Annotated in this window: 38 protein-coding genes (1 of these 38 running past the window's edge); 12 read left to right on the forward strand and 26 right to left on the reverse strand. The window is 60.4% G+C overall.

From position 1 onward, the window contains the following. A partial coding sequence (locus VGY55_22970; protein ID HEV2972848.1) for a hypothetical protein occupies positions 1-2,041 on the forward strand: 2,041 nt, incomplete at its 5' end. A gap of 243 nt (positions 2,042-2,284) precedes the next feature. Here the strand turns inward: VGY55_22970 and VGY55_22975 are convergent. Beyond that, positions 2,285-2,962, reverse strand: coding sequence for an HAD family phosphatase (locus VGY55_22975; GenBank protein ID HEV2972849.1), 678 nt, complete (start codon positions 2,960-2,962; stop codon positions 2,285-2,287). 105 nt (positions 2,963-3,067) lie between these two features. Then, on the reverse strand, positions 3,068-4,177 hold the full coding sequence (locus VGY55_22980) for a GNAT family N-acetyltransferase (GenBank protein HEV2972850.1): 1,110 nt from the start codon (positions 4,175-4,177) through the stop codon (positions 3,068-3,070). A gap of 185 nt (positions 4,178-4,362) precedes the next feature. Here VGY55_22980 and VGY55_22985 point away from each other — a divergent pair, with 185 nt between their 5' ends. Both VGY55_22985 and VGY55_22990 read left to right on the forward strand, forming a co-directional pair. Further along, positions 4,363-6,759: a DUF1592 domain-containing protein gene (locus VGY55_22985; protein HEV2972851.1), complete on the forward strand. Its 2,397-nt coding sequence runs from the start codon at positions 4,363-4,365 to the stop codon at positions 6,757-6,759. Positions 6,760-6,859: 100 nt separating this feature from the next. After that, complete coding sequence (locus VGY55_22990) at positions 6,860-8,212, forward strand: DUF1552 domain-containing protein (GenBank protein ID HEV2972852.1); 1,353 nt, start codon at positions 6,860-6,862, stop codon at positions 8,210-8,212. 85 nt (positions 8,213-8,297) lie between these two features. Here VGY55_22990 and VGY55_22995 read toward each other — a convergent pair whose 3' ends face one another. After that, the gene (locus VGY55_22995) at positions 8,298-10,349 is read right to left on the reverse strand and encodes a hypothetical protein (protein HEV2972853.1); all 2,052 of its coding nucleotides are present in this window, start codon (positions 10,347-10,349) and stop codon (positions 8,298-8,300) included. 10 nt (positions 10,350-10,359) lie between these two features. Beyond that, complete coding sequence (locus VGY55_23000) at positions 10,360-11,664, reverse strand: hypothetical protein (GenBank protein ID HEV2972854.1); 1,305 nt, start codon at positions 11,662-11,664, stop codon at positions 10,360-10,362. Between the two features lie 323 nt (positions 11,665-11,987). On the opposite strand from VGY55_23000, the gene VGY55_23005 reads away from it, so the two are divergent. The 7 genes from VGY55_23005 to VGY55_23035 all read left to right on the forward strand — a co-directional run bounded on the left by VGY55_23005 (position 11,988) and on the right by VGY55_23035 (position 21,990). Further along, positions 11,988-13,622 carry a class I SAM-dependent methyltransferase gene (locus VGY55_23005; protein HEV2972855.1) on the forward strand — a complete coding sequence of 545 codons (1,635 nt, stop codon included), beginning with the start codon at positions 11,988-11,990 and terminating at the stop codon, positions 13,620-13,622. Beyond that, a complete protein-coding gene (locus tag VGY55_23010; GenBank protein ID HEV2972856.1) occupies positions 13,619-15,172 on the forward strand; it encodes a methyltransferase regulatory domain-containing protein in 1,554 nt (517 codons plus the stop codon). Before VGY55_23005 ends, VGY55_23010 begins: the two co-directional genes overlap by 4 nt. Positions 15,173-15,189: 17 nt before the next feature. Next, positions 15,190-16,131, forward strand: a complete 942-nt coding sequence (locus VGY55_23015; protein HEV2972857.1) for a MoxR family ATPase — start codon at positions 15,190-15,192, stop codon at positions 16,129-16,131. Positions 16,132-16,237: 106 nt separating this feature from the next. Beyond that, positions 16,238-17,422, forward strand: a complete 1,185-nt coding sequence (locus VGY55_23020; GenBank protein ID HEV2972858.1) for a DUF58 domain-containing protein — start codon at positions 16,238-16,240, stop codon at positions 17,420-17,422. Between the two features lie 20 nt (positions 17,423-17,442). Beyond that, the gene (locus VGY55_23025) at positions 17,443-20,022 is read left to right on the forward strand and encodes a DUF3488 and transglutaminase-like domain-containing protein (GenBank protein HEV2972859.1); all 2,580 of its coding nucleotides are present in this window, start codon (positions 17,443-17,445) and stop codon (positions 20,020-20,022) included. Positions 20,023-20,212: 190 nt separating this feature from the next. After that, positions 20,213-21,484 (forward strand): DUF933 domain-containing protein, encoded by a 1,272-nt coding sequence (locus VGY55_23030; GenBank protein HEV2972860.1) that lies wholly within the window; start codon positions 20,213-20,215, stop codon positions 21,482-21,484. A gap of 128 nt (positions 21,485-21,612) precedes the next feature. Beyond that, positions 21,613-21,990, forward strand: coding sequence for a four helix bundle protein (locus VGY55_23035; protein ID HEV2972861.1), 378 nt, complete (start codon positions 21,613-21,615; stop codon positions 21,988-21,990). Positions 21,991-22,025: 35 nt separating this feature from the next. Here VGY55_23035 and VGY55_23040 read toward each other — a convergent pair whose 3' ends face one another. The 10 genes from VGY55_23040 to VGY55_23085 all read right to left on the reverse strand — a co-directional run bounded on the left by VGY55_23040 (position 22,026) and on the right by VGY55_23085 (position 41,794). Further along, positions 22,026-27,338, reverse strand: coding sequence for a hypothetical protein (locus tag VGY55_23040; GenBank protein HEV2972862.1), 5,313 nt, complete (start codon positions 27,336-27,338; stop codon positions 22,026-22,028). Positions 27,339-27,796: 458 nt separating this feature from the next. Then, positions 27,797-29,038 (reverse strand): hypothetical protein, encoded by a 1,242-nt coding sequence (locus VGY55_23045; GenBank protein HEV2972863.1) that lies wholly within the window; start codon positions 29,036-29,038, stop codon positions 27,797-27,799. A gap of 304 nt (positions 29,039-29,342) precedes the next feature. After that, positions 29,343-30,716: a prepilin-type N-terminal cleavage/methylation domain-containing protein gene (locus VGY55_23050; GenBank protein ID HEV2972864.1), complete on the reverse strand. Its 1,374-nt coding sequence runs from the start codon at positions 30,714-30,716 to the stop codon at positions 29,343-29,345. A 28-nt stretch (positions 30,717-30,744) separates the two neighbouring features. Next, the gene (locus tag VGY55_23055; protein ID HEV2972865.1) at positions 30,745-31,920 is read right to left on the reverse strand and encodes a prepilin-type N-terminal cleavage/methylation domain-containing protein; all 1,176 of its coding nucleotides are present in this window, start codon (positions 31,918-31,920) and stop codon (positions 30,745-30,747) included. Positions 31,921-32,618: 698 nt separating this feature from the next. Beyond that, positions 32,619-33,848 (reverse strand): prepilin-type N-terminal cleavage/methylation domain-containing protein, encoded by a 1,230-nt coding sequence (locus VGY55_23060; protein ID HEV2972866.1) that lies wholly within the window; start codon positions 33,846-33,848, stop codon positions 32,619-32,621. An 81-nt stretch (positions 33,849-33,929) separates the two neighbouring features. Next, on the reverse strand, positions 33,930-35,084 hold the full coding sequence (locus tag VGY55_23065) for a prepilin-type N-terminal cleavage/methylation domain-containing protein (GenBank protein ID HEV2972867.1): 1,155 nt from the start codon (positions 35,082-35,084) through the stop codon (positions 33,930-33,932). 152 nt (positions 35,085-35,236) lie between these two features. Then, a complete protein-coding gene (locus tag VGY55_23070; GenBank protein HEV2972868.1) occupies positions 35,237-36,577 on the reverse strand; it encodes a type II secretion system F family protein in 1,341 nt (446 codons plus the stop codon). Positions 36,578-36,644: 67 nt separating this feature from the next. Then, a complete protein-coding gene (locus VGY55_23075; GenBank protein HEV2972869.1) occupies positions 36,645-38,363 on the reverse strand; it encodes an ATPase, T2SS/T4P/T4SS family in 1,719 nt (572 codons plus the stop codon). A 125-nt stretch (positions 38,364-38,488) separates the two neighbouring features. After that, positions 38,489-39,667 (reverse strand): type IV pilus twitching motility protein PilT, encoded by a 1,179-nt coding sequence (locus VGY55_23080; GenBank protein HEV2972870.1) that lies wholly within the window; start codon positions 39,665-39,667, stop codon positions 38,489-38,491. Between the two features lie 411 nt (positions 39,668-40,078). Further along, on the reverse strand, positions 40,079-41,794 hold the full coding sequence (locus tag VGY55_23085) for an ATPase, T2SS/T4P/T4SS family (GenBank protein HEV2972871.1): 1,716 nt from the start codon (positions 41,792-41,794) through the stop codon (positions 40,079-40,081). Positions 41,795-42,387: 593 nt separating this feature from the next. Here VGY55_23085 and VGY55_23090 point away from each other — a divergent pair. Next, a complete protein-coding gene (locus tag VGY55_23090; protein HEV2972872.1) occupies positions 42,388-46,278 on the forward strand; it encodes a DUF4082 domain-containing protein in 3,891 nt (1,296 codons plus the stop codon). Positions 46,279-46,361: 83 nt separating this feature from the next. On the opposite strand, the gene VGY55_23095 is transcribed toward VGY55_23090, so the two are convergent. The 5 genes from VGY55_23095 to VGY55_23115 form a co-directional block, all read right to left on the reverse strand. After that, entirely contained in the window at positions 46,362-47,243 is an 882-nt protein-coding gene (locus VGY55_23095) for a mechanosensitive ion channel domain-containing protein (GenBank protein ID HEV2972873.1), read from the reverse strand. A 92-nt stretch (positions 47,244-47,335) separates the two neighbouring features. Further along, positions 47,336-47,581 (reverse strand): hypothetical protein, encoded by a 246-nt coding sequence (locus VGY55_23100; protein HEV2972874.1) that lies wholly within the window; start codon positions 47,579-47,581, stop codon positions 47,336-47,338. Further along, the gene (locus VGY55_23105) at positions 47,582-48,136 is read right to left on the reverse strand and encodes an RNA polymerase sigma factor (protein HEV2972875.1); all 555 of its coding nucleotides are present in this window, start codon (positions 48,134-48,136) and stop codon (positions 47,582-47,584) included. It abuts the gene before it with no gap. 252 nt (positions 48,137-48,388) lie between these two features. Then, the gene (locus VGY55_23110) at positions 48,389-49,801 is read right to left on the reverse strand and encodes a PhoPQ-activated protein PqaA family protein (protein ID HEV2972876.1); all 1,413 of its coding nucleotides are present in this window, start codon (positions 49,799-49,801) and stop codon (positions 48,389-48,391) included. A gap of 87 nt (positions 49,802-49,888) precedes the next feature. Next, positions 49,889-51,541: a S1 RNA-binding domain-containing protein gene (locus tag VGY55_23115; protein ID HEV2972877.1), complete on the reverse strand. Its 1,653-nt coding sequence runs from the start codon at positions 51,539-51,541 to the stop codon at positions 49,889-49,891. A gap of 78 nt (positions 51,542-51,619) precedes the next feature. On the opposite strand from VGY55_23115, the gene VGY55_23120 reads away from it, so the two are divergent. Further along, positions 51,620-52,219, forward strand: coding sequence for a DNA-3-methyladenine glycosylase I (locus VGY55_23120; GenBank protein HEV2972878.1), 600 nt, complete (start codon positions 51,620-51,622; stop codon positions 52,217-52,219). Between the two features lie 29 nt (positions 52,220-52,248). On the opposite strand, the gene VGY55_23125 is transcribed toward VGY55_23120, so the two are convergent. The 7 genes from VGY55_23125 to VGY55_23155 form a co-directional block, all read right to left on the reverse strand. Then, a complete protein-coding gene (locus VGY55_23125; GenBank protein HEV2972879.1) occupies positions 52,249-53,163 on the reverse strand; it encodes an aminotransferase class IV in 915 nt (304 codons plus the stop codon). Between the two features lie 10 nt (positions 53,164-53,173). After that, positions 53,174-54,178: a hypothetical protein gene (locus tag VGY55_23130; GenBank protein ID HEV2972880.1), complete on the reverse strand. Its 1,005-nt coding sequence runs from the start codon at positions 54,176-54,178 to the stop codon at positions 53,174-53,176. Positions 54,179-54,419: 241 nt separating this feature from the next. Continuing rightward, positions 54,420-54,911 carry a hypothetical protein gene (locus VGY55_23135; protein HEV2972881.1) on the reverse strand — a complete coding sequence of 164 codons (492 nt, stop codon included), beginning with the start codon at positions 54,909-54,911 and terminating at the stop codon, positions 54,420-54,422. Positions 54,912-55,027: 116 nt separating this feature from the next. Continuing rightward, on the reverse strand, positions 55,028-55,165 hold the full coding sequence (locus VGY55_23140; GenBank protein HEV2972882.1) for a hypothetical protein: 138 nt from the start codon (positions 55,163-55,165) through the stop codon (positions 55,028-55,030). After that, positions 55,158-55,940, reverse strand: coding sequence for a hypothetical protein (locus tag VGY55_23145; GenBank protein HEV2972883.1), 783 nt, complete (start codon positions 55,938-55,940; stop codon positions 55,158-55,160). The genes VGY55_23140 and VGY55_23145 overlap by 8 nt, the downstream gene beginning before the upstream one ends. 191 nt (positions 55,941-56,131) lie before the next feature. After that, on the reverse strand, positions 56,132-57,157 hold the full coding sequence (locus tag VGY55_23150; GenBank protein HEV2972884.1) for a hypothetical protein: 1,026 nt from the start codon (positions 57,155-57,157) through the stop codon (positions 56,132-56,134). Between the two features lie 302 nt (positions 57,158-57,459). Beyond that, positions 57,460-57,671, reverse strand: the 3' portion of a protein-coding gene (locus tag VGY55_23155; GenBank protein ID HEV2972885.1) for a hypothetical protein. The gene runs 64 nt beyond the window's last position; only the last 212 of its 276 coding nucleotides appear in the window; its start codon lies beyond the right edge, outside the window; the stop codon is at positions 57,460-57,462.

Here is a 57,671-nt window from a genome sequence, read left to right on the forward strand (position 1 = left end):
CCGCTGTGCCCCGTGCTGCGGGGCGAACTATTGCGGCGCTCGGCAGCAATGCTGCACGGTCATGAAGACCTGCAAGGAAGTGGTCTACGAACAGCAAAATTACACCTGCTACAAGACCTGCTACGAGACCGTCTGCGAAAACAAGACGATCGATTGCGTGAAATACGTTGCCGAGACCGCGTACCGCACCTGCGAATACATGGTCTGCAAGCCGGTCTGGGAAACCAAAGTGAAGACTTGCAGCTACACGGTGTGCAAGCCGGTCTACGAGACCAAGACTCGCGAGATCTGCTACACGGTCTGCAAGCCGGTCTGGGAAACCAAGACCCGCGAGATCTGCTACACCACGTGCAAGCCGGTCTATGAGACCCGCGAGTGCCACTACACGGTGTGCAAGCCGGTTTACGAGACGAAGACGCGCGAGATTTGCTATACCGTCTGCAAGCCGGTCTACGAGACCAAGACGCAAGAGATCAACTACACGGTCTGCAAGCCGGTTTATGAGACCCGCGAGTGCCACTACACGGTGTGCAAGCCGGTCTACGAGACGAAGACTCGCGAGATCTGCTACACCGTCTGCAAGCCGGTCTACGAGACCAAGACTCAGGAATGTCACTATACAGTCTGCAAGCCCGTCTATGAGACCAAAACCAAGGAAATCTGCTACACCACTTGCAAGCCGGTTTATGAAACTTGCGAGCGGCAGGTTTGCTACACGGTCTGCAAGCCGGTTCACTATACGAAGACGATCCAGATTTGCTGCGGACATTGCGAAACGCAAGTGAGCGAGTGCCCCGGCCCGGTCGTCACCAAGTGCTGCCAGGAGCCCGGCTGCTGGAGCTGGGATCCTTGCTGCTGCCGATGTGTGTATCACCCGGGCTGCTGCAAGCAGATTCAGGTGCAATGCCCGCCGATCAAGGTGTGCAAGAAGGTCTGGGTGCCCGAGACTCGCGAGCAGACGATCGATTGCGTGAAGTACGTCAGCGAGACGGTCACCAAGAGCTGCCCCTACACCGTCTGCAAGATGGTGGCGGAAACGCACACCAAGACCTGCAACTATACGGTCTGTCACATGGTGCCCGAGGAACGTGTCAAGACTTGCCAGTACACGGTCTGCCACATGGTCCCCGAGACCATGACCAAGACCTGCCAGTACACCGTCTGTCACATGGTGCCGGAAGATCACGTCAAGAGCTACACGGTGTGCAAGATGGTGCCGGAATGCCGGACAAAGACTTGCAGCTACACGGTCTGCCACATGGTGCCGGAAGATCATGTCAAGACTTGCAGCTACACGTGCTGCCACATGGTGCCCGAGTGCGTGCACAAGACATGCAACTACACGGTCTGCCACATGGTGCCCGAAGATCACGTGAAGAGCTACACGGTCTGCAAGATGGTGCCCGAGACCATGACGAAGACGTGCAGCTATCAGGTCTGCCACATGGTGCCGGAAGATCACGTCAAGAGCTACACGGTCTGCAAGATGGTGCCGGAATGCCACACCAAGACTTGCAGCTACACGGTCTGCCACATGGTGCCCGAAGACCACGTCAAGACGTGCAGCTACACGTGCTGCCATATGGTGCCCGAGTGCGTTCACAAGACGTGCAACTACACGGTCTGCCACATGGTGCCGGAAGATCACGTGAAGACCTACACGGTCTGCAAGATGGTCCCCGAGTGCCATACGAAGACCTGCGAGTACAAGGTATGCCACATGGTAGCCGAGACCATGACGAAGACGTGCAGCTACCAAGTCTGCCACATGGTGCCAGAGTGCCATAGCGTGGAAGTGCCATATAAGTGCTGCCACATGGTCGAAGAGAAATGCGTCAAGCAGGTGCCCTACACGGTCTGCAAGCCGGTTCACTACAGCGAGACCATCCAGGTCGCGCATTGTGTGCCGAAGCAGGTCGCGTATACGGTCACCCGTTGCGTGCCCAAGGTGATTTGCAAGGAAGTGCCGGTGCAGGTTTGCTGCCCGTGCCCTTGCAGCGAACCCTGCCACGCGGAGCCGAGCTGCGGCTGTGCCAAATAGCTGGCTCTAGTTAAACGCCTCGCCTTCCGTGAGTGGGAGGTGGGCAATGGTCTGGTCCACCAACGGCGGCCCGGCTCCCTTGAGCCGGGCCGCTGTCTTTTTTGGGCGCCGCGGGCCAGACACGGTGACATCAGCCGGTTCGCTTGCGAACCGATAGTGGCGCGGAACGATCGTACCGACAATAGACTTCGGTTTGCAAGCGAACCGGCTAACGGGAGCGTACTCAGGCATCCGATCGACCGCTCATTCGGGCGGCGCCGGCAGCTCGAGTGCGGCATAAACCCGCGGATCGGCCAGACTGCCGGCCACAAAACGGGCGCCGGTAAAGTCATGAGTCCAACTGTGACCGGCGGGTACTGCGACAGCAAATGTGCCGGCGGCGACCGCGGCACGGCAGCCGTTTTCGCTGTCTTCAAGCACCATCACTTGCCGTGGCTCGAGGCCAAACCGCTCCGCCGCCGTTTGATAAATCTCCGGCGCGGGCTTCCCTTCCACGACATCCTCGCTCGTGAGGATGAAGTCGAATCGCGGCGCGAAATTGAATCGCCCCAGCACGTTTTGCACAAACCGCCGCGCGCTGCCCGTGGCGATCGCCTTCGGCATCCTGATCGACTCGAGCGCATCGAGCAATGCCTCCAGGCCCGGCATGCACTGCAACTCGTGATCCAGGATTTCCGAGAAAATCCGCTCGCTCTCTTCGGCAAGAATTGGCACTGTGTCCGGTAGACCGTGCCAATCGATCATGATTTGCAGGGCAACGGCGCTCTGCCGCCCCATCATCCGGTCCAGCAATTCGGCCTCAAATTGCTTGCCGCGCCGGCGCAACAATTCCGTGCCGACATGTTGATACAGAGCTTCCGTATTGAACATCAGCCCATCGAGATCAAACACGACGGCCGACAAACCTTTTGAATCAGACATGTGACGTGGCGCGGCTTTGGCGGACGGCGGGATGGATCAACTGAAAGTGTAGAACCGTAGGGCTAGAAGAAAAGGACCGCTGGGGAACTGCGCCGCCCCGGCAACTCAGTATTGCCGCAGACCGCGAATTCGGCGCAGCAACGGCAATCCTGCGCGGTATGCAAGGTCGAGCAGGTTTCCGGCCCGACTTCCAGAGTTAAGGACTAATCGCCCCACCGGATAGGTCGTGGTTGCCCATTGCGATGTCGCGTCGGAGAGTGGTCCGACGAAATCGACGAGGTGACAGTCGGACTCCGAGCTGAACCGTTCGAAGAGCCGCCGACGCAACATCTGTCCGGGGCTTAATCGCGCGAACGCTTCGTCGTAGCCGACTTTAGGGGAGAAATAGCAGCCCTTTGCCTTCCAGCCGTATTCGAAGGCAATCGGTTGGCCTCGGTGTTCGAGAAACGTAAGTTGCAATTCGCCGCGTTCGGCGATTTGCCGTGCCTGCCGCAGATAGAATCCGAACGATCCCGGCGACCGAAGCACGGACGTGCCCGCCGCACCCTTCCAGTTCCGGTCCTCGACTTCAAATCCACGACGAAGCAGCGCCTCGACGCGCTCCGGAGCGATGTCACGAAACACGGCCAGATCGGCGCCTCCCATTTGGTCGGCACGTTTTTCGATTCGCCCCAACTGCCGACGGTGGTTTTTCGACCAATGACGTTGGCACGCACCCCAATTGTGGTCAATCTCAACCTGTCCGACGCGGAAGCCGTCGCGCATATTCACCGCAAATCCGTACTCTTTCGCCGCCGCGATGAACCGCCGCCAGCGTGGCATTTCAATGGGGATGGCGTCGAACCAGAGCAATGGCCAGCCGAAGTGCGCGATTCGGCCCATGAGCACTCTCAGCGCCTCGTCCCCAGCGGGCGATGGATCGAGCAAAAGATCCCCCGCCCAAAAGCAATTATTCATCGGGAGGCGCGCGACGGGCAGTACCCTTTTTATACGCCCGCCAATCAATGGCAGCGCCGCGACAAGTTGGCCGTTTTGTTCGACGGCAATAGCGCGGACTGGGGCCGTCGGCGCACAATGTTCGATCCACTGAGCGATCAATTCGGCCCGCGCGATCGGAAGCGCCACGTCGCTGCGCAGCCAGAGATCGTCCCATCCCGCTGCGGCGGCGCGGAGGGCGGAAACTGAATCAAGCTGAATCAGACGTGGATCGGCCATCCCGTGGAAACCCTTTGCGGCAGATGCCAATAATCAAGCATGGCACACGCTTACCCTTGACGGAACCTGAACGGCCGGCGAGGGTTTAGATTATGACGAGACAGATCGCCGAATTTCGATTATAATGCATCGCTGATATACCAACCGGAAATCGCGGCAAACTCCATCCCACCCGGCCGCAAGTTATGCTACCCATCTGCCGACAGCTTGCGCTTTCGCGCTGGGGCGCTGCCGCGCTCTCGGCGGTCGGCGCGACATTGGCGGTCGGTCTGCTGACGCGATCTGCATCATCGGTTGAGTCGACGAGCAGTGCCGTCGGCCGCGACGCGTTTTCGCAGAAGATCGTTCCGTTTGTCGCCAAATACTGTGGCGATTGCCACGCCGGTTCCAAGCCAGAGGGAAACCTCGATTTGACGAAATTCAAGGACGCCGCGGCCGTAGCCGGCAACCGCAAGATTTGGCGAAAAGTGCTAGGCAAATTAACCGCGCACGAAATGCCTCCAGCCGATCAGGAGCAGCCCCCCGCGGCCGAGACCGAATCGGTCACGCACTGGGTCGACGCTGAACTTGCCCGACCGGTCCCCTTCGACGCGCAAGATCCGGGTCGGGTTACCATCCACCGGCTGAATCGGGCCGAATACAACAACACGATCCGCGATCTGGTCGGAGTGGATTTCCAGCCGGCCGACGATTTTCCAGCCGACGACGTGGGATATGGATTCGACAATATCGGCGATGTGTTGTCGCTATCGCCGCTATTGCTCGAAAAATACCTGGCCGCCGCCGAACGGATCATGGACCAGGCGATCGTCGTTCCGCGGGCCAATGTCGTCCCGCCGTCGACTGCGTTCGACGTAATGAAACTCGATGCGACCGTGCCGGCCGAACCGAACTTCCGCGGCACCGGCCGGCGGATGTACAAGAATGGCGAGTTTCGCCACACCTGGAAGCCGCCATTCGATGCCGACTATCGCTTGCGCCTGCGTGCCACGGGTCAACAAGCCGGCTCTGATCCGCCCCATGTCGTCGTCAAGGTAGACGGCAAGGAAGTCAAAAGCTTTGACTTGAAGTTGGATCGCAATGCGCCGCCGTATGAATGCAAAACCCACCTCACGGCCGGGGAGCATGTTCTGGCCGTCGCCTTTACGAACGAATTCTCCGATCCCAAGGCGTCCGATCCACGCAAGCAAAACAGCTCGCTCATGCTGTTAAAATTTGAGGCCGATGGCCCGCTTGGAGCGCTGCCGTTCGAGGCGCTTCCCGAGTCGCACCGACGGATTTTCATCTCCGCGCCGAAGTCAGCGGGAGCGACGCCCGAGGAAAAGGTCGATTTCGCTCGCCAGATCATTCGCCGATTTGCCGATCGCGCGTTCCGCCGACCGGCCACAGAGTCCGAGATCGCGCGGCTGGTCAGGCTCTGGTCGATGGCCGACAAGGATGGCGAGCCATTCGAGCGCGGCATCCAATTGGCGCTGGAAGCGGTGCTGGTTTCTCCCCATTTTCTCTTTCGCGTGGAAACCGATCCGCAACCCGATGGCCCCGGGGCGAAGCACGAAATCAGCGACTACGAGCTGGCGACGCGGCTCTCGTATTTCCTTTGGAGCAGCATGCCCGACGACGAGTTGTTCGCGCTTTGCTCGAAAGGATCGTTGCGCAAGGGCGGGAATCTCGAAGACCAGATCCGCCGCATGCTCAAAGATTTCAAGTCTCACGCGCTCGTCGATAATTTCGCCGGCCAGTGGCTGCAAACCCGACGACTCCCCACGATCACTCCCGATAAATCGGTGTTTCCAGACTTCGACGAATCGTTGCGGTCTGCGATGAAGAAGGAGACCGAGTTGTTCGTCTCGCACGTCATTTCCGACGATCGCAGCGCTCTGGAGTTCCTCGACGCGGATTACACCTGGGCCAACGAACGGCTGGCGAAACTGTACGGCATACCAGATGTGCATGGTGACGAATTCCGGCGCGTGTCGCTCGAGGGCACGCATCGGGGCGGATTGTTGACGCAGGCCAGCGTGTTGCTAATCACGTCGAACCCGGGCCGAACCAGTCCGGTAAAGCGTGGCAAATGGGTTCTTGAAACATTGCTCGCCGCGCCGCCGCCCAATCCACCGCCGAACGTGCCGGCTTTGCCCGACGACAAAAAGGCGCCGCTCACCGGCACCTTACGACAGCGGCTCGAGCAGCACCGGGCCGATCCGATCTGCGCCTCGTGCCATAAGACGATGGATCCATTGGGTTTCGGGCTAGAGAATTTCGACGCCGTCGGCGGCTGGCGGACGAAGGACGGGGGTCTGCCGATCGACTCTTCAGGCGTTTTACCGGGTGGCAAGGCTTTCCAAGGCGTGGAAGGTCTAAAAGAGATTCTCAAGGCAAAACGGGACCAATTCGCTCGGTGTTTGGCTGAAAAGATGTTAACCTATGCACTGGGCCGCGGCTTGGAGGATTTCGACGACGCTGCCGTGGACCAAATCGCTCACGCCGCCGGTCAAAATGATTGCAGATTCTCTAGCTTTGTAATCGAGATTGCCCATAGCGCGCCATTCCAAATGCGCCGCGGCGCGACGAGCGGTAAGTAAAAGTCGTAGCGGAATTCACAAGTAGCCCAAGACCATGATAGAATGCGGCTGGATTCTGGACAGTTCAGCGTCTGGCACGATTTGAGCAAGGGGAATTCAAATGAGCGTTTCAATCCAGCTTTCGCGGCGAACTCTGTTGCGCGGCGTGGGCACCGCGATTGCTCTGCCGATGCTCGACGCGATGCTTCCGCGCTTTGCCGCCGCGGCCACATCCACGGCGGCCGCGAAGTCGCCGTCGCGGGTCGCCTGGGTCTATGTTCCCAATGGCGTCAACATGTCGAATTGGACGCCGACCGCGGTCGGCGCCGATTTCGAACTGCCGCAGACGCTCTCATCGCTCAAGGACTTTCGCCAGGATTTGCTCGTCCTCTCGGGGCTTACGCAGAACGGCGCCCGCCCGCTGGGAGACGGCGCCGGCGACCATGCCCGAGCGCTGGCCAGCTTCTTGACGGGCTGCCATCCGCGCAAGACCGGCGGTGCCGATATCAAGACGGGTATCTCGGCCGACCAGGTGGCTGCCGAACAACTCGGTCGCAAAACCCGATTTGCGTCGCTCGAACTCGGCTGCGAAGCGGGGCAGCAAGCCGGCTCCTGCGATAGCGGTTATTCCTGCGCCTATTCATCGAACATTTCCTGGAAAACGGAGTCCACTCCGGTCGCCAAGGAAATCAATCCGAAATCGGTTTTCGAGAGGCTCTTCGCGGGCGGACCGGGGAACGAATCCGATCAGGCCCGAGCGCGCCGCGATCGCTATCAAAAGAGCGTGCTCGATTTTGTGCGCGACGACGCCGATCAGCTCGAGCGCCAGCTCGGCCATAATGATCGCCGCAAACTCGACGAATATCTCACCTGTGTCCGCGAGCTGGAGCAGCGGATTACACGGATTGAAACGGCCCCGCCCCCCAAGCCGGATATGCCGAGACCCGATGGCATTCCGCAAGACTATGCCGAGCACATCCAACTGATGTTCGACCTGCTGGCGTTGGCATTTCAAACCGACGTGACGCGCGTGGCGACGATGGTCATGGCAAACGAAGGGAGCAATAAGAGCTATCCATTCATCGGGGTGAACGATGGGCATCACGAGATGTCGCACCACGGGGGTGACAAGATCAAGTTGGAAAAGATCGCCAAGATCAACCGCTTCCACATGGACCAATTCGCCCGTTTCATCGGCAAGCTCAAGGGCGCGAAGGAAGGCAATTCCAACGTGCTGGAGAATTCGATGATCGTTTACGGGAGCTGCATCGGCGACGGCGACCGCCACAACCACGACGATCTGCCGGTCCTGCTCGTCGGCCACGGCGCCAGCACGCTCAAGCCAGGCCGCCACGTTCGCTACCCGCAAGATACTCCGCTCAACAACCTCTGGCTATCGATGCTCGACCGCCTCGAAGTGAAAACAGAGAAACTTGGCGATAGCACGGGGCGGTTGAAGATGCTCGAGGGGTAACACTCGTACCAAGCGTATGCTTGCTCGACATCTTCCGCCGCCTCCGGCGCAAGTGCGAATTCAACGGCCATACAACTCCGGAATGCTACCGCTTTGTCCGCTCCGAATCGATTGGGCTTGGCTTGTCAGTCAGTGGAACAATCGCTTTCGCGTGAAGAACTGGCGTTACCGTCTCGGCAAGAACTGACTTGCCGTCTGCCGCGAGTAGTTCACCTCGGATCACCATATCGTAGCCCGCCAACGGCAGGTCGGCCGGTACGAGAATCGGCAAGGTTGCATCGGTCTGGTCCGCCGCAATGGTCGGCGAGCCTTCCAGCCGCAGCGCGCGGGCGGGGTCGTCGCGCTCTTGATCTTGGTTGTTGACCTTCACCTTCTTCTTCGGCATCGGCTGCGACGTAACGAGCGAGAGGCGGAGCGGCCCGGTCGCTCCCGCGCCGCGCGATAGCTTCACTGCCAGCGGAGTCTTGCCGCCTTTTGTGAGTGCCAGCTCGTCGGCACTTTTGTCGGCCAATGTCAGAGCAAGGGCCGGCGCGGCGACTTCGGCTATTGCCAACTCCGTCCGCAGCCAGGGCAGGCGGGCAGCCTCGCTGTTGCCATCGGGAGTCTGCGCGGTGCGGCGGATCGTGTGGTCTCCATCGGCGCCTTGGCCAGCGAGCGAAACGACGGCCGCTTCCGCCGCGGCCGACTCGCCATGGAACTCGATAAAGGCTAAATTGCTTCCGGCGGCAATCTCGTCGCCAACAGGCTTTATTCCAGACGGCAGTCCATGGAACTCAAGCTTGATCGGGCCATTAAACCCGTTGCGATTGGCCGTGACCCGCACGAGCGCGTTGCCGCCCGCCGGAATCAAATGCCGATCGTCGGCCAGACTTAGCGAAAAGTCCGGCCGATCTAGCCGCGCGATGCCCAAATGGTAGACGAAATCCGGACCGCCGCGACCGGTGACGTCCTTTAGAGCAACAACAATTGCGTTCGTGCTCGCGGGCACAGTGAAATCGAGACCCGGATCGATTGTGTTGGGCTGATCGTCGTTCGTCGCGAGCTGGTTTCCCTTCTCGTCGCGCACGAACAGCACCCCGTCGAACGGCGAGCCAATCCGCGAGGCCATCACTTCGATACGGAGCCGCATGCCCGGAGTCACGGTGACGCGGTAGCGATCTTCGCGCAGCGGCTTGTCCAGACGGCCATTGATCCCGACAGGTGCTGTGACCTGCTGCGGCGAGCCATCGTCCGGCTGCGATCTAATCACTTGCTCGTCGTCACTCGCCAGCACGCGCGGCGGAAATCCGGCCGCTTGCGCGTCCGAGGGCCATGGCGCCGGCTGGTCGGTTCCGTCGGCGGGCATCGAGAAATCGACCTTCGATCCGGCGGGGAGGTTGGTCGAAGCGAATTCGACCGATGCCTTCGTGCCGCGACGAACGACGGGAGGAAACGCCAGATCGGCGTAATGCCATGCCCCGATCTTCAATCGAAAATAGCCAGGGCCCTGCGCCTGATAAAGCGCATCGCGAAGTTGCACTTTATACTGGCCGTCGGCTGGGGCCAAGAATGTCAACCGCGCGTCGCCCCCCAATGCGGTTGTTGCCTCCGCCCAGGCGAGCGGCAACTTGCGGTCGTCGAGCAGATCGATGATTGGATCAAGCCCGCTGCCGAGGCGCTTCGCCTCGACTTCGACGACGATCCGCGCGCCCTTCTTGAGACTGAACGACGTTTGAGCTACCTGCCCCGCGGCGATCGTGCCCGATAGGGCCGCCGGCAGCGTCGAAAGCTGCTGAGGCACAGGGAGCTGCGCGAGTGAATCGACGCCGGTAAGGACCGGGTTGGAAACGCCCGCCGGGGTCGCAACGCGCAGATGGTAAATCCCTGGAACCACATCGGCGCCGAGCGCGATCTCGAACTCGACGTGTCCGCTGCGTGCGCCGGACCGAACTGACTGTCTCGCGACCGGAATCGGCAATAATAGACGCGGCTCCGGGAGTAGTTCACTGCCGTCGATTGCAATCGTTGTCGTCGCGCCGGTTTGTAAACCGCGCAGCGAAATGCTGTTGATCGACGGCGGCGCGGCGAACACCCTTTGCGCCGCAATCAGGCAAGAAACACCCGCGAGCGCCACAACGATCAACCGGCGGCCAACCATTATTCCAGACTCAATTCTTGAACGGATCGTCGTCCTTCTTCATTTGCGGCGCGGTCTTGTCTGTCGGAGCTGGCGCTTTCGCATCAGGTGCGGATTTCGAGGGCGTCGCTGGCTCGTCGCCAAACGGATCACCCGGCTTTTTCGCCGCGGCGGCCGGCGGCGCGGCGGCAGGCGGCGCCGCAGCCGGACCGGCGGCTTTAGCGGGGCTTCCGCCGCCGAGGCCAAACGGATCATCGCCAGGTGCGGCTGCCGAGGCGCCTTGTGCACCGCTCGCAGCGGGGGCTTTCGGTGCAGCACCACCGGGCGCGGCCGAATCGCCGCCGGGAATTGCTCCGCCCAGCGCTTTGAATATTCCGCGAACCGCGCCGGGTTGTGCCTTCACGGCAGCGGCCGAAGCATCAGCGGCGGCATCGGGCTTTTTGTCGGCGGCCGGAGTGGCAGACTTCTCGGCCGGTTTTTCGGCCGGCTTTTTGTCGCCGAACGGGTCGGACGAATCCGCTGCTGGCTTTGCGGTAGGTTTGTCGGCAGAATTGTCAGCCGGTTTCGCGGCGTCGCCGAATGGGTTCGCTGCGTCGGCCGGTTTCTCGACCGATTTCGCCGCCGGATTCTCGGCCGGCACGGTCGCCGGCGGTTCGGCAGGCTTCTTAGCCGTCTCGTCGCCAAACGGATTGGCTGCTTCGACCGGCTTTTCGGTCGCGGCTTTGTCAGGCGTCTCGCCGGCCGGCTTTGCCGCAGGGGCGCTGAACGGGTCGACGACGGCCGCCGACTTTGGCGCCGCGGGTTCAGCAGAGTTTGCGGCCGGTTGCTTCGCGGCTTGATCGGGCGCGGGGGCTGGAGTCAACTCGGCGGAAGGAATGTCGCGCCGCAGCAGCGTAGCCTCATTGGAATGCTGCTGTGCGAAAACTGTCTGCCGTTGCTGCAAATCGCGCTGCAATGCGATGGCGCGCGCGTTCTCGCGATATTGCTCGAGCGTCGCCCGGACCGGCCCTTGAATTCGCTCCAATGCTTCACTGACGGGATAGCGGCCATTAGAATCGGCTGTTTCGAGGTCCGCCCCTTTCTCGAAATCAGCGGCGGCGTCCGGCTGTCGGCCGAGCCGCAATTCGGCAAGACCACGGAAGTAATAGGCCCGCGGATCGTGTGAGCCGCCGCGGATCGCGGCCGAGAGACTTTCGAACGTCCGGCTGAAGTCGCCGCCAAAGTAGGAATGGACTCCGTTGCCGTACATCTGATCTAAAATGGCCTCATCGGCGCAAGCCGACCCAATGCCAAACACTATGACTCCGGCGGAAATCAGCGCAACCTTGCGTAACATAGCCGCTATCCTCCCGGAAAAGATTGGTAATCAACTCAGTTCCGCGCCTCGGCCCAAGCCTATCCCAACCAACCTGGCGCATCTTGTCATGGTACTTGCCGAGCCAGCGGATTTCAAGCAATTCGCGACGTAACCCATGAATAACTCTTGAGATAGTCTTCGTGCCGCTGTGAATCTGACCTCACCGAACGGAGGGATTTCCATGATCGGCGCATCGGTTTTCAGAGGGTTATCGACTTCGCCTGCTTGGAAGGACAAAATGTGGACTGCCAGGTCGTCGATTGCGCAGGTCAGCCGCTGGCCATTTGAACCGCGAGTTTCGGGTGCCACTAGCCACAAGCTACGACGAAGTCCCCTATCCGCGGCTGGCGTTTCCGCTCACCCATCCTTCGCATCTGGCGACAATCGGCCGGCTGTTAGGAATGCGGCCGACGGCGGTTGAAGAGTGCCGCGTGCTGGAACTTGGCTGCGCGAGCGGCAGCAATATCGTGCCGATGGCCTACGCCCTGCCACGGACTACGTTCGTCGGCATTGATTTCTCCGAGCGGCAGATTGCCGACGGAAAACAGTTCGCCGCAGCGATTGGATTGACCAACATTGATCTCCTGCAGCTCGACATTCGCACGGCTGCCGGTCGGTTGCGCGCCGCAGGGCCGTTCGACTACATCATTGCTCACGGCATCTATTCCTGGGTTCCCGATCCGGTGAAGGATGCACTCTTGGCGACGTCCGGGCAACTCCTGGCGCCCAATGGAATCGTCTACGTGAGCTACAACTGCTATCCGGGTTGCCAGGCTCGCGACATGCTCCGGCAGATGTGCCAATACCACGGTCGCAAATCGTCCGGCTCAAGGGAATACGCGGCGACGACCCGAGAGTTTCTAGGATTCTTGAAGAAATCGCTCGGCGGCGGCCAAGGGGCCTATCGCGCGGCCGTGGGTCAGCAAGTCAACGACCTGCTTCAGGTGCCCGACGAAGTCCTCTTGCACGACGATCTGGAAGGGGATAACGATCCGCGGTTCTTCCATCAATTTATGAGCCACGCCGCCCAGCACGGCCTGCAATACTTGGGTGACGCGTATTTTGGGCAGATGTTCGGGGCCGGAATCCGGCCGGCCGCGCTCGAGAAGATTCGGCATGCGGGCGATCGACTCGCGTTCGAGCAATACCTCGATTTCCTTTACGGCCGATCGCTCCGCACCACGCTGCTGTGCCATGACGCGGTCCCCGTCAGCGGCGAGATCGTCCCGAATGCATTACGAGGGTTGTGGATCGCGAGCGAGGCAAAACCCGTTGATGGCGCCGGAAAACCGGTCGAGATTGGTGAAGGCAATCCCGAGTCTAACGATCCGCTGACGTTCCGTGGCGACGAATCCACGCTAAGTGTGGCCACTCGCTTGGGCAAGGCGGCATTGCTCGAATTGGCCAAAGCCGCACCGAAGCCCATGCCGTTTGAAACATTGTTGGAGCGAGTTCAGCGGCGTCTCGCAACCTCATCCGCGACAGATTCCGACGAAGCTGTTCGGAACGAAGTTCCGTCTGCCGATACCGGCACGCAATTGACGGATATGGTGATTGAATGGTTTGTCATGCGATTGGTCGAGCTATATGCCTACTGCCCGCCGGTGGCGACGCAAGCGGTCGAGCGTCCGGTGGCGAGCGCCGTCAGCCGGCATCAAGCGGCACAGGGCTGGTGGCGGGTCACGAATCTTTTTCATCGGCGAATTCGGCTCGATGGCGAATTGGCCAGCCGCGTGATCCGCATGCTCGATGGTCGTCACGATCGGCCCGCGATTATCGAAGCGCTGGTCGAACCCGTGGTCGCCGGAAAGGTTGAAACGCGCGTCGCCGGCAAGCGGCTCAACGATCCCCGCCGAATCCGGCCGATTCTCGCCGAACGGGTCGAGGCCTGCCTAAGCGATTTCGTCCGGCACGGTCTCTTGGTGGAAGCCAGATGACGACGATCTACGATCAAATCCCATATCCGCGCCACACCTACGGGTTCACTCATCCAGACCGTTTGGCGACGCTGGCAACGCTGCACGGTTTGGAGCCGCCACCCGTCGATAGCTGCCGCGTGCTGGAATTGGGCTGCGCGAGCGGATCAAATCTGATTCCAATGGCCTACGCTCTGCCCCGATCGGAATTCGTCGGAATTGATTTATCGGCGCGGCAAATTGCCGACGGGCAGCAATTCATCACCGCGGTTGGGGTCAAAAACATCCGGCTCGCGGTCACCGATATCCGCTCGATCGATGAAAGCCTGGGCAAATTCGACTACATCATTGCTCACGGGGTACATTCTTGGGTCCCACCCGACGTGCAGGAGGCCATTCTGCTGGTTTGCGGGCATCAGTTGAGCGAACAAGGCGTGGCGCTCGTGAGCTACAACGCCTATCCGGGCTGCCACCTGAGGCAAATGGTCCGCGGCATGGGCCAGTTTCACGTCCGCGACATCGAGAACCCACCGGAGCGCGTCGCCCAATTGCACGCGCTCGTCCGATTCCTCGTTGGTTCGCTCGGCGACGACTACAAGGTCTATCGTGAAGTTCTGCAAGACGAAGCCGACCGGCTCGCCAAGCTCAGCGACGTGTTCATTCTGCACGACGTGCTCGAGGAGTGGAACTACCCGATCTATTTTCATCAATTCGTCGAGCAGGCCGCGCGGCACGGCTTGCAGTATCTTGCCGAAGCACTGCCCCTCGGCCGGCATCGTGCCACGATTGCTCCGGACCTGCTAGATGAAATGCGGCGCAAATACGATCTGATCGAATATGAGCAGCACCTCGATTTTCTCGACGGCACCGCCTTTCGTCGAACTCTTATCTGCCGCGAATCGAATCGCCTTAACCGCAATCTGCGATCTGCTGCGCTCGAACGTCTTCTGATTGCGTCGCAAGCCAGCCCCGTTTCGGCGGCGCCCGAACTCCACGGCGATCGACCTGAGGAGTTTGCGGCTCGCAAGGGGCAAATGGCGGCGGCCATTCGCTGCGACCGTCCCACTGCCAAAGCAGCCATGATGATTTTGAACGACGCTTATCCGAGGGCGATGACGCTGGCGACGATTCTTCAAGCGTCAGCCGACAAATTGAGCCGTTCGCCGGCCGCAGAGGACGAGCGCGAGATTCGAGAGGTGATTCTTGGTGGTTTCGACGTCGGGGCGATTGAGCTACATTGCTGGCAGCCCAATTTTGCCGACGCAATCAGCGAGTTCCCCGAGGCCAGTGCGATTGCCCGCCACGAAGCCGCACACGGTTGGGACGCGACCACGCTCTGGCACGACCGGCTCGTTTTGAACAACCCCGTCTCCCGCCAGCTTTTGTCCAGTTTGGACGGCCGGCACGATCGCCAACGCATCGTCGAACATCTCGTCTCGGCGATCCTGGCCGATCGAGTATCATCCCCAGGGCCCGTCACACACTCAGCGTCGGAAGTGCGCGCAGAAGTCGAGAAAGAACTCGACACGGCGCTCCGCGATTTGGCCCGATCCGGTATATTGATTAGATGACTTCAGACAGGACCGGGATGGCGACGGAGATTCAAAATCGCGTCGCCGAGTTGGAAACCAACCTGGCCCAGGTGATCCTGGGAAAACCCGATGTCATCAGGATGTGCGTCGTGACGTTGCTGGCCGGCGAGCATCTGCTGCTCGAAGACGTGCCTGGAGTCGGCAAGACGCTGGTCGCCAAGGCCCTGGCAAAAAGCGTCAACGGCGACTTCTGCCGGATCCAGTTCACGCCGGACCTACTGCCGAGCGACATTATCGGCAGCAGTCTGTTCCAGGCCCAATCCGGCGAGTTCGTCTATAGCCGTGGGCCGATCTTCGCGAATATCGTGCTCGCCGATGAGATCAATCGCACGACTCCTCGCACGCAAAGCGCCCTGCTCGAGGCGATGAGCGATCGGCAGGTGTCCGTTGACGGGCAGACGCATCCGTTGCCGCTGCCGTTCATGGTGATTGCGACCCAGAATCCATTTGAATTCGAAGGGACGTATCCGCTCCCCGAAAGCCAGCTTGATCGGTTTCTGATGCGAATCTCGATCGGTTATCCGGGCCGCGGAGACGAACTGCAAGTGCTTTCCGCCCACCGCGCGGGAGAGCCGGTGGATTCGCTGCGGCCGGTCGTCGACGGCCCACAGATTCGCGACTTGCAGGACTCGGTGCGCCAGGTGACGGTTGACGACGCGATCCAAGAATACTTGCTGAACATCATCGACGCGACGCGGCGATGCGGCGAACTGCAAGTCGGCGCCAGCACTCGCGGCGCGCTCTGCCTGTACCGCGCGAGCCAGGCGCTGGCAACGGTCGAGGGGCGCGATTACGTCGTGCCCGACGATGTGAAGCGGCTCGCCGTGCCTGTGCTCGCGCATCGCGTGATCGCCAAGAGCTACGCCCACGCCGGCCAGCGAAACGCTCTGGAGACTTTGATCCAGAGGTTGCTCGACGGAATCCTGACACCTGACTAACATCACCGCCAGACCGTAGCGCAATTCACCAGAATTCCCGGTCTTATCGGCAAGTCCGAATTCTGGCGAATTCGGCTACAATTCTGCGTTTCGATTCCCTATAGCGTTGAAAACGCAAATGCTCGGCAAACGGCGAACTCGATTGACGCAAGAGGGATGGTGCTTTGTCCTTGTCTTGGCGCTGGTGTTGGTGCGCGCCTCGATGAAGGACATCAACCTCATGCTGGCGTTCGCCGGGATGATGGCCGGAGCGCTCTATTTCAATTGGTTCGCGCTGAGAACGATGCTGCGCCGGTTGCAGATTCGCCGCCAACTGCCGGAATCGGTCTCTGCCGGCGACACCGCCACCGTGGAACTTCAAGCCACGGCCCGGCACCGAGGAGCGGCTCTTGAAATCGAGGACTCGTTTGAACTTGCCGGCTCAACGCGGCCGGAGGATCGCGGTCGAGGGATTGCCGTCGTTCCGCAGGTCGCCCGCGGAAAATCGGCTCGGGCCGAATATCAAGTCCGATTCGGTCGGCGTGGACGCTACGAATTCGGCATGGTTCGGGCGACAAGCCGCTATCCATTTGGCCTCGTTTCCCGCACGATCAGCCTTCGCCAGCCGGGGCAACTCATTGTGCTCCCGCGTCTCGGGCGACTAACCGGCCGCTGGACCGACGTCCGCCGCGGCCCCGAGCCGGGAGCACGCCGCGTTCTCCAGCGGCAAGGGCTGACGGAAGGGGATTTCTACGGCATGCGCGACTGGCGTGCGGGGGACAGCCGGCGGTGGATCCACTGGCGCACTTCGGCCCGCCGGGGGAGCCTGATGGTCAGGCAATTCGAGCAGCCGAGGAGCGAAGACCTCACGCTGTTGGTCGATCTCTGGCTGCCGGCGACTCCAACGCCGCGCGACGAGGAAAACGTCGAACTCGCCGTCAGCTTCGCGGCCACGATCGTCGCCGACGTCTGCCGGCGCGGGGGCTGCCAACTGTCAGTCGTCGTTACCGGGCAAGCATTGACCTCACTCAGCGGCGGGGCATCGCGAGCGCTGGCCCGCGACGCGCTCTTGCAGTTGGCCCTCGCGGAAGCCGCGGCAGACTCACCGTCGAACGAGATGATCGAGCGCGGTTTGAACGGCGGCCCAACTGCCGGGCGCATCGTGCTCATCAGCACTCGGTCCCAAAGTCCGAACGAAGCGCACTGCGCGGCGGCAACTTCCGGCACGCCGCAGCAGACCGCCGCGCTGGCCCGCATGGTGCGGATCGACGCGAGCGGAGATGAACTATTCGAGTATTTCCAGATCGATTGAGATTCCGCCGCACGACGATCATGGAATTCTGGCGACAAAACCGCCTGCGAATAGCCGCGACCTCGGTCGCCGGCGGTCCGCGCAAATCCCCGCTCAGCGTCGAACGGCTGTTGCAGATCAACATCGCCATGCTCGTGCCGCTCGGGACGATGATGCTCGGCATGGGCGATCGTGGAATGCCGCTCGCCGCCGCGGTCCTCATCGCCTCCCTCGCCTCGATGTTTCTGACCGATCGATGGGGCTGGATTCGGTTGAATCGCCTGGTGGCCAACGTGATCGCCCTCGCGGCCACGGTCGTCTCGGTATCCCAGTTCGTCCACGTCGCTAGCGGAGAACAGCTCCTCGCGATCGCGAACTTGCTCGTCTATTTGCAAGTCGTCCTGCTATTTCAGCAAAAGACGGTTCGACGCCACTGGCAGTTGCTCGTGCTGAGCGGATTGGAAGTGGTCGTGGCGACGGCGATCAATCTGAGCCTGCTCTTTGGCGTGCTCTTGGTGATGTATTTATTCGTGGCACTGGCCGCGCTGGGGCTGATCTTTATTCTGCGTGAGACGGAGCGTTACTCGCGGCGCACCGCGGCCGCAGAGCAAAGGTCGCGCTCCGCCACCAACGGCGATTCCACTCAAGCAAGATTGCGCTGGCCACTGCGCCGAGAAATCGAGATCATCGCCGCGCGGCCGCCGGACCTGCCGCGACAAATCCTCGGCGCGGGCATCCTGTGGCGCACGGCCGGCATCGGCGGCGGCACGCTGATCGTCGCCACGATCTGCTTCCTGTTCCTGCCGCGATTCGGCAAGGCGCTCACCGATGCGACCGGCCAGCAGGCGACGGTCGGTTACAATCCGACCGTGAAGCTCGGCGATCTGGGGCCGCTGCTCGAGGACCCCGAAATCGTGATGCAGGTCGAGTTCCGCAATGCCGCCGGCGATTTGATTACGCCGACTAGCCCGCCCCTGCTCCGCGGTTCGCTCGTGAACCATTACCAACAGGGGGAGTGGAAGCTCGTCGGGGCCGATGTGCAGCCGCGCGACCCCGATTCCGGGGCCGTGGTTCGGCTCAGGTCGGCTCCGGCCGGGCCGGAGCTGGTCCGCGAGCGAATCACGATTCAGCCGATGCGCCAATCGGTTTTGTTCGGCGTCTACCCGCCCTACCAATCCGAGGCGCCGAAGTCGCGGCGCTATGTGCGATACGATCCAAATCGCCAGCAACTCATTCGCACCGGGCGCGATGTGCTCTCGCAGGAATTCGAATACGAAGTGCTCACCACGGGACTGTCGCAAAACCATCAATCGCGGGTCGTCCCAAAACTGCTGCCGCGCGAGCATGAAATGGACGACCTGTTGCAGCTCCCCGATAATCCGCCGCCGCGAAGCGGGACTCCGTCGCCCGAGAACCGCCGGGGATTGTCCCCTTTTGTGGAGTCTTCGGAACAAAAGGGGACTGTCCCCCTCTCCTCAGGCGGTTCTCCGATAGGCGCTAAGCGCGACCAACTCACCGGGCTGCGTGCGTTCGCGGCGCAAAAGGTGCGCGAGTTCAAAATCGGGGCCGATGATCATTACGCCGCGGCCCGCCTGCTCGAGCGGGTTCTCGCGCTGCCGCCGTTCGAATACTCGCTCGCCCGCCCGCCGGCCGAGCCGGGCGCCGATCCTATCGAGGATTTCGTCACCCGTAATCCGCGCGGGCATTGCGAGTATTTCGCGAGCGCCCTGACGCTCATGCTTCGCAGCCTTGGCATCCCTTCCCGCATGGTGATCGGTTATCGCAGCGGCGACTGGAACCAGATCGGCTCGTATTACGACGTGCGGCAATTGCACGCTCATGCCTGGGTCGAGGCCTACCTGGATGCGAACCAGATCAAGAACGTGCCGGAAAACGAGCGGCCCGCCGGGGTCTCGCTCGACGACGGCGCCTGGCTGGTTCTCGATCCGACGCCGGCGGCGCAAGCCAATGAGGCCTTCGCCCCGGGTTCGTTCATGTCGTCGATCGCCGGTCTGTCGGACTATATACAGGTGCTTTGGAACACCTACGTCGTCGGGCTCAATTCCGAGCGGCAAGACAAGGCGATTTATCAGCCGGTCGCGGAGTTTGGCCGCGCGCTCCAAAAGCTGGCGACGGATCCACCGCAAGCGATCGGCGATTTATTCCGGCATCTGCGGCACTGGCTGTTCGGCGGCGGCGACGGCTCGGATGGTGGGCTGGATTGGTATGTGCTGGCCGCGATGGTCGTTCTGGCGGTCGCGGCGTGGCTCGTCTATCGGCTGACGCGGCTCGTCGCGCGAGCTACATTCCGCCAGCTCAAGCGCCGCCGTGCCGCCTCGGCCGCCCGCAGTCGAGTCGAGTTCTATCGCCGCTTCGAAGTGCTCTTGGCGCGGCACGGAATCCGCCGCGCCGCCGGTCAGACCCAGCTTGAATTGGCCCATTACGCCGCCGCGCGATTGACGGCGTCGCTCGGCCCGCGCCGCGCCGCGGCCCTCCCCGCGCACCTCGTCGCCGCGTTCTACCGCGTCCGCTTCGGCCACGCCACCCTGAACGCCTCCGAAGCTCTCGCAGTCGAACAGCTACTGAGTCAACTCAGTCAGGGGCTGGGGACAACGCGATGAAGCCGGTAAAATGCTTTGCAACGCCTGACAAATCCGGCGGGGACTGTCCCCCTTTTGCGAATTCCGCGCAGCAAAACGGAGACTGTCCCCTTCTCCCAGCCGGATTTGTTAGGCGCTCGTACGGCCTCCAGCGTTCCCTCAAAGCGAAGCTTTGAGCATTTTCCCCCTCGTCCCTCACCCCTCGCCCCTAATGAAAATCGGTCTCATTGGTTATCAAGGTTCCGGCAAGAGCACGCTCTTCGAATGGCTTACCGGCGTGAAGCCCGATCCGGCGCTGGCCCATGCCTCGCAAAGCGCGATGGCCACGGTCCCCGAGCCGCGCGTCGAGCCGCTGTGCCAGGTCTACCATCCCAAGAAGGTCACGCTCGCGGCCCTCGAATTGGTCGACACCCCCGGCCTGAGCCGCACGCACGAGGGCAACGCCGCCCGCCTCGGACTGATCCGCGAGGCCGGCTGCCTGGTGCTAGTCGTCGCTGGATACGCGGGCGGCAATCCGCTGGCCGATCTGGTCGCGTTCGATGAAGATTTCCTCCTGGCCGACATGGAGATCGTCGGCGGCCGGATCGAGCGGCTCAAGGAATCGCTAAAAAAGCCCCATCCCAAGGCCGAGCGCGAGCACGAGCAAAACGAGCTGGCCGCCCTCGAGCCGCTGCTAACCAAATTGGAGGCCGGCCAGCATCTCAATCAATCGGAGATGACCGACGAGCAGCTCAAAGCCACCAGCAGCTTCCGACTGCTCACGCAAAAGCCGAAGCTCGTTGTCGTGAACCTGGCCGACGACGATTCCCCCGACCGCTTCGCCGAAAAAAACGCCAGGGGACTGTCGCCGCATTCTCCCTCTCCTTCGGGAGAGGGCCGAGCTGAGGGTGCCGAGCCCGGGGGACTGTCCCCTTTTTCGCAGCGGGCACCATCGCCAGATGGTCGGGAGAAAAAGGGGACTGTCCCCCTCTCCGCCGGCGGTTCCCAATCTTCTCCCTCTTCCTCGACGGGAGAGGGCCGCCCTGCCGTGAGCTTGTCGAAAGGGGGTGAGGGCGCCTCCGTCCTAAAAACTCTCTCCGGCGTCCCTCTCGTCGCCATCCCCCTCGGCCTGGAAGTTGAACTCGCCCGGATGACGCCCGAGGATCGGGCCGAATTCGAGCGCGAAATGGGGGTCGGCCACGGCGACCGCGACAGCCTCCTCCGCACGATCCTGAACGTCTCCGGCCAGATGCTCTATTTCACGGCCGGGGATAAAGAGGTCCGCACCTGGATGCTCCGCCAAGGGGGCACGGCCCTGGAAGCGGCCGACAACATCCACAGCGACCTGGCCCGCGGCTTCATCCGCGCCGAAGTGATGCAGTGCGCCGACCTGATCCGCCTTGGCAGCGAGCGCGAGATCAAAGCCCACAACCTCATGCGCCAAGAGCCGAAAGACTACGTCATCCGCGACGGCGACATCCTCCACATCCGCTTCAGCGTGTGAGGGGAAGGGGCTGGGGGCTGGGGACTGGGGAAATGTAGCAGGCACACCCCCTGTGCCGTCCGCCTGCGCGGAAAGAAACTGGGGGCTGGGAATGAAACGAACTCACATCAAATCAAGGAGATCACGAAATGAGCGATGAAAACTCGGTCCGGTGTTATCAGCAGTTGCAGGTTTGGCAGTTGGCTATGGACGTTGCCGAGGAAACCTATCGTCTGACGTCCCCATTTCCGAAGCACGAGCTGTATGGGCTTTGCAGTCAAATGCAGCGTGCGGCCGTTTCAATACCTTCGAACATTGCCGAGGGCCATGCGCGCGATTCGACGCGCGAATTCTTGCACCACATTTCCATCACTTTCGGCTCAATCGCCGAGCTTGAGACACAGCTTCTGCTGTCAAACCGCCTCGATTATCTCGCCAAGCCAAAACTCGACGAGGTCATGCCGCAAATCGATCGCGTCGGCCGAATGCTCGGCGGTCTACAGCGCTCCCTCAAAGCGAAGCTTTGATCCCACTCCAGTCCCCAGCCCCCAGTCCCTCGCCGCTACTCAATGTAGCGGCGGAGCAGAATCGCCCGATTCACATTGTGATTCTGCCCGCGCTCGTAGCCGACGGGGATCGAGCGGTCGAAGATGTAAAACGCTCGATGGCGGACAATATCCCCCGTATCGCTCCCCAACTCGGCCCCAAGCTGAAAGCCATCGGCATGGGCCTTTATGTCGTCGGGAGTGAAACTGGAAGGAGATGTAACAGTCATCCCCGGCCCGTAGTTGATCCCCCTCTGCGGCCAAGGCAGCACCTCGAAATAGCCAACCGTCAGCCACACGGCGAACACATTCGACCGCGTCGTGACATTGTTTCCGATCCGTTCTAGTCCCTGGTAGTAAAAATATGAGTTGCGCGTAGGCTGATTGTAATCGCCGACCAACGCGCCCAAACCTTTCAACGTGTCCAAGCCGAATAATGGCCGTTCGGGATTGGTGCCGATTCCGGTAGCTGACGGAGGGACTGTCGGGTCAGCGCGGAGTAGCGACAAATCGACACCTCTATGGAGCATATTGGCAAGAGGCACCAAGTCGGCGGCGCCGGCGGCGCGGAAGGGCGCCGCCACGGAAGTCGGAAAATCCTGGTCGGCGGTGATTAGCCCAGTGTTGTTAGTCTTACCGTCGCCGCGCCGGCTCATGATCAACCTATTCAACAACGTTGGATATCCGCCCTTTGCAGGATCCATTGGCACCCCGATCAAGGCGGCAAGCACGTCCGAGCTAGTGACCGTGTTAATGTTGATCCGCCCTGGATCGCGATAGTTCGACACTTTGTTGAACGGCGGCAGGAACGGCGATTGGCCCGACGTGCTAGTGAACACACTGGGGTTCAACACAGTATCCGAGCCGATGAACCGGGATGGAACAGTCAGATAGTCGAGCACGCGATAGAGGTTCCCCGCAGTGTCCCCTTTATCCGCGGGATCGTGATAGTCCGTCGAGTTGAAGAAATTGAGCAGATGTTGAAATGGCGCATGGAAACTCACATTCGCAGCAAAATACGGATCGGGGGTTTGCGCCGAGGCACTTATCGTCCCCGGACTCGAAAAGTCCATCAGCAAGCGGTCGGGAGAGCTTCCCGGCACAAGCAGCAGCTCCATCACATTCGCATAGGGCCGAGCATTCCAAGCGATCCAGGGGAACGGCTTCTGCGGGTCACCAGCATACGCCGCTCCAGGCCCACCTGCTGCGGCCGCCTGCGTGAAACCTTGTCCAAACCCTGTGTTAAGATACCCAATGGTGTGCTGAAGTTGATGGTTGAAGTTCCAAACGTTGTTGCCAAGCATATCGCGAGGCAAAGCGTCAGTCGGCTGACCCCAAAGATTGTTTCCACTGGCGGGGGGCGGGTTCGTATAACCGCCGCGCTGGCGGCTCGATAAATTCACCGGCCCTATCGCGTCGTCAGGATCGGGATCGGCCGATTCGCCGCTAAACGTCGTCAGGTCAATCGGCATCCAGTCGACGGTAATGTATGGATTCTTGACCCTGTCCCAAGCGGCGCGCGGATCTGCTAGCCTCTGCAGCACCACATGTTTATAGAGTTGCTTAGTTCCGGTCTTCGCCACGCCGGTCAGACTCAGAGGACGGTTTAATGCGTTCGGGTCGCCGGTGCCCAGTTCCAACGGGTTGTTGCGGAACGGAAACGCCGAATCGCCGATAAGCCCATTGTTCGTCGCGTTCGGAGTGCCGCCGTAAGCGTCCGTCAGGTTTGTCCCGGGGTCCAATACAGTCGGCTCCGGATAATAGTACTGGGAAGTCGGAAGCGGCTCAGAGACATTGAGACCGATTCCCTGCGGTGCAGTCTTCGCCACATTGCCCCAACTCGCCGGAGGATTCGCCGCTATGATGACTCCAACGACCTGCTTCCTATCAGTGTTCTGGGGGTCCGAGTATGCGGTATTCAAGCTGGTGGCGCTGTTTGCGCTAACCGTTATCGACTGCGACGTCGCGGTTTTTTCGCAATATGAGGTGGGATCCTTGATCGATCCGACGTAAGTCTTCGGTCTGGGGCCAATCACTGCATAGGCCGCCGGTGGCACAAAGATTGGCGATTGGTTCCAGTTATAAAAGAGGCCTGGTGTCGCCGGCGTCGGCGGCTTGACGGTCGGAAACCAAATAATCCTGTCGACATTCGCCGTCAATGCGCTCGAAAACGTATTGATAATCAACGACTTCATAGTCGTCACATTGTCCGTGGTGTCGTTTTGAATCGTGAACGTATCCTTATTGGTCGTCGCGGCGGTGGTGAGGTTTGTCGTCGAGTCCGTGATCACCATCCGCCAGACAGGATTGCCGTCCGGAGCTTGTTTGCTCAGTTCGAGACACCACTGTCCGGTGTTCTTGTCTTTGGTATACAGATCTGTCGGATAAATAGGATTGCTTGGATTGCGGCAACAATAGAGTTCAATGAAGAGCGATCCTTGCGGCACGCGGATCTGATCGAAGTTCTTGTCGTTCTTAAGTGGATCAGGGTCCTGGGGATCGGTGGTCTTCCTCTTCGGCCCATCGTCGAATCTCGTGTCCGCCGTAGCACGATCGTGGAATGCCAGCGTTTCTGTCATCACGATGTCGGGCGGCTTGCAGCCCCAAACGATCTGAAGATCGGCACTGGCGGCTTGATTCGGCGGCACCTGACTTGGATCACCGCTGGCTTTCCAACCGGCGTAGTCACTTTGGAAGATATGCGAGTGGTAGACGAAAGGTGTCATCACCGACGATGAATCGCGGAAGCAAACGGCATTGATGGCCCATTGAGCTGCGCGGCGCGCATTGGCCGCTTGAATGTTCGCGGCGGCGATTGGATCGGTGGTCCAGTTGCTGAATTTTGGGTCAGAGAAATCGGAAAAGGCCATCACCAGCGTATACAGATACCGAGCCATCAATTGCCGACCCATTTGAGGCGTCGCCACGCCGTCGGTAATGTCGAGATTGACCGATGCGGGGTAAGACGACGGCCAATATGGAAAGTCACTGCTCTTGATCTTTTCCTGCGGGGGCGGATTGCCGTTTCCAGTGTCCCCGGGCTCATCGACGATCCCGTCGCCGTTGTCATCGCGGCCATTGCCGAATGGCCGATTGATGTCCATCTTCAGGCCGCCAAACATTTCAGGCGGCATTATCCTTCCAAGTTCGGCGTCGAGCGCCGTAGTAATCTGCGATGCGCTTGCGTTGACCGGGAGGACCCCGCTTAGCGGGCTTTTGAAGCTATTGTACAGCTTTGCCCGCAAAAGATCGGCGAATTGGAACACCCGGCCGCCGTATGCAGGAAATTTTGCCGGGTCAATCCCCATTGCTTTCCAATAGGCATCGACATAGTCATGGGCAGCCTGTTGCCGAAAATCGCGCGGCACGGCGAGGCCCGGAACCGGCGAGTCCCAGCTATCGGTTGTAAGGTCGTTGGTCTTTGCCGCGATTTGCGCCGGTGTGAAGGTGCTCGTGCTAGGATCGAGCGAAGTTAGAAGACTAGCCAAGCGCGGCGCGAGCGACCGCGCATCGACATCATGCGACCGCAGCACTCGCTCCAATTCGGCGGGCGTGAACGGATTGTCCAATCCTGCTTGTGTCATGCCGCGGCCGGGCCGCGGGGCGTTCAGGTCAATTCCATAGGGAGTGTCCACCGCCTTGATCAAGGTGGAACTCACGTCAAACACTTCGCTCGTCCAATAGTTTCCGTTCGTCGCGTTTGCGCCCGGTGTGATGAATAGCGGCTGCCCGCGGTAGTCGAGGCCCACGGTGCGGCGGGACTTCAAGTCGCCGGGAGTGCCGAAGGACGTAAGCACATCGTATTGACTGTTGGCTTTTGTGACATCTCGGTAATCATTCAGCGGATACTCGAACATCTTGACGGCCGTCATCGGCCGATTGGAGACGGGCGAAACTCCCATTCCGTGACGACCCTGCGTGGTCGTGTTTATGTTGTTCGGACCGACGCCGAAGATATTCTGCATTTCGTTCGACGAAAGAATCCGCGTTAGGTCAATGTCGGCCGGGCCAAAGCCCAGTCCGGCCGCAAGTTGTACGGGCGTTCCGCCGGCCAACGGACCAGTCGAGGTTTGTTGAAAGTTCGAATCCTGCTGGGCATAGCTTCCGTGAGCATTGAGATTCACGCGGCCGTCGAGATCGAGGATCAGCGGCGCGACCAGAACCTTATACGTCCGACCATCCTTCGAGGTCATTACTGGTAGACCCGGATCAATCCAGATGCTGTCGGGAACGCCGTTCCCCATGTTGTCGACGTCAAGTGGGGTACTAGACACCCCGGGACCCCCGGGATCCGTGGAACTCGCGGGAGGCCTGTTAAAGGCGGAGTTGGTCGCAGCACAGAAGATCGGGTGGTCAGTTATGGTAGGACGGAAAAGAACCCTCCGTGCAATGGAGCGTATTAGGTCGGGAGTGATACTAGGCGTCGATTGTATTCGTTTGTTCCAATACGCATATAAATCTGCGCGATGAAACGACGGCAGGACGCCGCCGGTGTTGTTCACCAAGCCCAAATACATATTGTTGTAGTCGTAGGCCGTGTAATCGACGTTCGCCCCGCCGTTGCCGGCCGGATCGGTATACGGAGGATTCGACGTCGCGTTTGGCTTGAAATAGGCAGGATTGGGCAGTAGGGCGTATTCCGCGTTGATCGGATCCCTCGAATCCTTCAGGCCGTTCCAAACCGTTAACCCTGTTGTGGGGGGGTCTTTTGACGCACCGGTCCAGTCGTAACCGCGCCCCATGCCGGCGTAGGCCGGGCCATTGACGAGAAAGCTGTCGCCTGGGTAATTCGTGCTAGGATCGGCAGAGTTCGGATAGAGCAGCCCCGCGTCGGCATGGAACTGCATGACGGTCAGACCGGTGCCGTTGGAAGCCACGATCCGGGCGCTTAGTCCGGCACAGGGGCCGTTGAGCATTGTCAGGACGCAGCCTTGGTAATAGTAATTGGCGGATTGATAGTTCGTCGGAGTGCTCGCTAAGACGATATTATAGAACTGCCCGCCGGTGCCCGTTGCGGTCCCCGAATTCTTGCCGACGTTGCCGCGGAAGCTCGCGTTGCCGTAAATCCCTTCGAGCAGGCTCCAGGTGTGGAAAGGGGAATGGACGTCCGTCGTGTCGCGGAAGAGGACCATTGCCAGGGAATCGAGCAATTGAGCCGGGGAGTCGCCGGATTGCTCGTGGCGGCCGATGGCTTTGGTCGCCCCGCGTTCCTTGGAGGCCACGAGCACGTAGGTGACCGTCAGCAATACGAACAGCACCAGCACGCTCAGCACGACCAGGAGCAGCACCCCGCGCCGCCGCCGCTCCGAAGGCCGCCGAGCGAGAGACAAGGGGCGAGGGACGAGGGATGAGGGGCGAGGGACGGACTGCCTGCTCCCCTCGCCCCGTTGCGGGAGAGGGGCCGGGGGTGAGGGGCTGGAATGATTTTGGATTTTGGATTTTGAATTTCCGACTTCGGACGCGGGGCATCCCGCCGCGAGCGGCGCGGCTAACTTCCGTCCTCCGACCTCCGAGCCCCCAGCCCCCAGTCCCCAGTCCCCATCTTGATTGGCAAGCGACATATTCACACCATTCCGCTTAGGAGCCGGCCCCTTGCCCAGAAGCCGCCTCGTTGATTTGCTTTTTCTCGTGCCAGGCTCTTTGATTGAACCAAGACAAGCATTTTATTTATGAGGAAACCAGGAAGACAGGAAGAGAATTCATGTAGATCACGACGCTCGCTCCTGTTTTCCTGGCCTCCTCATAAAAATCCGTTTGGTCGCGGCCATCGGCCGCGCTTTTCCTTGCTTCAATTCGACCACATCGACGGGCCTTCCAGGCGGACCGTGCGTTCGTATACTGCCACGGCGCCGTCGTAAATGAACGCCCAAAACTTCGGATACGAAGTGCCTTGCCAGTCCTTCCAATACGGCTGCTGTACGATTGCCATGTTCAAATCGGGGCCGCTAATCGTAAGATTGCGGGCATAATACTTGGCCGATCGATTTGGATTGCTCGGATCGTTGTTGATGTTCGGGGACAAAATCGGTCCCGCCGAGACCACTCGATACCAGCGAAAGAACGGCCGCTGGGTCTGGCCGCTCGAATCCTTGGGCGCGTTGATGTCGTATACCATCGTTCCGAGCATGATCCATTCGCCGACGTTGACCGCCAAGTTCGGACGTTCCGTGACGGAAATGGGAGGGACAGCCACCTCATCAGTAATCTGCAGCTCGCCCGCCCCGATGCCAACCGCAGGCGCCGGCACGCCAGCGATCGACGTGCCGGTAAAGGTCGCCACATCAGCCCGTTCCGCGCTGATGTTCACATTGTTGACCACCGTGCCCGGAGCGACCGCCGTTGGCCGTTGGTTGAAGACGACGATCGACAGAGTCATCAAGTTGCGGTTCACTGGCTTCCCAGGGTCTCGCGGCGTCGTCGAAGTTGCCGGTGTCGGGGGCACAAGCTCATCACCGTAGACGGGCACAAGTGTGGCGAGCCAACTGTAGCGGCCATCAAAGGCCCGCTTGGTGCCATTCGAGTTGAATCCGCCGATCGGAACCGCATCCGGGTCGCCGCCGGGAATGGTGAACGCCAGATCGTCCTGCGAGACGGAAGCCTGATCGGCCGCCGACCCCAGCACGGTCGAGAGCGTCAACCGCGCCATGGACACCGGGGGCGACGAGGCCGAGCCATTGCTCGCGAACGTGCCGACGACCGGATACTTCGCCGCAAACCGATTGATGATGAGCGGATCAATTGCCACCGGCGGAAATGCCTGCGGCGCGGTAATTTCCCTACCCGTTTGATTCACTGTGTCGCACAACACCGCGCCTACGTCCGTGGGCTGGTCGAAAACGCAAAAGTTCGCATTGTTCGAATAGCGCCAATTGTCCGGGCGGAGGAAACCGCGCGTCTTGAGTTCGCGGGTGGCGATTTGCCCAACCTGCGATTTGCGGTCGTCGACCGTCGAGCGCTGGATCTGCAATCCGGCCACGGGCAACAGCGAGGCCACGCTCACCAGCCCCACCGCCAGCACGAAGATCGACATCAGCACCTCGAGCAGGGTGATGCCACGTGAGGGGCGAGGGACGAGGGACGAGGGGCGCGGGAAACTGTAGCAGGCACACTCCGTGTGCCGTCCGCCGGGATTGGTTATGGCACGCGGAGCGAGTGAGGAGGGGCGAAGCGAATTCTCCCCTCTCCATTTGGCGGGAGAGGGGTCGGGGGTGAGGGGGTAGCGCGTCAGCCGGCGCAGCACCCTCACCCAGGCCCTCTCCCGTCGAGGGAGAGGGAGACTCGACTTTCCCGGTCTTGTCGCGCCAAGCGGAGTGTGCCTACTACGGTTGAACATCTTAATTTCCACCCGAGACTTGGTTGCCGCTGGCGTAGCGGCGGGAGTTCATCACAGCGTTGATGACGCCCGCCCATTCCGCGGGGTTTTGCGGGTATTGGCCGCTGGTCGTATAAGCGGGCGGCACGCCGGCTGGCGAATTCACAAATGCGGGCTGTAGAGGCGCAACATCCGTTGTCGTCACCAATCCCGACTGCCGCGTTACGCTCACCCAGCGGCATTCGGGGTCTTGATAGTTGGGCAAATGGCTCGGATCGTTCTGCACCGGGCCCGCCGCCGACAGAATCTTCTCGATCTTCCCGACAAGAAAATAAGCGCCGGACAGCGGCGCGGTTTGGTAGTTGAATGGGTTATTGACAACGTATGGCGTAGGCGGCGTCCCAATCGTGTAAAACTTGTACGTACAGGAATAGTAAAGCTGATCGAGCGTCCCTGCCGAATTGAACGTGACGATCACCGGGCCGCACGTATCCGGTATCGGCACGCCGGCCGGGCCTGGAACCGTCGGCGATTTGGTGTTGATGGTACCGAGCGCGCCGAACATCGCTCGCATCGAAGCAAGCGGGTTGCTCGGGTAAGTATCGCCTGTCGCGGCAGCGACGATCGCTGGCGTCTGCGGCGGTGCCAAGTCGACTCCCGAAAAATACCAGTCGATCGCCGCGCCGTCGGAGAGTTGCACAGGCGGATCGACTGTCTTGACCGGCTGGCGGAAGATCTGGAATGGGACGGCGACCGCTTTCTGCGGAAACACCGCGTTTGGGTACAGCGGTGTCACAAGCAGATTATTGCTCGTGATGTAATAGTCGGGCGGAGAAGGCGTGGGCGCCGAAGGGTCCGTCGTCACCACGAATAGGTCGCCGCGATAATTAAAGCGAATCAGGTCGCCGTTGCGGATCAATTTTTGCGTCGTCGGCGGGTTCGTGCTGTTGTTGTAAGCCGATAAGCCTGAAAAGGTCGGCGGCGCGAACCCAGTGGGGCCCTTCGGGCCATTGATTTGCACGTTAAAGGGCGGGTTTGTTAACGCGTTCCAACCCGCGGGGAAATTGATTGCGGCCGAATAGCCGACATCATCGCCGGCATACGGCGGCGGGACCTCGACGAGATATATCTCCATCGAAGCGTAGGGGTTGTTCTTCATCGGCTGGAACAAGACGCCGACGGAGCGGCCGCTCGAGATCGCCCGCGTTTGGGCGGTCGAGAGCATGGTGCTCACTAGCCGAGCCCCTTCGCGCAGCCGCCGCGAATCGGAAGCGGACGACAAGATCGGGATCATCGCCGAGGTCAGGATCACCATGATAATGATCACGACCAACAACTCCATCAGCGTGAAGCCGCAGCGGGACTCGCGATGAATTGCGTTGGGTTTGCCGCTCATATCGTTGGCTCTTTTCCGTACCAATTAGTTACCGCGCCCCGATCAATTGGTTGGTGATGTTGTCGCTGATTCCGAGGCTACGGGATGCACTTCCGGGCGGCAAATAATTACCCTGATCGTCGAAAATCGCGGCCGTCCCAATCGGGCCGGGTCCAGTCGGCGGAACCGGAAAATCGGTCGTGTCCGTCAGGCTGGCGAAAGGGTTGTTGCGTGGGTTCGACGTATTGACGTAATGAAAGGTTTTCCCGGATTTTGAAACCATATCGAAATAACCGTCCGGGCCAGCAGAGTAGATCAGCGGGTAGAGCGCGAACGTCACAGGTTTGTCCGTTTGTGGCAGGCCGGTCGTGTTGTCGTAAACAATCGGATGGCCATAGATTCCGGTCGGGTCAGTCTGATCCGGCATCCGTCCGTCCGTATATGTTTTCCCGCCAACCGGACTTGCCGGGAAGGGATTGGGGGCCGGCTGCAACGGCGAATAAAACGCCGGTGCCCAGCGAAGAAATCCAATCGGCTTTCCCCATGCGTCGAGAAAAACCTTGTGGCCCGAATGGTCGTAGTCGCCAATGTCGCCCTCCGAAAAATTCTCCATGATATCGGGGTCGTCCATTCCGATCGTCATCATCAGATAGAGGCATTTTGCGCCCTCATAGGCGTTCGGAACCTTGGTGAAATCCATGACGCCATTTTGGTTTGCCTCTGGAACCTGTCCCCAATAGGCGTTCGTCACGGCAGGCAGCAACATGCTCACGACAGCCGGTTGCGTTGGATTGGCCACGTCATTGTAGGTAATCGGAGCCGCCGGATTACTGTTATCGGCGACCGTGATTAGCGCTGGCGCATCGAGATCCGTCCAGCGCTCCGGCATTTCCATTCGCATCAATTGTCGTATAACGTCGCACCGGATCGTGGCGAGCGCCTTCAAAGGCGTCGGCTTCGGAATCGGATTCCCCATCATGTCAAACGGGCCATTAGCTGGATCGAGCACCTCGCCAGGCATCGTGATCGGCAGCCGCCGAGTGCGGTAGGATTCGTATTTCTGCATCACGAGCGCATTGAGCCGGGCGATGAGGGAACGGGTCTTGGCGATTTGGGCCGCTTCCTGCGCGCCGGCCACCGCCAGGGCCATCGCCGCCGCTAGGATCGCCATGATCGCCATCACCACCATGAGTTCGACGAGCGTGAAAGCGCCATGCACCCTCACCCCGGCCCTCTCCCGTCGAGGGAGAGGGACAAAGCGCTGAGCGCGGCGGGGCCGCGAGGCCAGAGTAGCAGGCACACTCCGTGTGCCGTCCGCCTGCCTCTGTTGCACGGCATGCACATTGCCTGTGTTGACGCCGTTCGTCGGAGTTGGTTGCGGCACACGGAGTGTGCCTACTACATTGCCGGCGGCGACGCGACCAGAAACGAGGGTCGAGGGACGAGAGGCGAGGGGCGAGGGGTGAGCAATTCCTCGGCCTGAAAGGCCGGAGGAGCCCAGCCCAGGGTGGAGCGACGTTCTCTGCCAGGAGAACGGAGCGGAACCCTGGGACGGCCGAAGCCTCCCGCACGCTTGCGGCCTGAAAGGCCGCCGGAGGGCGCGCGACACAACGGAGCCCAATCCAACGGCTCGCTGGGTGATGTCGATGCAGGAATTCCGTCGCCCGTTCAGGGCTAAGAGCCTATCCGAAAACGGCCCGCGGAGAGGGGGACAGTCCCCTTTTGTTCCGAAGACTCCACAAAAGGCGACAGTCCCCGGCCGTTTTCGGATAGGCTCTAAGAGTTCGTTGGACATCGCATACCCAGGGTTTCGCTCGCCCGCCCTAACGGACGGACTTGCTTCACCCTGGGCTGGGCTCCGTTGGCCTTTCAGGCCATGCAGTAGCGGGATTGATTCGATTGCCGCCATACGAACACACGCGCTTATCGCGCCCCCATCGAATGGCTGTGAATGTTGTCGAAGCTCCCCAGCGCGCGGCTGCCGCGGTCCGTCTTCGGGAATATGGCCGGCGCGCCGATGGGGCCGTCGGGAAACTTGTTGGTCGTCAATTGGTCGATGCTGGCGAACGGATTATTGGGAGGACTCGTCCGTGAGTATTGCAGCACGCTGCCACTGGCGTTGGTCATGTCGGGGACGATATCGTAATGGCCGTCCGGGCCGGCCGAGTAAACGAGCGGATAGAGCGCGAAGGTGTCCCAATTGGTTACGGCCGGCGCCGGCGGCTCGGTGCGCGGAATCCCGTTCACGGCGCTCGAGTCGAATCGCGGCGTGCCGTACACCCCGGTCGGATCGGTTTGGTCCGGCATCCGCTGGTCCTTCGTGGCCGCGCTGGTCGGCGTCGGCGGCTGGAGCGGCGAGACGAGCCCCGGCGCCCAGCGGAGAAAGTTGATGGGATTTCCCCAGGCGTCGATAAACACCTTGCAGCCCGAGTGGTCGAAGTCGGCGATGTCTCCCTCGGAGAAGTTTTCGAGCACGCTCGGTTCTTCCAAGCCCATCGTCACGAGCAGATAGAGGCACTTGGCCCCTTGATAATTTGCGCCCAGCTTGATGAACGCCGGCGTGTTCTGAACCGAATTGTGAGACGCCAGATAGGCTTGGCTGGAAGCGGATCGCTGCATTTGGATTGTCTGTGAATTGGTCGTGGGATCTGTGTATGCCGGTCGCGTCGGGGAAGTGACGTCCTCCATTTTGATTGGAACCGCGTCATCGATAATGTCCCTCCAGCGGTCGGGCATTTCCATCCTCATCATCTGCCGCAGCACGTCGCAGCGCACCTTGCGGCTCACTGCCGAAGGCATCTGAACCAGGCTGCCGCTGGGATCGATGACCTCGCTGGGGATCGTGACCGGCAGGCGGCGCGTGGCATACGATTCGTATTTCTGCATCACCAGCGCATTGAGCCGGGCGATCAGAGAACGGGTCTTGGCGATTTGCGCCGATTCTTGCGCTCCGCTCACGGCAATCGCCATCGCCGCGGCGAGGATCGCCATGATCGCCATCACGACCATGAGTTCGATGAGGGTGAAGGCGCGGGGGAAAAGCGAGGGGCCAGAGGCCAGGGGCCGGGGGCCAGGGACGAGGAGCGACGGCCGACAAATGCTCCTTGTAGAGCGCGGACGCGAAGCGCGATTTGGGTTCGATTGATCGTGCATGTCTCGTTCTCTGTCATCGTAGTCATCACGCTCCGTCGTGATGAACGGTCCTCACGCGGAGCGCGAGGAGTACACTGCGGTTCATTTCGGGATCGAGTCGCCGAGGTTCTTGGGGCTGAAGTTGGTCAGGTTGTCTCGGTCGCCGCCGCCGTAAAAAGTTCCCGAGGGGAAATAGCAGAGGGTCGGAAGGCCGCTCTTCCCTTGGTCATCGACTCCGCCACCGCCGAATGCGCCATCCAGACCGGCCGAGATGATTTGGAATGAATTGGGATTCACCGGCTGCGGCCCCTGGTTCTTCGGCCAATTTCCATTCGCTGGGAATTGTCCTGCGGGCGGATCGGAGGCATAGGGACGAACGACGCCTTGGCCCCCCTGTTGCCAAACCGTAGTGTCGTAGGGATACGCGATGGAATGTCCGGTACCATCATCTTTGGGAGACTCTGTCGTGGGGTCCCTCACTACGTAGTTCTGCGAGGCGAAATAAACGTACGGCACACCGGGCGTGTCGGCCGGTGAATACACTGGAACGGTTAGATACCAAGTGTTACTGGAGTCGCAATAGGCCCAAATGCCGTTCTGCAATTGGACGACGGTCGGACCGCTATTGGAGACCTGGGGCCAGCCCGGCTGGCGCTGCACCCGCGCCTGGGCAAACTCGAAAAACGGCGACCGCGTGGGCAACGACATGGCGAGTGCAGCCGCTACGGTTGTGCCCGGTGCCGGAAGCAAGCCTTTGATTGGATGCTCCGGATCGGGGCTAAAGCCGCTGAGCCAAAACACCATTGCGTCGGCCGGACTGAAGAACCGCAGACTGGGGTTCACCCGCCACGGCTGCTGAATGTAAAGAAGCTCCTGCGTAACATCGCAGCGCGGAAAAGCCTTCGCCAAGTGCCGCGCCGCCGAGCTATTGGTGTTGACCACCCCGCTGACGATCATGTCGCTGAAATCGGAGGGCGGATAGCTGCCGTATTTCTCTTTGTATGCCTTCAAGGATGTATCGAGTCCGGCGATATCGCCGATGATCCGCGCCTCCCTGGCATTGCCCAGCGCGATCATGATCACCGGGGTCAAGAGTCCCATCAGGATGATGATGATGGTGATCACCACCAGGAGTTCGACCAATGTGAACCCGCGCCGGCTGGGAGAAGGGGACAGTCCCCATTTTGCTGCGCGGACTCCGCAAAAGGGGGACAGTCCCCGCCGGCTTTCCGTCTGCGCTACAACATTGCTGAACATGTTCCGTTGTCCTTGAATTGAGATAACCTGAATCGATCGCGGCTGGTGATTCCCCTCACCCCGGACCTCTCCCAGGGGGAGAGGGAGTTGTCGATACGGCCCTTCGCCGCAAAGTGCCCTTCTGAATCCTGCATTCTGCGTTTGGCATTCAATCACTTCCCGCCGCCGGTGAGGCTGGTGATCAGCGAGACCAACGGCATGAACAAGGCGATCACGATGAACCCGACGCAACCGCCCAGCACGATAATCAAGAGCGGCTCCATCAGCTTGGTGAGGCTTTCGGTGAGCACGGCCACCTCTTCGTCGAACGTGTCGGCGACTTTGTAGAGCATCGTGTCCAATTCGCCCGTTTCCTCGCCGACGTCGACCATGTTGACCACCAGATCGTCAACCACCCGCTGATTCATCCGCAGCACATAGAGCAGCCCGCCGATGACCGGGATGAAAATCATCCAGAACATCAGGGCGATGGCATTAAAACTGGCGCGGGAATGCTCCTTGAGCGGCTTGGCGATGCTCTCGCCCTCGCGGATCGAATCGGATACGCGGCCGTAGAGCTTCTCGAACATGGCGTTGCCGGAGGTCTCGCGCGTGATGTTCAGGGCCTCGAGGATCGGCACGCCGCTGGAGACGAGGGTGCCGAGGGTGCGCGTGGTGCGGGCCAGGATGTTTTTCTCGACCATCTGGCCGAAGATCGGCACCTTGAGCGTGAACAAGTCCCATCCCTCCCGGCCGTAGTTGAATTTGCGAATCAGCTTAATGAACAGCCAGAAGGCGACGGGGATGAGCGGGATGGCCCACCAGAAGTCGTAGGCCGCGTGGGCGATGCTGATCAGGATCGTGGTGACGGTGGGCAAGGGCTGCTTGAAGTCCTTGAAGATCTTTTCGAAGGCCGGGACGATCTTGATCATGATGAAGGTCAAGATGCCGACGGCGACCATGATCACGACGATCGGATAGACCATCGCACCTTTGACCTTGCGCTTGAGCGACTGAGACCGCTCCTGGAACTCGGCCAGGCGGCGGAGAATGACTTCGAGCGCACCGCCGGCCTCGCCGGCCTTGATCATGTTCACATACAAGCGGTCGAAGGCCTTCGGCGATTTGGACATGGCCTCGCTCAGCGTCGCACCGCCTTCGATTTCGTCGCAGACATCCATCAGGCAGTTCTTGAATCGGCCCGGCTTATTTTGCTGCTCGAGAATCCGCAGGCTGCGGAGGATCGGCAGACCGGCGTCTTGAAGGATCGACAACTGGCGGGTGAAGAGCACGCGGACGCGCGAACTCACGCCCCCCAGCGCGAACTGCCGCTTCTTCTTGGTGACCTGCTTTTTCTCGGTGGGCGATTTCCGGGCTTTCTTGACCGAGATCTTGGTTACGAAGTAGCCCATCTGGCGAATGGTCGCCTGCGCCTCGGCTTCGTTGGGCGCATCGACCATGTCCTTGATCTCCTGGCCGGTGGAGTCCATCGCCTCGTATTGGTAGATCGGCATGGGAGTAACCTAGGGGAGTCGGCGGTCAGTTGTCAGTTGCCAGTTGGAATCCAAAATCGAATTGTCTTTATGCTTCCAGGATTGTTTCGCGGATGACTTCTTCGGCGGTGGTCGTGCCGTCGAAAACGGCGGCGATTCCTGCGTCGCGGAGCGTGACCATGCCCTCGTTGCGCGCGGCGGTGCGCAATTGATCGGTCGAAGCGTTGTTCATGATCATCTCGCGGATGTCGTCGTTGACGGGCATCATTTCGAACAGGCCGACGCGCCCTTTGTAACCCGTGCGGTTGCAATGTTGGCAGCCGCGGCCGCGGAAGAACTTCTTGCCCGCGATCGAAGTGGAATCGAGTTCCAGGTCGGCGAGCATCTCGGCGGTCGGCATGACTTCTTCCTTGCAGTGGGCGCAAATCCGCCGCACCAGCCGCTGGGCCAGGATCCCCTCGATCGTGGCCGTGATCAAAAACGGCGGGATGCCCATATCGCGCAGCCGCGTGATCGTGCTCGGCGCGTCGTTGGTGTGCAGCGTGCTGAAGACCGTGTGCCCGGTGAGCGAGGCTTGCACGGCGATCTCGGCCGTTTCCGTGTCGCGAATTTCGCCGACGAGGATTTTGTCCGGGTCTTGGCGGAGGATCGACCGCAAACACTGAGCGAACGTATTGCCGATCGACGGATCGATGGGCACCTGAATGATGCCGTCGAGATCGTATTCGACCGGGTCCTCGGTCGTGATGATCTTATCGGCGATCGAGTTCAGCTCGGTCAGCGCCGAATACAAGGTGGTGGTTTTTCCCGATCCGGTCGGCCCGGTGACGAGGATAATCCCGTTGGGTCGGTTGATTACCTCGCGGAATTGCTTGAGCGTGGGGGCGTCCATGCCGGTCTTTTCGAGATCGAGCGAAATGACCGAGCGATCGAGCACGCGCATGACCACGCTCTCGCCGAACATGGTCGGCAGCACACTGACGCGCAGATCGACCGGGTGGCCGCCGACGTTCAGCTCGATCCGCCCGTCTTGCGGGAGCCGGCGTTCGGCGATGTCGAGGTCGGCCATGACCTTGATGCGGGTGGTGATCGCGAACGACAGATGCCGCGGCGGGGGGACCATCTCGAACAGCACGCCGTCGGCCTTGATCCGAATCCGGAATTCATCCTCGAACGGCTCGAAGTGCAGATCGCTGGCGTGGTCTTTGATCGCCATCAACAAGACCATGTTGAGCAGCTTGCGGACCGGAGCGCTGTCGGCCAGTGCCTCGACGCTGGTCAGATCGATCGGCCCGTCGCCGGCGGCGGCCTCGGCGGCCCTTTGCAATTCCTTGTCTTCTTCCATGCCGGCGACGATGCTCTCGACGCTTTCCGTTCCGCCGGCGTAATATTTGTCGAGCGCTTTTTGGATGTCGCGCTCGGTGGCGACCGCCGAGCGGATGTCGAAGCCGAGGAACGTTCGCAATTCGTCCTCGACCGACAGCTTCTGCGGGTCGCAGGTGGCGATCGTCAGCACATTGCCTTCCAGCGAAACCGGCACCACGCGATACAACTGGGCCATCGCCTCGGGCACCGAGGCGAGCACATTGGCCGGGATCGGCAGCTCGGCCAGATAGATCATCTTCAGGCCGAACTGCTCGGAGAGGGCTTGGGCCAACTGCTCGTCGTTGATGTAGCCCATCTGCTCGGCGATACGGCCCAGCGACTCTTCCGGATTCCGCTCGTGCTCCTGCTGGATTTCCGCGAGCTGATCGTCGCCGATGAAGCCGAGATCGACCAGAACTTGTCCAAACTTACGTAGTGCCATGTTATGAGAGGTCGGAGGTCAGATTGTTGGAGTTCAGCCTTTAGGCTGCGGCAGGCAGGCTAAAGCCTGAACTCCAACAGTCGGTCGGAGGTCGCAATACGTCGTCAAATCTCACTTGCCACTTGTCACTTGCCCTTTACGCCGTCGCGCTTTGGTCCTTCGTTTTCGTCCTCGTCTTCACCGTCCTTGCCGTCCTTGGCGCGACGATTGATGTCTTCCTCATCGTCGAACATGCCGGCCTCGGCCTTGGCGATGCGCTTCGACAGATCGTCGGGGTTTTGGGCCTTGATCATCACCTCATCGACCGTGACCTTCTCGGATTTCCAGAGGCTGAACAGATGGTCGTCGAGCAATTGCATGCCGAGCTTTTGGCCGGTTTGAATGGCCGAATTGATCCGGAACGTCTTGTTCTCGCGAATCAGGTTGCCGATGGCGGATGTGACCACGAGCATTTCGTAGGCGGCGATGCGGCCGCCGCCGATTTTCGGCAACAGCGCTTGCGAAAGCACGCCGATGATCGCGCTCGACAACTGCACGCGGACCTGTTCCTGCTGGTTGGTGGGAAAGGCGTCGATGATGCGGTTCACGGTGCCTTGAGCGCCGGTGGTGTGCAGCGTGCCAAACACGACGTGGCCGGTTTCAGCGGCGGTGATGGCGGCCTCGATCGTTTCCAAATCGCGCATTTCGCCGACGAGGATCACGTCCGGGTCTTGACGCAAGGCGCGCCGCAGCGCCTCGGAAAAGCTCGGCACATCCACGCCGACTTCGCGCTGGTTGACCGTCGATTTCTTGCTCGAATGGTAGAACTCGATCGGGTCTTCGATCGTGATGATGTGGTGGTCGACGGTCTCGTTGATGAAGTTGATCATGCTGGCCAGCGTCGTGCTTTTGCCAGAGCCGGTCGGCCCGGTGACGAGGAATAACCCTCTCGGCCTCATGCAGAGCTTTGCGCAAACCGGCGGGGTCCCCAATTGCTCCATGGTCAGCAGTTTGTTGGGAATCTGCCGCAGCACCATTGCCACGTGTCCCTTCTGCTTGAACACCGAGACGCGGAACCGGGCCAATTCGCCGAAGGCAAATCCAAAATCGCAGCCGCCGACCTCGGCCAATTCATGTTGGCAGCGGTCGGGCGTGATGCTCTTCATCAAGGCGACCGTGTCGTCGGACTCGAGCACTTTGGTTTCGAGTCGCCGCATTCGTCCGTCCATGCGAAACACCGGCGGTTGTCCGACCGTCAGATGGATATCGCTGGCATTCTGCTTCACGCAGGCGGAGAGCAGCTTGTCGATGAGAATATTGCCCATACGTAGTCGTTTCCGCACGAAGGCGGTCAAATGGCGAAGATGGCGGACCGGATACCTAATGCCAGATCGAAACGGCTCAACAAGTTGCTAACCGACGTTCCGCCCACAAAGTGGATTTCAAAAATGGCGCGCGACGGAAACTCGCGACCGAACGGTTTGCCTTTTCCGAATCCAACCTCGCCGGCGGACCTGCTTTCCACTGCTTAGCTTTTACTGCGCAGTTTTTGCAGTGTTGCTTGTGCAGTGTTTTCTGTGCTGCGGTTAATTGTGGTACCAACCTGACCCTGTAAGCCCCCGGCCCGTTGGTCAATCGCGAAAATCACCAACAAGGGGCTTAAGCCGTTTGCTTGCTAGACGATTATTCGCAGTGCTAGCGGGACGCTCAAGTTTTTGGTGCAACAAACGACAGAATCAGTGCTCCTCCGTCTTTTTAGCAACGCGAAAGACCTCTTCAATCGTGGTAATTCCCTTGAGCACTTTGAGAATTCCGTCGCTATAGAGGGTGGTCATGCCTTGAGCGATCGCCGCCTTGCGAATGGCCTGGGTGGGCGCGCCCTCGAACGCCAATTCACGAATTCGCGATGACATCAGCATGAGTTCGAAAATCCCCAACCGCCCTCGATAGCCGGTGCGCTGGCAGTGTGTGCAGCCTTTTCCCTTGGAGAACGAGGCCCCGACTGCCATCTCTGGCGTAATTCCCGCGGCATCGAGGACCGAGTCGGGAGGCGTAAATGGCTGCTTGCACTTGGTGCAAATCACGCGCACCAACCGCTGTGCAAGCACGGCGATGATGCTGCTGGAGACCAGATAAGCGGGAACTCCCATGTCGATCATGCGCGTAATAGCTCCGGGCGCATCGTTCGTATGCAGTGTACTGAAAACCAAGTGTCCCGTCAAAGAGGCCTGTATGCCCATATTTGCCGTCTCGTTGTCGCGCATCTCACCGACGAGAATCACATTCGGGGCCTGTCGCAGCATCGAGCGGATAATCAGTGCAAAATCCAGCCCGATGCCGTGCTTTACCTCCACTTGGTTGATCCCGGGCAGATAGTATTCGACCGGGTCTTCGGCGGTGATGATCTTGACATCGGGGCGGTTCAACTCGTTGAGTGCGGCGTATAGCGTTGTGGTCTTTCCGGAGCCGGTCGGACCGGTAACGAGCACGATTCCATTGGGCCGGCGGATCAAATTGCGAAACGAGCGGAAATCCCCCTCAGATAGCCCCAACTGCCTGACGCCGACTCGGATATTGTCCTTATCGAGGAGCCGCATCACCACCGATTGGCCGTGGTTCGAGGGGAGCACGCTGACGCGCAAGTCGAGTTCTTTCTCGCCGACGGTGATCTTGATCCTCCCGTCTTGCGGCCGGCGGCGTTCGGCAATGTCCATTTTCGCCAGAATCTTGATGCGGGAAAGCAATGCGCCGAGCAACCGCCGCGGGGGGCTATCCCGTTCGACGAGAACACCGTCGATCCGGTATCGAATTCGCACCCGATTCTCGAACGGCTCGACATGAATATCGGACGCCCGAAGCTGCACGGCCTCGCTGATGAGCAGATGCACGAGCCGGACGATCGGGGCGCTCGATTCATCGACCGCTTCATCGGGCCGGACCGTTTCTTCCGCAGTTTCGGTGAAATCAATCGCCGTATCGGTGAATTCCTGAAGCATCGAGTCGGCGCTTTCGCCATCGACCTGCCCATAATGGCGGTTAATGGCGTCGATAATGCTCTCTTTCGGGGCGAGTGCGACGTCGATGTTGCGATTGACGATAAAGCGGATTTTCTCTCGCGTGTCGTAATCCAGCGGATCGCTCATGATAATCTTGAGCGAGCCGTCTTCTTCTGACATCGGAAGGATGGCATTTTCGCGGGCCAGCGACTCGGGAACCAACTCGACGACCGATGGCGGAATAACCACTTCCTTGAGGTTTACGAAATCCAGCCCATGCTCCTGGGCGACTGCCCGCATCACTTCGTCGCCGCTCGCATATCCGAGTCGGATCAATTCGTCGGCGACTTTTTTGCCGGATTCCTTGGCCAGACGTTTGGCCTCGGCCAATTGGTCGGAACTGATAATGCGTTTGCGGATCAGGATTTCGGTAAAATCGCCAGCCAAGGTTGCCACGCTCCTGAAGTTTTGGCCCGTTCCGTTGGACGGGTGCCAGAGATTCCCGCGCTCGTCGTGAAAAGCGAGAGACGCCCCGGCGCTGGAAAGCGGGGGAGAAGGCCTCTCCAAACTCAGCCTAATGGCGCGTTATCTGCCTGTCAACTAACGGCTTGGCGGTTTTGCCAAGAGCGCCCAACAAATCCGGCGGGGACTGTCCCCCTTTTGCGAAGTCCGCGAAGCAAAACGGGGACTGTCCCCTTCTCCCAGCCGGATTTGTTAGGTGCTCTAAATCGCGGATTCGATTCTCCGCCGACACGGGTCGCAGCCGGACGGCGCACGATGAGAGCCCAATTCAAGTTTGGTCCGCGGCGCCAGCCGGTGCCAAGCGCTAAAATGGCGCAACCCATACGACCGTTTTCTCCTCGCTGCCTCCGTCGGTTTTCGGCTCCCCACGGCATGCGGTCGCTATGCACCTCCGGTCAGGCCAATTACCATGAGCGCTAACGGCCGCCACTCGGCATTTTCTCGTTCGAGCGGTAAGGTGGTCCCAATCGTCCAATTTGGGCCAAGTGCACGGATGCGACGGTCACGTTTCATCCGGAGCAACTGCCATGCGTTGGTTTCGCTCGAATCGGAATCTCCCTTCGCGACGGCAGAGCGCCCCACGGAAAACCCGACTCTTCTTTGAGCGGTGCGAATCGCGCCAGCTGCTATCGACCAACACGTCGGCCGGCATGGTCACGTATCACAACGACAATTCCAGCACCGGCCAGAACCTGACCGAGACACAGCTTTCACCCAGCAACGTCAACTCGACGGAGTTCGGCAAGCTCTACACGGCGGTCGTCGATGGGCAGGTTTACGCCCAGCCGCTGTACCTGTCGGGCGTAAACGTCACGGGCGGCTCGTCGATGGGGGTTCACAATGTGGTTTACGTGGCGACCGAGCACGACAGCCTGTACGCCATCGATTCGAACAGCGGCGCCGTGTTGTGGAGAGTCAGCTTCATCAATCCGGCGGCGGGGATTACCACAGTTCCAAGCGGTGATGTTGCGAGCACGGACCTTGCGCCGGAAATCGGTATCACCGCCACGCCCGTGATCGACGCGGCATCCGGCACGCTCTATCTGATTTCCAAGACCAAACAGACGTCGGGCAGCCAACTCCATTATGTCCAAACGCTTTACGCGATCGACGTTGCCAGCGGCGCACTAAAGGGCTCGACGGTGATCGCCGACACGATCGCCACCAATCCGGGCAATATCAAGACCAGCGCTTATACCTACGTCAGCGGTCCGGCCGTCAACGGATCGGGCGATGGCAGCGTTAACGGCGTCGTGCATTTCAACGCCCTGCGACAGCTCGAGCGTCCGGGGCTGACTTTGGCCAATGGCAGCATCTACATGGCCTTTGCGTCACACGGCGACAACGGTCCCTATCACGGCTGGGTGCTCAGCTTCAATGAGCAGACGCTGGTATTGAACGGCGTTTTCAACACCACTCCCAGCGGCAGCGAAGGGGGCATCTGGCAATCCGGCGACTCCGTGGCCGTCGACGCCCAAGGGGCGCTTTACGTCGAGACCGGCAACGGCACTTTTGACACCACGATGAACGCGGGCGGCATGCCGATTCACGGCGACTACGGCGATTCATTCATTAAGATCGTCGTCGATCCGACGACCAGCGCGACGAGCCAGAACGTCAATGGTTGGGGGCTGAAGGCGGTCGACTACTTTACACCCTTCAATCAGGCAACGTTCGATGCCCACGACACCGATCTCGGCTCCGGCGGACCGATCCTGCTGCCCGATTCGGCCGGCAGCTCGGCCCACCCGCATCTTTTGGTTGGCGGCGGCAAGGAGGGCCGGATCTACCTGATCGACCGCGACAATATGGGCCGCTTCAGCGCCACAACCGATCACGTTGTGCAGGAACAAACTAGTGCGGTCGGACCGATCTTCGACACGCCGGCGTATTTCAGCAACGGCACTACAAACTACATTTACTATGGAGCGGTCGGCGATTCGCTCAAGGCGTTCACCGTGGCCAACGCTTCCTTCTCGAAGGCCGCGGTCATGCATTCCAGTGACACGCTCGCGTTCCCCGGCGCCACCGCGAGCGTATCCGCTAACGGCGCGTCCGGCGGAATTGTGTGGGACGTGGATCACGGCACGAATCAACTGCGGGCTTACGATGCGAATAACCTGGCGAACGAACTTTACACCAGCGCGCAAGCAGCGGGCAGCCGCGACGCGCTGGGATCAACGACAAAATTCTCCGTGCCGACAGTGATCAACGGCGAGGTGTTTGTCGGCACCGGCAACAGCCTGGTGATTTACGGGCTGTTTCCGCCGCCGCAGTTGGGACCGGGACCCTATTCACTTTGGACTACGTCGACAGTTCCCGGCTGGATTGACAATCCCGATGGCAATGCCGTTGAGTTGGGCATGAAATTTCGCTCGGACGATGACAGCTATATCAGCGGCCTCCGCTTTTACAAGAGCACGAACAACACGGGCGTTCACGTCGCCGATCTTTGGACCAGCGACGGCATGCTCCTAGCCACGGCCACGTTCAGCGGCGAGACGGCCTCGGGCTGGCAGACCGTTTACTTTGCTCAGCCCGTGGCGATCAAGGCCAACACGGTCTACATCGCCTCGTATCACACCGACACGGGCAACTACTCGGACAACATTGGCTACTTTACATCTGGCCTGAACAACGGCCCGTTGCACGCGCCGGCCAACGGCGTGAGCGGCCCGAACGGCGTTTATGCCTACGGCGCGTCGGGCAGTTTCCCGACGAGCACATATAACGCGAGCAATTATTGGGTCGACGTGCTGCTCACTTCGTTGGTGAACTCCGTCACGCCGACCAATGGCGCGGCCGGAGTGGCCATCGACTCGTCCATCACAGTGCGGTTCAACGCCCCAATGAACTCGGCCACGGTCAATTCGAATACAATCCTGCTGCAAGATTCCTCGGGCAACGCGGTCGGCACGCAAGTCAACTACGACACAACCAGCATGACGGCGACGCTCATGCCTCAATCATCACTGGTCAAAGGAAGGAGTTACACGGTGATCGTCGTCGTCGGCGCCAACGGTGTTGCCGACCAGGACGGCAACACGCTCACAAGCAATTTCAGTTCCGCCTTCACGACCGTTGCCCCGCCGATTCCGCTGGGGCCTGGTCCATTCAGCATTTGGAGCAACTCGACGACGCCGTCGGTGATCGATAATCCGGACAGTCAGGCCGTGGAACTGGGAGTGAAATTCCGTGCCTCGGGCGACGGGTACATCACGGGAATCCGCTTTTACAAGAGCACGAAAAACACGGGAACTCACGTCGGCAATCTCTGGGCCAGCGACGGCACCCTCCTGGCGACTGCCACGTTCACGAGTGAATCGGCCTCCGGCTGGCAAACGGTCACTTTCGCGCAGCCGGTGGCGATCAAGGCGGGCACGACGTATATTGCCTCGTACCACACCAATGCGGGCAACTACGCCGACGACATCGGTTTCTTCTCGTCGAAATCCGTGACCAACGGGCCACTTACTGCGCTGGCCGATGGTACTGACGGCCCGAACGGCGTTTATCAATACGGTGCGTCGAGCGCATTCCCATCGAACACCTATAGCGGCAGCAACTATTGGGTCGACGTGGTGCTTACATCGCTAGTTAACTCGATCACGCCGGCCAACAAGGCGACCGGAGTGGCAACCGGCGCGACCGTGCAGATCAAGTTCAACGCGGCAGTGGACCCGACGACGCTCACCTCAAGCACGCTGTCGTTGCGAAATTCGTCGAATACTGTCGTCGCCACATCAATCGGCTACGACGCGAACAGCCAAACCGCCACGCTCACGCCGCAGGCCGCGCTCGCCAATAGCGCAACCTACTCGGTCGTCGTCAAAGGAGGCGCGGCAGGCGTAACGGATATCATTGGCGACCAGATGGCGAGCGATTTGATCTCGACCTTCACGACCGCCGTTTCCGTGATGTCGCAAACCACCACGAGCATCTGGAGCACTTCAACCGTGCCAACCTGGATCGATAATCCCGACCCGAACGCCGTTGAGTTGGGTGTGAAGTTCCGCTCGGATGTGGACGGCTTCATCACCGGCATCCGCTTCTATAAAAGTGCGAACAATACCGGCACGCACGTCGGCAATCTGTGGGCCAGTGATGGGTCGCTCTTGGCGACCGCTACCTTCTCGGGCGAATCGACCTCCGGCTGGCAGACGGTGACCTTCTCGCAGCCAGTTGCGATCAAGGCCAACACAACCTACATCGCCTCCTACCACACCAACAGCGGAAACTATTCCGACAACATCGGCTACTTCGCAAGCGGCAGCATCACGAATGGCCCGTTGCACGCGCTGGGCGACGGCGTCGATGGCCCCGATGGCGTCTATCACTACGGCGCGGGCGGCGTTGTGCCCAGCGACACGTATCACGCCAGCAACTATTGGGTTGACGTGCTCTTCACGACTCCGTAAAAGCACGCGACCCCGGCGCGTCGTTGCCGACGGTCGGGGTCGCTTGAGGATGGTTGCAGTAGTCGCTGCCGCGACGGCGCCGCCTAGCGCACCGCCTCGTTCAGCATCTTCGCGTTCGGCACGCTGTGGCGGTTCAGCAGTCCGTGCTCGTCGGTTTCGATGATGGTCGAGACCGGGCCGACTTCGCGAACGATTCCGTCCATGCCGGCCACGCTCACGTGATCGCCGGTCTGAAGTCGCTGCCGGACATAGTAGCCCGCCAGGATTCCGCCCATCACCTCACGCCCGCCGAGGCCGAAGGCCAGGCCGAAGCCGAGGGCCGTCGCGCCGAAGGCGATCAGAATCAGGTCCTTGAACAGCTCCAAATCCATGCCGAGCTGAAGTTGAGTCAATGCGGTATAGAACGTGAGCAGAGCCAGCACGTAGTAGCAGCCGCTGGCGAGTTTTTCGGCATAGCTGATGCCGACGCGGTCGGCGCTGGTGGCGATCACTCCGCGGAGGAAACTGGCCAATAGCAGGCCGACCACGACAACCACCGTGGCGACCAACAGCTTGGGAATGTAGTTGACGACCGTGCCCATCGCTTCCGACAGCTTGGTGAGTTCAAGGATATTGAACGCCGCCATCAAGAACACGCACATGAGCAACCAGAACACGATCGTGCCCACGACGCCCGACACGTTGCGCTTGATCCCCATGTGCTGCATCGACTGGGCCAGGCCGCTATGCTCGGCCGCCTTTTGCAGGCCGGCCTTTTCGCAGAGCAGCGTGATCAGCCGTCCCACGAGCCGGGCCACAATGTAGCCGACCACCAGGACCACGATCATCGCCACTAGCCGCGGAGCAAACTCGATGACGTTATGAAACGCCTGGTTGAAGCTGTTCTGCAGAACCTCGTTCCATTTCTCGAAGGTTCGGGTTACGCCTTCCGTGGCCGTCTGAGTAGTCATCGCGATATCTGCCATAAAATCTCTCCTCTCAATCCCTGGGGATTGAAGTTGTGGGCCGGTTCGGCCCCCCTTTTGCGCCAAGGTCTTGTAAAGTTAGTGGGCGAAGCTCACGGCGCTGGCCGGTTGTCGTCCTGACGTCCCGACTCGAACTTCCCCGTTACGGTCAGTTTCAATAAATCCGCGACGGCTCGGGCGAAATGCGTCACGGCAAACCCGAAACCGCGTGTGGCCAGGTCGACGAATTGGCTCGCGACCAGCCGCTTGTTGATTCGTTCGTGCAATGCCCGATTGAACGTCGGCGGCACCGGCGGCACGGGCAAATCGGCAAGTTGTTCGAACAGGTCCGTCGCCATTTATAGCTGCATTCCGAAACGTTCTTGAATCTTGTCGCAGGCCCGGCTGATTCGCATTTTGCAGGCGCTCACCGAGTGCCCGAAGATATCCGACAGTTCGTCGTAGTTGTAGTTCTCCGCGTATTTCAGGATCAGCATCGCGCGATCTTCCTCGTCCAGAATCTCCAACATGCTCAACAAGTCGAGCGACAGGCTCGAATCGCTCTGCGAGCGATCGGGCGCTTGCTGCTCGAAGGACTCATCCGAGGCGATGTTTTCATGTTTCTGTCGCCGGCCGCGGCCCCGCCGGATCGTGAGGCAGGTGCGGACCGCGATGCCGTGGACCCAGGTCGAGTATTTCGATCGCCCCTCGAACTTCGTTCGGTTGAGAAATAGTCGGACGAACACCTCTTGGGCCGCGTCGTTCGCGTCGTGCTCGTTGCTCAACAGGCGAAAGCAGATTTGCCAAACCCGCTGCCGGAACCGTTCGACCAAGGCGACAAACGCCGGTCCATCGGAACCTTCGCGGGCCGCCGCGGCAGCCAATTGCTCGTCGCTGAGTTCGGTGACGTTCACAACCGTTTCTACGAGCCGAACCAAGCCGATGGCGGCGAATCCGTTCGCCTTTCAAACGGTTAGTAGCCACGCTAGCCGGGGCGGTCACAATAAATGCCGGCGGCCGGGAATCGCGCTATAAGGCATTGCAGCCAAAGAAGATGCGATTCCCGCTCGCGCCGCCGAAGGGATTGAGGCGACGTATGGAAGCAGAAACGGCGGGCGCGGTCAAGTACAAAGCCTGCCTTTGAAAGTCTGAAAGTCTCGGCCAAGCTAGCGGCCGATGATCTTCACGTTGGTCGAAAGGAAAAGCGGTACGCCGTCGCCGTCGTAGACTGCTTCGCCGAAGAGGGCGGCGAAGCCGGTTGCGGGCTTTGACAAATCGAATGAGTAGCTGCCGTTGTCCGTGTTCGCGGGATGCGAGTCCCATTTGGAGTCGCGGAAGTCGCGGCTGGCGGAGGTGGTTGTCCAGATGCGGACCTCGCGCGGCTTCTTGTCCGATTGGATTTGAAGCGTGGCTTTGTCGTCGCTGTTGTAATAATGCCAGGAGAGTTTCGGCAGGGGCTTGCCGTCGGCCACTTCATGGTGCAGCGCGGCGAGCGCGCCGGCGATCCGCGCGGGATCGTTCAGACTGTGGCCGCTGTTGGGCGTGTAGCAGACGTACTTTTCTCCCTGCAAATCGTCCCAATAGAGGTTCAGCGCGTCGAGAGTCCAATAGCGATCGTTGGTTCCGAGCAGAATGAATTTCGGCTGCGTAATCGCCGCGCGATAGCTATAGGGATCGACGATCGCCTGCAGGCGCTTGCCGCGCTCCGTGTCGAGGAAGCCTTGCAGCCCTTTGTCGGAGTAATCGCGAAGCTGCTCCGAAAAGCGGCCGTACGCCTCTAATTGATGCTTGGTCTGCAAATCGAAATTGAGCGTGTCGATCACCATTGGGGCGAGACAGTTCACGCGCGGATCGACCGCGGCCGTGAGCCAAGTGGTCCAGCCGCGCTTCGAGGCGCCCGTGACCGTGAAGTGCTTGATGTCGAGCGACCACTCTTTGCCGCAGAATTCCTGCACGGCATCCATTCCGCGGACCGCGCTCTTCGTCATCGGCAGAAGCAAGAGCCATTCGGAATCGTTCGTCAGGAAGTACTCCAAGAACGTATATGCGATGATCTTGTCCTCGACGAGCCCGCCGAAAATCGGCTGCTCGGGGACTTGCATCAGCACCGCCACCGGGGCCTGCAAATGCTCGGCCAGATCGGCGATCTTTTCGACTTGTTGGACTCCGCGCTCGTTGTAGTCGAGCGGCGCCCCCTCGGCGATCGGCTGCTCAAGCTCGGATCGCCAGGCGCCGCCGGCGATTATCAGCAATCCTTGGGCGGCGTCGTTCACGTGCGACGGGCGATAGATGAAAAGCTGATGCTTCCAGACGATATTCTTCCAAGTCTGAGAGGTGAGCGTCAGCTCGACGAAGGTCCCCTTACCGGCCTTTCCCTCGCGGCGCTTCGTCCAGCGAAAGCTCTTATCTTCCTTGGCGATGTAGGCCTTGAGTTCGCCGTCGGGCGCCTTCACCGTCGCGGACTCTTCGGCTACCGATCGCTGCGCGCCGACGAGGCAAGCAAAACAGGCGAGCGTGATTCGGGCCAAATAGGAAAGGATGTGTCGGTATCGCGCGCCGCGAATTGGGTTGGTCAACATCGTCGGTCCTCAAGCGGAATTCGCCAGAATTCCGAAGTGGGGGAGAAAGCGAAGGCGACTGAATCCTGGCGAATTCAGCTACAAGATTTACCACTTGAGTCCGAATTGCGAGCCATCGCCGACGCGGCCCAGGCCGCCCTTGAGCGGCGTCTTGCGCTTCGCAGGGGCAGCTTTAGGCGGTTCGGGCTCTTCCGCGGCCGCGGTGGCTTTCTTAATGGGCTCGGGCCGCAGTTGCAGTGCTTTGAGCGACAAGCTGATTCGTTGTGCCTCGGGATCGACGGAGATCACCTTGACCTCGACCTCCTGTCCCTCGGCCACTACATCGCTTGCTCGAAAGACTCGCTGGTGGGCCAATTCGCTGATGTGGATCAGTCCCTCGACGCCAGGCTCCAAGCGGACGAACGCCCCGAATTCGGTCAGCTTCGAGACAGTCCCGCTGACGCGACTGGTTGCCGGATACTTCGCCGTGACGTTGCTCCAGGGGTTTTCCGAGAAATCGCGGAGGTTGAGGCTGATCTTGTGAGTCTGCGGGTCGATCTTTTCGATCTTCACGCGGACTTTCTGTCCCACTTGGAGCACATCGCCCGGATGCTTGATGCGGTCCCAGCTTATTTGGCTGACGTGCAACAGGCCATCGACACCGCCCAAATCGACGAACGCCCCGAAGTCGCGTAGACTGCGGACGATCCCCTCGCGGACCTGACCGGGGGCGAGTTCTTCCAACAGCCGCTTCTTGGCATCAGCCTGCTCGCGCTCGATCATTGCTCGGCGGCTGAGCACGAGATTCCGCCGATCGGGATTGGCTTCCGTAACAATGCAGGGAAACTTCTGCCCGACGAATTGCTCGATCTGCTCGACGCGAAAGGTCGCGATCTGGCTCACCGGGATAAAGCCGCGAATGCGGTTCACCTCGACCTCGAGGCCCCCTTTGTTGTGCCCAGTCACATTGGCCTCGACGACCATTCCCTCCGACACCTGCGACCAATCGCCGACCTCGACGGCTGCGTCCGGCAAACTCACTTCATACAAACCCTCTTCGGCGTTGAAGCGGATAACCAACACATCAAGCATCGTTCCCGGCTCGGGCGGCTCGGCGAATTGGCGAATTGAAACAACTCCTTGATTGCGACCAGGGAGTTCCAGGAATACGTCGTCGCGATACACGTGGACGACCTTACCGAGCTGACGCGACTCCAGCTCAAGTTCCATTCCGACGGCGGCAGCGGTGGCGGCGCCGCGCCCTTCCGCTGCAAGAAGGTCGTCGACCGACATGTCGCCAAGTGCTTCCTGAAGCTCTTGGGCCAATTCCGGAGGCAACTCAGCCCGAAGGTTCGGTGGAGGAACCTTCTCGCCGGTTCGAGCGGGCACGACAAACTTGCGGGGCGTTTTTCCCTGAGCCAGCGGCGCCGGTTTGGGTTGAAACTCACCCGTCGGCGCCGGCTGAGACTCCGCCGATGGTACAGCCGTCGCCGTCGATTCTGCCAACTGAGAAGCGGACTCGATCGGGGACGATTCCTGCGGCGATTCGGAAGCCGTCTGTTGAGTCTGGGCTGGCCCCGCGGGTGTCGCGCCGCCGGGCGATGCCGGGTCCGGAGTCAAGAATAGGGTCTTCACACGCGGCGGAATCCGCGGCGGCGGGGCGCCCTCTCGCTGGCTGCCGATCTTGATCCGTGGTTTGTTGCGGTCCTCGTTGGCCGTCGAATCCGGCGCGGCGGGGGATTCGTGCGGGTCGCTCGTCATAATGGGCTCGTAGTTGACCGGTCGATTGTCAGTTTGCGTGTCAGCGGGTAGTTTCAATCTATGAAGGAAGCGACCAAAATGCAACGCTGCGCGTGGGCCACGAGCGAATTGGGGATCATCTATCACGACCGGCAATGGGGCGTGCCGCTACACGACGATCGAGCGCTGTTTGAAATGCTGATCCTCGAAGGAGCGCAAGCCGGCTTGAGCTGGGAGACGATCCTTAATAAGCGCGAAAACTATCGAGCCGCATTCGACGATTTCGACGCCGAAAAGATCGCCGGCTATAGTCGACGCAAAATCGCCAAGCTCCTGGCGAATCCCGGCATCGTCCGTAACCGACTGAAGGTCGCGGCCGCAGTCCGAAATGCGCAAGCGTTTCTCCAAGTTCGCGAGGAGCACGGCACGTTCGACGGCTACATCTGGCTGTTCGTCGACGGCCGCCCGATACAAAACCGCTGGCGAAATGTGAGGCAAGTGCCGGCTCACACACCGGTGTCGGACGCAATGAGCAAGGATCTGTTGCGTCGCGGCTTCAAATTCGTCGGCACGACGATCTGTTATGCCTACATGCAGGCCGTCGGTATGGTGAACGACCACCTGCTCGATTGTTTCCGATATGCCGAGGTCTCGGGCACCGGCGAATCGCTCGGTAGGATGCGTCGAGCGAAGCGCTGACGCATCGGCGCCCGCGACCGACCAAAGAGCTATCGCGCCGCGAAGCGAGCTGCCTGACTGGCGATATCAAGACCAACCGTTTCGCCCCAGGCTCGCAAAAGTCGCGAATAAACCAATCCCGGCGTGGCGGAGCCGATCGGGCGGCCATCGAACCGCGTGACCGGAAGCAAGCAGTTCGGAGTGCTCGACAGTAAGACCTCATCCGCTTCGGCCACGTCGTCCGGCATGATTTCGCGATCGACAATTGAGAGGTTCAGCTTGCCGGCCAATTCGATCACGAATTCCAAACTCACGCCCGGCAGCACGCTCGAACGCGGCGGCGAAATCAGACCGACGCCGCTAACGTAGAGCAGAATGTTGGCTGTCGAAGTTTCCGTCACGTGCCCGGCGGCATCGAGCAGCATCGCCCGAGCGCCCGGTTCCTTGGCGGTCGCTTCCTTGTCGGCGAGGAAATAGTGCATCCGGCTGCGGCACTTGAGTTCGGCCGGCCAACATTGGGACGGGACCTGCTGGATCGAGGTCGTTACGAGCGACAGTCCCTCGCTGTAGCATTTCGCCCAGAGTCGGAACGCCAGCGGAAACGTGTGCAATCCGACGGTCGCGATGTGGTTCCGACTCTCGGCGAGCGCCGGATATGGCCCAGGCGTGACGAAGATCGCGAGCCCCAGATCGTCTCCCGGCGCCAAAAGCGGATGGTTTCTCGCGACCAACTCCTCGGCAATCTGCCCGAACTCTGCGTTGGTCAACCCGGAGTCGATGCCGCAAACCTCGAGAGAATGTCGCAGCCGCTCGAGGTGCCGACCGAGGCGGAACAGTCGGCCGCCGAAGGTGCGCAGTTGCTCGGTGACTGTCGCCCCCGTCACGAACCCGGCGTCGTCGATCGGCAAAGTCGCCTGACTCGCCGGCAGGATTCGTCCATTTAGAAACGCATATGGTTCGCTCATTTCCCCAGTGTCAGACCGCCGCCTCGGGTTGACAAGCCCTTTGCGATCCGCGGAATCGCGCGACGAGGCCGGCGAGCGGCGAAAACGTGGTCCATTCCGCTCCTGGCGTGGCCGAGATCAAAAAGACCGAGCCGGTGAATACTCCCATGACCGCCGAAAAGGTATAGAGCCGCATGAAAACGGCGATTCCGATATGCAGGCTGATCGTAGCCAGCGCCCAGAAGGTCCGCGTGCGCCTTGGCCAGACAAAGATCGGATATCCGGCCTCGATCACCAGCGTTCCCAAGCCCGCCAGTTTTGGCAGCAGCGGGACGGAGGCGAGCCAGCTCATGTCGAATCCGCAAAGGTCGCTGCGCATCAAGGCGCACCAGATCGCTTCGCCATTCCACCAATCGTCGCCTGCGCCTTTCTCCAGCCCGCACGATAGGTACATGATGCAGAGATGAATCTGAATGACGCGTAGTCCCAGTCGTGCGCTGGACGACGACTCTCCGCTGGTGCGTCCCGCCGAGCGATCGAGCGACAGGGCGCCGCCGATCGGCATCCACATGCCGTAGAAGAGGGCGATTTGAGCAAACGAATCGACGCCGTAGATCGATGCCCCGGCGCTTGATTTCATCATGAGGTGAGTAATGTAAGCCGCGACCGCGGCATAGCGCGTCCGATAGCCGAGCAACAAGGCTGCAAGGGATGCGACATAAACCAAGAACACGCCCTTAACGCAAGCGGCGTCCGAAATCCCGACTGGTGAGAGCGCGTCGGCCAGCCAACCGAGTCGCGGGACAAACTCGTGCAGCGTTGGATCCATCACCTGCCACTGGACGATCCCGCGGCTGCCATATAGATCGAGCAGATTCTGCGCTATCGACAGCGCCTGGAATAAGAGCACGCTGGCTAACCCGATGCGGAACACCGCCAATGGGGCCGGCGAAGCCGGGGCGGACACGAAGCGGACGAATCCCGCCGCTAGGCGGCGAGGCAAGGAAGCGGCGGCGGAGGCGATCGACTCGATCATGGTGATACCTGCGTCCTAAAGCAAGAGCGTGATGAACCGAACCGAGAAGCAATAAAACCGCATGGGCACGAAGACACGAAGGAAGCAATGGAAGATTTGTTTAAAGATGCGTCCACTTCCTGGTGTCTTCATGCCGTTGCGGTTTCGGTTGCTGAAGGCGCTTTGGCCGTGCGGCGTTAAGAAGTTAAGCGTAGGCAGGAGCGAGATGTTACATGGGTTTGCGATCAGGAGGCACTCGAAGTTAGCCGCCATCGCGGCTGAAGCTGGTGGTGTAGACGGTGTCCCACTCCGGCCGGCAGCCTTCGCGATAGCCCTTCATCGTGGGCATGTCCTCCGCCACGGCGAGAACTTCGATTTGGCGAACATGCGGGTAGCGGCCGAACAGGGCGGCTGCCCACGACTTGGCGACCTCACCGCGAAGCTTCTTGTAGGCAAACATGCTCGCCGTGCTATCAAAACGTAGATTGGCCTCGCGGGTCGTTCCTTGTTCGCCCGATTCTTCCCAGGTATTGCCGGCGTCGTCGGTCAGCGTGAAATGGACCTGAAACTGCGGCGCAACGCCAGGAGCGAAAAATCCGAAGCTGTTGTCCGCCCCGGATAATGCGGAATAAGCCGTGACGGTCTGCCCAACGGGAGTGCGTGGGGAAAACAGGCGAATGTGGGCGGCGCCACAGGCAACCAATACGAGGTGGAAGGCGGCCAACGCGGTCAAGAAGGCGAAGCGGAGGGTCATGGCGAGGGTCCTTTCGGGTCAAAAATGGAGTTCTATTCGACCGGCCTGCGTTTCTTAGCCCTCTCAATACTTGAGAGGGCGGAGTAAGGGAGAGACTGCAAGTGTGCGACTCCCGCTTACCCCGGCCCCTTTCGAGCCATCGGCAGGCTCACGTCGAAAGGGGCAACGCGGGGTGAATCAACGCTGGTCCAAGAAATGACGGCGCCGGTCACTTGGACCGGCGCCGTCTCGAGCTTTTTGGCCGACTTAGGCATCGTAGCCGTCGTCGCATCCACCGTCGTAACCGCCATCGCAACCATCGTCGCAACCGCCGTCGCAGCCTCCGCCGAAGAAGCTGCCGAAGCAGCCATCGCCACCGAAGAAGCTGCCGAAGCAACCGTCGCCGCCGCAGTTCATATCACCGCGGTACGAGCGGAAGTTGCCGCATCGATCACCTCGGTATTCGCCGCAACGGTCCGAGTTGTAGCTGCCGCATCGGTCGCCGCGGTAGTCGCCACAGCGATCCGAGTTGTAGCTTCCGCAACGGTCTGAGCGGTAGCTGCCGCAACGATCCGAGTTGTAGCTGCCGCAGCGGTCCGAGTTGTAGCTTCCGCAGCGGTCCGAATTGTAGCTGCCGTAACCGCCGGAGCGGTCGGAGCCGCATTTATCGCTGCCATTGTAGTCGCTGTACGACTTGCAGTTGTCGTCGCTATAGGACTTGTAGCTCTTGGAGCTGTAGTCCTGGTACGACTTCGAGTTGTAGTCCTTATACGACTTCGAGCTGTAGTCTTTGTACGACTTGGAACTCTTGTCGCTGTAAGACTTTGAACTGTAGCTGCCGCTCTTGTGGCTGTTGCTGGTCATCCGCTTGTTGTTGGTCTTGCCGCTGGTGTGGGGCATATTATGGGCCATGTTGTGACCGCTTCCCTTAACCAACGTGGGCTTGATCTGGTTCAGCGACACGCCAGCTTGGGGGTTGGTGGTAAGCGTGATGATGGCAATACCGGCGACGAGCGTGGGGACGGCCCCGAGAAGCATTTTCCGCAACATGGTAGAACTCCTTATTGGCTGTGGGTTTGTTTCGTGGGGGCCGACCTCCGACCTCCCACAGGGAGTTCAGCGTGGTGCGATTGCAAATGTTACAAGAAAAAGAATGGCCGGCGGCCGGGAGCGCGGCGACAGCCAGCGGCGAATCGAAACGGCAACGGCCGCCGGGAGACCGATAGCGGCGCGGTTTCGGCCTACTTCGCGGCGTCGAGAAAGAGAAACGGCAGCATGTCGATTACAAGGCTGTCGTTGTAGAAATACCGCGACCATTCGTGCTGCTTGCCGATCGTGCAACAGACATCGAGTTGCTCGATTTTCTGCGTGTCGAACGGGCCGCAAACGCCGACGTAGCCGAGCGCCTCGGCGCTCGAGCAGCGTTCCAGGTGCGGGTAAAGCTTAAGCGCGGAATCGCAACCGTTGTTCAGCAGCAACATCCTGTCCGCAAACGGAACGGCCTCGCCGTTGGGATGGCCAGGCGATATCCAATCGCAATCCTCGGCCGCGGCCAAGAGCACGGCCCGGACGGTTCGATGGGGCGCCTTCGCGTCGGCTGGCACTGTCAGACCGAGCAACTGCCCGCCACCAAGCAGGTGCAACGCCCCGGTTGCCACTCGGGCGCCGAGGCTATAACCAATCAAGCCAATCTTCGCATGGACGTCGATCCGTCCGATCAGCCAGGCGAGGTAATAGGCATCGACGTCGGAGCGATGAGCGTGCATCCGCGTCGTCCGCAACGGGTGCTTCCCCTGATCGGTCGGCCACGACCAGATCACAAATCGCAAACCCTGGTTTACCGCGGCGTGAGCCGCTAGACGGGCGTAAATGGTAAAACCCTGTTCGACGGCATCGTCGGCGCTATCGAAATTCCCGTGAACGTAGAAATCGGTCGCTGCGCTTGGATCGTCAGTCGCGAGAAACGCGGCAAGCGTCGAATCAGTCCAGCCGCCGTTGCCGTTATACTTCCAAAGCCGCAAGGCACGCGCAGCCCCATCGCTCGGGCAACCCAATTCGCGCGTGCTGATCAACCAGATTTGGTCGCGCTGGCGAAGATCGTTGCATTTCCTGGGGGCCGGCGTCGCCGGGCGCGACGTCGGTGATTTGATCGCGGGCGGATCGTCCGCGGTGCTCGCGGACGCCAACCGTCCGTAGCCGACGATCGTCGCGGCGACTGCAATGACAACGCAGCCGAGCAAGTGCTGACGCCGATCTTCGATGTTCATACTGAGCGGATTCAGGATTGCGGACCACCGGCTGCTGACGATCGCCTCGTAGGTATCTCATCGGCAGTTTTTTGAGCGGCCAGCCGACAGGCAGGCGGTCGACTTACAGGATGCCCGACCCCGCGGCCGAGAGATTCGTTGCATCCGTTTCAGACGGACGGATCAATGTAGCATTATTTCGACGCGCGGGCGTTGAATTCTGGCCACGGCCGGTTGCGGAAATTCAACATGTTTCATTTGCACTTCAGCGGATGTGTTGTAGAGTTGCTTGACCTACGGCTCGCCTGGTTCACGTTTTGGTTTCAAACGGAGATTACCGCCATGAAGAGGCTTCTGATCCTGACGGCTTTGGCGCTCATGACGTGCAGCGCGGCTGGTTGCGAGTGCTGCGGAGTGGGCGGCGGGGGGATGTTGCAAATGTTCCGCAGGAACCGTTGCAATTCCTGCAGTCCGTGCGAATCGTCGATCCCCTGCAGTTCGTGCTCGCCGGTGATGCAGTCGAGCGGCTGCGGCT

It is taken from the genome of Pirellulales bacterium, from assembly GCA_035939775.1.
GTDB lineage: Bacteria > Planctomycetota > Planctomycetia > Pirellulales > DATAWG01 > DASZFO01.

Bases quoted from the DNA above. Each gene is read 5' to 3' on its own strand.
- VGY55_22975 (HEV2972849.1), bottom strand. From the start codon at position 2,962: ATGTCTGATTCAAAAGGTTTGTCGGCCGTCGTGTTTGATCTCGATGGG.
- VGY55_22980 (HEV2972850.1), bottom strand. From the start codon at position 4,177: ATGGCCGATCCACGTCTGATTCAGCTTGATTCAGTTTCCGCCCTCCGC.
- VGY55_22985 (HEV2972851.1), top strand. From the start codon at position 4,363: ATGCTACCCATCTGCCGACAGCTTGCGCTTTCGCGCTGGGGCGCTGCC.
- VGY55_22990 (HEV2972852.1), top strand. From the start codon at position 6,860: ATGAGCGTTTCAATCCAGCTTTCGCGGCGAACTCTGTTGCGCGGCGTG.
- VGY55_22995 (HEV2972853.1), bottom strand. From the start codon at position 10,349: ATGGTTGGCCGCCGGTTGATCGTTGTGGCGCTCGCGGGTGTTTCTTGC.
- VGY55_23000 (HEV2972854.1), bottom strand. From the start codon at position 11,664: ATGTTACGCAAGGTTGCGCTGATTTCCGCCGGAGTCATAGTGTTTGGC.
- VGY55_23010 (HEV2972856.1), top strand. From the start codon at position 13,619: ATGACGACGATCTACGATCAAATCCCATATCCGCGCCACACCTACGGG.
- VGY55_23015 (HEV2972857.1), top strand. From the start codon at position 15,190: ATGGCGACGGAGATTCAAAATCGCGTCGCCGAGTTGGAAACCAACCTG.
- VGY55_23025 (HEV2972859.1), top strand. From the start codon at position 17,443: ATGGAATTCTGGCGACAAAACCGCCTGCGAATAGCCGCGACCTCGGTC.
- VGY55_23030 (HEV2972860.1), top strand. From the start codon at position 20,213: ATGAAAATCGGTCTCATTGGTTATCAAGGTTCCGGCAAGAGCACGCTC.
- VGY55_23035 (HEV2972861.1), top strand. From the start codon at position 21,613: ATGAGCGATGAAAACTCGGTCCGGTGTTATCAGCAGTTGCAGGTTTGG.
- VGY55_23045 (HEV2972863.1), bottom strand. From the start codon at position 29,038: ATGTCGATCTTCGTGCTGGCGGTGGGGCTGGTGAGCGTGGCCTCGCTG.
- VGY55_23050 (HEV2972864.1), bottom strand. From the start codon at position 30,716: ATGAGCGGCAAACCCAACGCAATTCATCGCGAGTCCCGCTGCGGCTTC.
- VGY55_23060 (HEV2972866.1), bottom strand. From the start codon at position 33,848: ATGCACGATCAATCGAACCCAAATCGCGCTTCGCGTCCGCGCTCTACA.
- VGY55_23065 (HEV2972867.1), bottom strand. From the start codon at position 35,084: ATGTTCAGCAATGTTGTAGCGCAGACGGAAAGCCGGCGGGGACTGTCC.
- VGY55_23070 (HEV2972868.1), bottom strand. From the start codon at position 36,577: ATGCCGATCTACCAATACGAGGCGATGGACTCCACCGGCCAGGAGATC.
- VGY55_23075 (HEV2972869.1), bottom strand. From the start codon at position 38,363: ATGGCACTACGTAAGTTTGGACAAGTTCTGGTCGATCTCGGCTTCATC.
- VGY55_23080 (HEV2972870.1), bottom strand. From the start codon at position 39,667: ATGGGCAATATTCTCATCGACAAGCTGCTCTCCGCCTGCGTGAAGCAG.
- VGY55_23090 (HEV2972872.1), top strand. From the start codon at position 42,388: ATGCGTTGGTTTCGCTCGAATCGGAATCTCCCTTCGCGACGGCAGAGC.
- VGY55_23095 (HEV2972873.1), bottom strand. From the start codon at position 47,243: ATGGCAGATATCGCGATGACTACTCAGACGGCCACGGAAGGCGTAACC.
- VGY55_23100 (HEV2972874.1), bottom strand. From the start codon at position 47,581: ATGGCGACGGACCTGTTCGAACAACTTGCCGATTTGCCCGTGCCGCCG.
- VGY55_23110 (HEV2972876.1), bottom strand. From the start codon at position 49,801: ATGTTGACCAACCCAATTCGCGGCGCGCGATACCGACACATCCTTTCC.
- VGY55_23115 (HEV2972877.1), bottom strand. From the start codon at position 51,541: ATGACGAGCGACCCGCACGAATCCCCCGCCGCGCCGGATTCGACGGCC.
- VGY55_23120 (HEV2972878.1), top strand. From the start codon at position 51,620: ATGCAACGCTGCGCGTGGGCCACGAGCGAATTGGGGATCATCTATCAC.
- VGY55_23125 (HEV2972879.1), bottom strand. From the start codon at position 53,163: ATGAGCGAACCATATGCGTTTCTAAATGGACGAATCCTGCCGGCGAGT.
- VGY55_23130 (HEV2972880.1), bottom strand. From the start codon at position 54,178: ATGATCGAGTCGATCGCCTCCGCCGCCGCTTCCTTGCCTCGCCGCCTA.
- VGY55_23135 (HEV2972881.1), bottom strand. From the start codon at position 54,911: ATGACCCTCCGCTTCGCCTTCTTGACCGCGTTGGCCGCCTTCCACCTC.
- VGY55_23140 (HEV2972882.1), bottom strand. From the start codon at position 55,165: ATGCCTAAGTCGGCCAAAAAGCTCGAGACGGCGCCGGTCCAAGTGACC.
- VGY55_23145 (HEV2972883.1), bottom strand. From the start codon at position 55,940: ATGTTGCGGAAAATGCTTCTCGGGGCCGTCCCCACGCTCGTCGCCGGT.
- VGY55_23150 (HEV2972884.1), bottom strand. From the start codon at position 57,157: ATGAACATCGAAGATCGGCGTCAGCACTTGCTCGGCTGCGTTGTCATT.